This window comes from Microcoleus sp. bin48.metabat.b7b8b9.023, from assembly GCF_013299185.1.
Classification (GTDB): domain Bacteria; phylum Cyanobacteriota; class Cyanobacteriia; order Cyanobacteriales; family Microcoleaceae; genus Microcoleus.
Genome location: NZ_JAAFKG010000047.1, coordinates 1 through 57,671 on the forward strand (window position 1 = coordinate 1; position 57,671 = coordinate 57,671).

General features: G+C 47.0%; 48 protein-coding genes (1 of these 48 running past the window's edge). 26 read left to right on the top strand and 22 right to left on the bottom strand.

The window, feature by feature from the left end:
• Positions 1 to 521 precede the first annotated feature (521 nt).
• Positions 522 to 3,839: a COR domain-containing protein gene (locus QZW82_RS22950; RefSeq protein WP_293153341.1), complete on the bottom strand. Its 3,318-nt coding sequence runs from the start codon at positions 3,837 to 3,839 to the stop codon at positions 522 to 524.
• 370 nt (positions 3,840 to 4,209) lie between these two features.
• Here QZW82_RS22950 and QZW82_RS22955 point away from each other — a divergent pair, with 370 nt between their 5' ends.
• Both QZW82_RS22955 and QZW82_RS22960 read left to right on the top strand, forming a co-directional pair.
• The gene (locus tag QZW82_RS22955; protein ID WP_293153344.1) at positions 4,210 to 4,410 is read left to right on the top strand and encodes a hypothetical protein; all 201 of its coding nucleotides are present in this window, start codon (positions 4,210 to 4,212) and stop codon (positions 4,408 to 4,410) included.
• On the top strand, positions 4,410 to 4,661 hold the full coding sequence (locus QZW82_RS22960) for a hypothetical protein (RefSeq protein WP_293153347.1): 252 nt from the start codon (positions 4,410 to 4,412) through the stop codon (positions 4,659 to 4,661). Before QZW82_RS22955 ends, QZW82_RS22960 begins: the two co-directional genes overlap by 1 nt.
• A gap of 38 nt (positions 4,662 to 4,699) precedes the next feature.
• Here the strand turns inward: QZW82_RS22960 and QZW82_RS22965 are convergent, their stop codons facing one another.
• The gene (locus tag QZW82_RS22965) at positions 4,700 to 4,834 is read right to left on the bottom strand and encodes a hypothetical protein (protein ID WP_293153350.1); all 135 of its coding nucleotides are present in this window, start codon (positions 4,832 to 4,834) and stop codon (positions 4,700 to 4,702) included.
• 470 nt (positions 4,835 to 5,304) lie between these two features.
• Here QZW82_RS22965 and QZW82_RS22970 point away from each other — a divergent pair, with 470 nt between their 5' ends.
• The 4 genes from QZW82_RS22970 to QZW82_RS22985 are packed head-to-tail and all read left to right on the top strand — an operon-like array spanning position 5,305 to position 6,410.
• Positions 5,305 to 5,538 (top strand): hypothetical protein, encoded by a 234-nt coding sequence (locus QZW82_RS22970; RefSeq protein WP_293153352.1) that lies wholly within the window; start codon positions 5,305 to 5,307, stop codon positions 5,536 to 5,538.
• Between the two features lie 6 nt (positions 5,539 to 5,544).
• Complete coding sequence (locus tag QZW82_RS22975; RefSeq protein ID WP_293153355.1) at positions 5,545 to 5,943, top strand: PIN domain-containing protein; 399 nt, start codon at positions 5,545 to 5,547, stop codon at positions 5,941 to 5,943.
• A 40-nt stretch (positions 5,944 to 5,983) separates the two neighbouring features.
• Positions 5,984 to 6,184 carry a type II toxin-antitoxin system VapB family antitoxin gene (locus QZW82_RS22980; RefSeq protein WP_293153358.1) on the top strand — a complete coding sequence of 67 codons (201 nt, stop codon included), beginning with the start codon at positions 5,984 to 5,986 and terminating at the stop codon, positions 6,182 to 6,184.
• Between the two features lie 10 nt (positions 6,185 to 6,194).
• Positions 6,195 to 6,410 (top strand): hypothetical protein, encoded by a 216-nt coding sequence (locus tag QZW82_RS22985; protein WP_293153361.1) that lies wholly within the window; start codon positions 6,195 to 6,197, stop codon positions 6,408 to 6,410.
• A 317-nt stretch (positions 6,411 to 6,727) separates the two neighbouring features.
• Here the strand turns inward: QZW82_RS22985 and QZW82_RS22990 are convergent, their stop codons facing one another.
• Complete coding sequence (locus tag QZW82_RS22990; RefSeq protein ID WP_293153364.1) at positions 6,728 to 7,579, bottom strand: leucine-rich repeat domain-containing protein; 852 nt, start codon at positions 7,577 to 7,579, stop codon at positions 6,728 to 6,730.
• Between the two features lie 899 nt (positions 7,580 to 8,478).
• Here QZW82_RS22990 and QZW82_RS22995 point away from each other — a divergent pair.
• Positions 8,479 to 9,366, top strand: coding sequence for an aspartoacylase (locus QZW82_RS22995; RefSeq protein ID WP_293153367.1), 888 nt, complete (start codon positions 8,479 to 8,481; stop codon positions 9,364 to 9,366).
• Positions 9,367 to 9,960: 594 nt separating this feature from the next.
• Here the strand turns inward: QZW82_RS22995 and QZW82_RS23000 are convergent.
• Entirely contained in the window at positions 9,961 to 10,671 is a 711-nt protein-coding gene (locus QZW82_RS23000; RefSeq protein ID WP_293153370.1) for a phosphatase PAP2 family protein, read from the bottom strand.
• A 159-nt stretch (positions 10,672 to 10,830) separates the two neighbouring features.
• Between QZW82_RS23000 and QZW82_RS23005 the strand changes: the two genes are divergently transcribed.
• Positions 10,831 to 11,910: a M23 family metallopeptidase gene (locus QZW82_RS23005; RefSeq protein WP_293369894.1), complete on the top strand. Its 1,080-nt coding sequence runs from the start codon at positions 10,831 to 10,833 to the stop codon at positions 11,908 to 11,910.
• Positions 11,911 to 12,183: 273 nt separating this feature from the next.
• Here the strand turns inward: QZW82_RS23005 and QZW82_RS23010 are convergent, their stop codons facing one another.
• Together QZW82_RS23010 and QZW82_RS23015 are read right to left on the bottom strand one after the other, a co-directional pair.
• Positions 12,184 to 12,747: a Uma2 family endonuclease gene (locus QZW82_RS23010; protein ID WP_293153376.1), complete on the bottom strand. Its 564-nt coding sequence runs from the start codon at positions 12,745 to 12,747 to the stop codon at positions 12,184 to 12,186.
• Between the two features lie 128 nt (positions 12,748 to 12,875).
• Positions 12,876 to 13,109 carry a hypothetical protein gene (locus QZW82_RS23015; protein ID WP_293153381.1) on the bottom strand — a complete coding sequence of 78 codons (234 nt, stop codon included), beginning with the start codon at positions 13,107 to 13,109 and terminating at the stop codon, positions 12,876 to 12,878.
• A gap of 180 nt (positions 13,110 to 13,289) precedes the next feature.
• On the opposite strand from QZW82_RS23015, the gene QZW82_RS23020 reads away from it, so the two are divergent.
• Complete coding sequence (locus QZW82_RS23020) at positions 13,290 to 15,476, top strand: flavin-dependent dehydrogenase (RefSeq protein WP_293153384.1); 2,187 nt, start codon at positions 13,290 to 13,292, stop codon at positions 15,474 to 15,476.
• A gap of 234 nt (positions 15,477 to 15,710) precedes the next feature.
• On the opposite strand, the gene QZW82_RS23025 is transcribed toward QZW82_RS23020, so the two are convergent.
• The 3 genes from QZW82_RS23025 to QZW82_RS23035 form a co-directional block, all read right to left on the bottom strand.
• Positions 15,711 to 17,048, bottom strand: coding sequence for a hypothetical protein (locus QZW82_RS23025; RefSeq protein ID WP_293153387.1), 1,338 nt, complete (start codon positions 17,046 to 17,048; stop codon positions 15,711 to 15,713).
• 195 nt (positions 17,049 to 17,243) lie between these two features.
• Positions 17,244 to 17,909 (bottom strand): (2Fe-2S) ferredoxin domain-containing protein, encoded by a 666-nt coding sequence (locus tag QZW82_RS23030; protein ID WP_293153390.1) that lies wholly within the window; start codon positions 17,907 to 17,909, stop codon positions 17,244 to 17,246.
• Positions 17,910 to 18,125: 216 nt separating this feature from the next.
• Complete coding sequence (locus tag QZW82_RS23035) at positions 18,126 to 18,371, bottom strand: Asr1405/Asl0597 family protein (RefSeq protein WP_293153392.1); 246 nt, start codon at positions 18,369 to 18,371, stop codon at positions 18,126 to 18,128.
• 355 nt (positions 18,372 to 18,726) lie between these two features.
• On the opposite strand from QZW82_RS23035, the gene QZW82_RS23040 reads away from it, so the two are divergent.
• Complete coding sequence (locus QZW82_RS23040; protein WP_293153394.1) at positions 18,727 to 19,269, top strand: Dps family protein; 543 nt, start codon at positions 18,727 to 18,729, stop codon at positions 19,267 to 19,269.
• A gap of 118 nt (positions 19,270 to 19,387) precedes the next feature.
• Here QZW82_RS23040 and chlP read toward each other — a convergent pair whose 3' ends face one another.
• On the bottom strand, positions 19,388 to 20,608 hold the full coding sequence (chlP, locus tag QZW82_RS23045) for a geranylgeranyl reductase (RefSeq protein WP_293153397.1): 1,221 nt from the start codon (positions 20,606 to 20,608) through the stop codon (positions 19,388 to 19,390).
• A 131-nt stretch (positions 20,609 to 20,739) separates the two neighbouring features.
• Between chlP and QZW82_RS23050 the strand changes: the two genes are divergently transcribed.
• Both QZW82_RS23050 and QZW82_RS23055 read left to right on the top strand, forming a co-directional pair.
• Positions 20,740 to 20,868: a hypothetical protein gene (locus QZW82_RS23050; RefSeq protein ID WP_293153400.1), complete on the top strand. Its 129-nt coding sequence runs from the start codon at positions 20,740 to 20,742 to the stop codon at positions 20,866 to 20,868.
• Positions 20,869 to 21,166: 298 nt separating this feature from the next.
• Positions 21,167 to 21,559, top strand: coding sequence for a hypothetical protein (locus QZW82_RS23055; protein ID WP_293153403.1), 393 nt, complete (start codon positions 21,167 to 21,169; stop codon positions 21,557 to 21,559).
• Positions 21,560 to 21,640: 81 nt separating this feature from the next.
• Here QZW82_RS23055 and QZW82_RS23060 read toward each other — a convergent pair whose 3' ends face one another.
• From QZW82_RS23060 to QZW82_RS23085, 6 genes are all read right to left on the bottom strand, one after another.
• The gene (locus QZW82_RS23060) at positions 21,641 to 22,294 is read right to left on the bottom strand and encodes a hypothetical protein (protein ID WP_293153406.1); all 654 of its coding nucleotides are present in this window, start codon (positions 22,292 to 22,294) and stop codon (positions 21,641 to 21,643) included.
• Positions 22,295 to 22,327: 33 nt separating this feature from the next.
• On the bottom strand, positions 22,328 to 22,981 hold the full coding sequence (locus QZW82_RS23065) for a hypothetical protein (RefSeq protein ID WP_293153409.1): 654 nt from the start codon (positions 22,979 to 22,981) through the stop codon (positions 22,328 to 22,330).
• 18 nt (positions 22,982 to 22,999) lie between these two features.
• Positions 23,000 to 24,844, bottom strand: a complete 1,845-nt coding sequence (locus QZW82_RS23070) for a CHAT domain-containing tetratricopeptide repeat protein (protein ID WP_293153412.1) — start codon at positions 24,842 to 24,844, stop codon at positions 23,000 to 23,002.
• A 144-nt stretch (positions 24,845 to 24,988) separates the two neighbouring features.
• Positions 24,989 to 25,942: a tetratricopeptide repeat protein gene (locus QZW82_RS23075; RefSeq protein WP_293153415.1), complete on the bottom strand. Its 954-nt coding sequence runs from the start codon at positions 25,940 to 25,942 to the stop codon at positions 24,989 to 24,991.
• On the bottom strand, positions 25,939 to 27,561 hold the full coding sequence (locus QZW82_RS23080; protein WP_293153418.1) for a serine/threonine-protein kinase: 1,623 nt from the start codon (positions 27,559 to 27,561) through the stop codon (positions 25,939 to 25,941). The genes QZW82_RS23075 and QZW82_RS23080 overlap by 4 nt, the downstream gene beginning before the upstream one ends.
• A gap of 16 nt (positions 27,562 to 27,577) precedes the next feature.
• Complete coding sequence (locus tag QZW82_RS23085; protein ID WP_293153420.1) at positions 27,578 to 28,891, bottom strand: NB-ARC domain-containing protein; 1,314 nt, start codon at positions 28,889 to 28,891, stop codon at positions 27,578 to 27,580.
• 186 nt (positions 28,892 to 29,077) lie between these two features.
• Here QZW82_RS23085 and QZW82_RS23090 point away from each other — a divergent pair, with 186 nt between their 5' ends.
• A complete protein-coding gene (locus QZW82_RS23090; protein WP_293153423.1) occupies positions 29,078 to 30,808 on the top strand; it encodes a C39 family peptidase in 1,731 nt (576 codons plus the stop codon).
• A 143-nt stretch (positions 30,809 to 30,951) separates the two neighbouring features.
• Positions 30,952 to 31,386: a hypothetical protein gene (locus QZW82_RS23095; protein ID WP_293153427.1), complete on the top strand. Its 435-nt coding sequence runs from the start codon at positions 30,952 to 30,954 to the stop codon at positions 31,384 to 31,386.
• A 129-nt stretch (positions 31,387 to 31,515) separates the two neighbouring features.
• Here QZW82_RS23095 and QZW82_RS23100 read toward each other — a convergent pair whose 3' ends face one another.
• Both QZW82_RS23100 and hisD read right to left on the bottom strand, forming a co-directional pair.
• Entirely contained in the window at positions 31,516 to 31,944 is a 429-nt protein-coding gene (locus QZW82_RS23100) for a universal stress protein (protein WP_293153498.1), read from the bottom strand.
• Positions 31,945 to 32,291: 347 nt separating this feature from the next.
• Positions 32,292 to 33,605 carry a histidinol dehydrogenase gene (hisD, locus tag QZW82_RS23105; protein WP_293153430.1) on the bottom strand — a complete coding sequence of 438 codons (1,314 nt, stop codon included), beginning with the start codon at positions 33,603 to 33,605 and terminating at the stop codon, positions 32,292 to 32,294.
• 1,233 nt (positions 33,606 to 34,838) lie between these two features.
• Here hisD and rpsT point away from each other — a divergent pair.
• From rpsT to QZW82_RS23145, 8 genes are all read left to right on the top strand, one after another.
• On the top strand, positions 34,839 to 35,138 hold the full coding sequence (gene rpsT, locus QZW82_RS23110; RefSeq protein WP_293153433.1) for a 30S ribosomal protein S20: 300 nt from the start codon (positions 34,839 to 34,841) through the stop codon (positions 35,136 to 35,138).
• 56 nt (positions 35,139 to 35,194) lie between these two features.
• Positions 35,195 to 35,338 (top strand): hypothetical protein, encoded by a 144-nt coding sequence (locus tag QZW82_RS23115; RefSeq protein ID WP_293153436.1) that lies wholly within the window; start codon positions 35,195 to 35,197, stop codon positions 35,336 to 35,338.
• 117 nt (positions 35,339 to 35,455) lie between these two features.
• Positions 35,456 to 36,235 carry a TatD family hydrolase gene (locus QZW82_RS23120; RefSeq protein ID WP_293153439.1) on the top strand — a complete coding sequence of 260 codons (780 nt, stop codon included), beginning with the start codon at positions 35,456 to 35,458 and terminating at the stop codon, positions 36,233 to 36,235.
• Between the two features lie 31 nt (positions 36,236 to 36,266).
• Positions 36,267 to 36,476, top strand: coding sequence for a hypothetical protein (locus tag QZW82_RS23125; RefSeq protein ID WP_293153442.1), 210 nt, complete (start codon positions 36,267 to 36,269; stop codon positions 36,474 to 36,476).
• Positions 36,477 to 36,838: 362 nt separating this feature from the next.
• A complete protein-coding gene (gene rpoB, locus QZW82_RS23130) occupies positions 36,839 to 40,225 on the top strand; it encodes a DNA-directed RNA polymerase subunit beta (RefSeq protein WP_293153445.1) in 3,387 nt (1,128 codons plus the stop codon).
• Between the two features lie 134 nt (positions 40,226 to 40,359).
• Positions 40,360 to 41,448 carry an HNH endonuclease gene (locus tag QZW82_RS23135; RefSeq protein ID WP_293153448.1) on the top strand — a complete coding sequence of 363 codons (1,089 nt, stop codon included), beginning with the start codon at positions 40,360 to 40,362 and terminating at the stop codon, positions 41,446 to 41,448.
• 92 nt (positions 41,449 to 41,540) lie between these two features.
• Positions 41,541 to 43,415: a DNA-directed RNA polymerase subunit gamma gene (locus tag QZW82_RS23140; protein WP_293153451.1), complete on the top strand. Its 1,875-nt coding sequence runs from the start codon at positions 41,541 to 41,543 to the stop codon at positions 43,413 to 43,415.
• Positions 43,416 to 43,773: 358 nt separating this feature from the next.
• The gene (locus tag QZW82_RS23145) at positions 43,774 to 47,913 is read left to right on the top strand and encodes a DNA-directed RNA polymerase subunit beta'' (protein WP_293153454.1); all 4,140 of its coding nucleotides are present in this window, start codon (positions 43,774 to 43,776) and stop codon (positions 47,911 to 47,913) included.
• A 1,120-nt stretch (positions 47,914 to 49,033) separates the two neighbouring features.
• Here QZW82_RS23145 and QZW82_RS23150 read toward each other — a convergent pair.
• Positions 49,034 to 49,429, bottom strand: a complete 396-nt coding sequence (locus QZW82_RS23150; protein ID WP_293153459.1) for a response regulator — start codon at positions 49,427 to 49,429, stop codon at positions 49,034 to 49,036.
• Positions 49,430 to 50,762: 1,333 nt separating this feature from the next.
• On the opposite strand from QZW82_RS23150, the gene QZW82_RS23155 reads away from it, so the two are divergent.
• A complete protein-coding gene (locus tag QZW82_RS23155) occupies positions 50,763 to 50,966 on the top strand; it encodes a hypothetical protein (RefSeq protein WP_293147232.1) in 204 nt (67 codons plus the stop codon).
• Between the two features lie 135 nt (positions 50,967 to 51,101).
• Here QZW82_RS23155 and QZW82_RS23160 read toward each other — a convergent pair whose 3' ends face one another.
• A complete protein-coding gene (locus QZW82_RS23160) occupies positions 51,102 to 51,425 on the bottom strand; it encodes a hypothetical protein (protein ID WP_293153462.1) in 324 nt (107 codons plus the stop codon).
• A 129-nt stretch (positions 51,426 to 51,554) separates the two neighbouring features.
• On the opposite strand from QZW82_RS23160, the gene QZW82_RS23165 reads away from it, so the two are divergent.
• Positions 51,555 to 54,107, top strand: a complete 2,553-nt coding sequence (locus QZW82_RS23165; protein WP_293153465.1) for a DNA topoisomerase (ATP-hydrolyzing) — start codon at positions 51,555 to 51,557, stop codon at positions 54,105 to 54,107.
• A 440-nt stretch (positions 54,108 to 54,547) separates the two neighbouring features.
• Here QZW82_RS23165 and QZW82_RS23170 read toward each other — a convergent pair whose 3' ends face one another.
• Positions 54,548 to 54,736, bottom strand: coding sequence for a hypothetical protein (locus QZW82_RS23170; protein ID WP_293153468.1), 189 nt, complete (start codon positions 54,734 to 54,736; stop codon positions 54,548 to 54,550).
• A 41-nt stretch (positions 54,737 to 54,777) separates the two neighbouring features.
• On the opposite strand from QZW82_RS23170, the gene QZW82_RS23175 reads away from it, so the two are divergent.
• A complete protein-coding gene (locus tag QZW82_RS23175; protein WP_293153470.1) occupies positions 54,778 to 56,262 on the top strand; it encodes an ATP-binding cassette domain-containing protein in 1,485 nt (494 codons plus the stop codon).
• Positions 56,263 to 56,388: 126 nt separating this feature from the next.
• Complete coding sequence (locus QZW82_RS23180; protein WP_106150125.1) at positions 56,389 to 56,541, top strand: chlorophyll A-B binding protein; 153 nt, start codon at positions 56,389 to 56,391, stop codon at positions 56,539 to 56,541.
• 238 nt (positions 56,542 to 56,779) lie between these two features.
• Here QZW82_RS23180 and rpoD read toward each other — a convergent pair whose 3' ends face one another.
• A protein-coding gene (rpoD, locus tag QZW82_RS23185) for an RNA polymerase sigma factor RpoD (RefSeq protein WP_293153477.1) crosses the window boundary here: on the bottom strand, positions 56,780 to 57,671 show its 3' portion. It continues 278 nt past the right edge of the window; 892 of the gene's 1,170 nt are visible here — the last part of the coding sequence; the start codon falls outside the window, past its right edge; its stop codon occupies positions 56,780 to 56,782.

Sequence of the window (57,671 nt, forward strand, 5' to 3'; positions counted from 1 at the left end):
AGCTCGATCGCCTGCTTGTCAGCTCGATCGCCTGCTTGTCGGCTCGATCGCCTGATTGTTCGTATGATTGAATCAATGACGTGGCGATCGACTGACTCACTCTTTTAAGATACAAGGGGCGGGTTCACCAACCATTTACGATCGCAACGAATAATCTCAAAAACCCGCCCCCACCTACAAACAATAAAAATGTACCGTAAATTTATTGTGGAATGTTCGTATAAAATGTACCGTAAATTTATTGTGAAATGTTCAGATTTGTAGGGGCGGGTTCACCAACCATTTACGATCGCAATCAATAATCTCAAAAACCCGCCCCCACCTACGAACAATAAAAATGTACCGTAAATTTATTGTGGAATGTTCGCATAAATTATACCGTAAATTCATGATGGAATGTTCACATAAATTATCGCAGGGAGGGGGCGGGTTTTTGAGATTATTTTAAAAATTCCTAGATGGTTGGTGAACCCGCCCCTACAGCATTTTGGGATGTTTTTATGAAACAAACTGCATCTAATTTACCGTGCGGAAGGTAGCTTGAGTTCAATACCCACTTTTTGACCTAAATCGATCGCACTATTGGCAAAATCAGTCACGCCAGCGACACCAATGCCGATCGCAGTAGCCGCCCCAATCATCGCAGTCAAGCTCTTCTTTAACCTAGCTTTACTCCATTGGCTTTCCGGCTTCTTGATTTCCGCTTCGACATCTTCAATATCAATAATTACCCCTTCGCGGATGTCTTCGGGAAACTGCGTCGCGGTTTCGCGCATTGATGAAATTAGTTGCAGAATTTCCGCAGTATTCGCGTTATTAATTGTAATGCCACCAGAGGCTGTTTGTTGCGCGTTGTCTTTCATTTCGTTGGCAAGCGCCATGCTGCCGATTTGTGCGCCGGAAAAGTTGTTATTTTGAGGAGAATTAGTCATTTTTGCTTCTGCTTTATTAATAATAGGTCTACTAACTGCTAGTTTAGCGATATCTACAAGGTCATCATATTCTCTTCCGTATTTTTCATCGCCCATCTGCCTTCTGCGCCGAAGTTCGATCGACTCATAGCCATCCAACAACGGCCGCAAATCCCAACTCTTTTTAAGTTTCCCCACCCGCACCTTAGTCTCCCCCATCTCCTCCAATCCTAGCAACTCCTCGTAATCCAGCGGATCGGCATCGGGATAACCCGGAACCGGCACCCATTGACTGATTTCCAGATTCGCAAAAGAATTGTGGATTTTGGTAAACGTATCCCGAATCATACTGAGAAAAGAACGCCGCGTCGATTCCCGCCCGCTAACCGCGATCGAGATTTTTTCATCTTCCGGATCAGACTTAATTCGGGCGATATTATACACCTCAGTGCCTTCCGTGTACTCCAGCATTACCCCCGTGCGCCAGTGGGTGCTGTTGTGGATTTTCTCGTGCATGAGGACGATGAAACGGGAGAGGATGCTGTCCGGGAGGATGCGGTAGTGATATTGAAATTCCAGGGTTTCGCCTTCGAGTTGGGTGTTTTCCGGTTCTTCTTTGGGCAAAATGCCGGGGATGAGGAAAGTCGGCGCGTGGCAATGGCTGAGGGGGAAGCAGAGTTGAAATTCGCCCATCAACTCGGTGAGGCAGTTGTAACGGTGGCTGGGATATTTAGTTGAATCCAGGATGCGGCTGAGATCGGCGTAGGTGAGAATGCCTTTAGTTTTGACTTTGAGTGCCTCATCGCTGAGGAGGGCATAGATGCCTTCTGTCACCCAGTGGGGATTGAGAATGTTGGTGGATTGCAGGATGGGGTGTTCGCGGAAGTTGAGGACAATGCCCAGATTGTGCAGCAGTCCAAGTAGTTGGGTTTGATCGGTTTCTGCGAGGATGTTTTCGGTGGCGCAGATGGTGGCGTATTCGCTGATGCTGATGAAGTCTTTGTCGAGGTTTTCCAGGCGCTGCTTGACTTGGAACCAGCTTAGCGGCAAAAGGTCGTAAACTTCTTTGAGCTGGGAAATTTCGGTGTGGATGGCGCTGCGGAGTTCGTCGATTCCGGTGCCGCTTTGGCAGGAGGTTTCGATAATCGCTTTGATGTTGGGATATTTGTCGCGCAAGGCTTTGCGGTTGAGATCCAGGGGTTGTTCGTCGCACTTGTTGCCGACGAGGATGACGGGGGATGCGTCGCCGAAGCTTTCGATCAGTTTCAGCCAGTATTCGAGGCGGTTTTCGTCTTCGCTGGTGCGGCAGTTGGAGACTAGGAGGTAGAGGCTGCGTTTGGTGAGGAAAAATTGGTGGGTGGCGTGGTAGATTTCTTGTCCGCCGAAGTCCCAGACGTTGAGTTTGACTGGTTTGGTGTTAACTGTTATTTGCCAGTTTGTGATGTTGAGTCCGTCGGTTTGGGGTTCGTTGGGGTTGTATTGGTTGTGGGTGAGGCGGTTGATCAGGGAGGTTTTGCCGACGCTTCCTTGGCCGACGAGGAGGACTTTGGCTTCGTTGAGGGGGAGGACTTTGCCACTGCGGAGTTGGCGGATGTAGTTGAAGATGGCGGCGGGAGTACCGGGTTTTTCTCTCCAGTTGGCCGGCCCTAGAACTTCTGGAGAAATGGGTAGGGGATTGCGGCGGAGATCGAGTTTTTCAAGTTTTGGGAGGGTTTCTAAGCATTCGGGAATCTTTTCAATCTGATTGCTGCTGAGGTCAAGTTCTGTCAGATTGAATAATTTGGCGATCGTTTCTGGGATCTCAGTAATCTGATTATTATAGAGGTCAAGCCGTGTCAGATTTGACAGTAGGGCGATCGCTTCTGGGATCTCAGTAATCTGATTGTTACTGAGGAAAAGGTGTGTCAGATTTGACAGTTGAGCAATCGCCTCTGGGATGACGGTAATGTTATTCTGACTGAGATAAAGCTGTGTCAGATTCGACAGTTGAGCGATCGCATCTGGGATGACGCTAATCTGATTGTAATTAAGGACAAGCCATGTCAGATTCGAGAGTTGGGCTATGGCATCTGGGATGACGCTAATCTGATTATTCCAAAGGACAAGCTGTTTCAGATTCGAGAGTTGGGTGATCGCCTCGGGGATGTGTATTATCTGATTGAAACTGAGGTTAAGCTGTGTCAGATTCGAGAGTTGGGCGATCACCTCTGGGATTATGGTAATGTTATTCTGACTGAGGTCAAGTTCTGTCAGATTGGACAGTTGGGCTATCGCCTCTGGGATTACGGTAATCTGATTGTAACTGAGGTCAAGCTCTGTCAGATTCGACAGTTGAGCGATCGCCTCTGGGATGACGGTAATCTGATTATAACTAAGGTTAAGCTGTTTTATGTTTGACAGTTGGTCAATTCTGTCCGGGATTTCTGGAATCTGATTGCCACCAAGGTTAACCTCCGTCAGGTTGAACAGTTTGCCGAGTATTTCCCAAAGCTTTGGTAACACTTCTAGGATATTTTCAATCTGATTAAAACTGATGTCAAGTTTTGTCAAATTGGATAATTTGCCGATCGCATCTGGAATTTCTGTTAAACTAATACTGGTTAAATTTAAACTCTCTAATTGCGTCATTTCCAGCAGCGATTCTGGTATTGTCCCGAATGGATTCCCGCTGAGGTCGATCGATCGCAAATTTTTCAGTGATCGCAATTCCTCCGGCAGTGTCCTTAATTGATTAGTGATTAGTTTCGGAATCCTTTTATCATTAACATATTGCCATCTCTCCATCTTCCCCAACACCAACGTCTCAAGCTGCGTGCACTTGCCAATCTCCGGCGGCAATTCCTCCAACCCCAACCCCGCCAAATCCAATTCTGTGGAGCCCTCATCAGCCGCTTTGTCGATTAACTGCAACAACTCTTCTCGCGTCATATCTTTTGTCTCCCCGTAATCTTCATTTGATTGTGACAGGATTTTTTGCTTGGTGGGGAGTCGATCGCACACCGTAATCTAAGAAACCGGGTTTTTTCCCATATCTACGGCTATCACCAACAATTCTGGCAAAAACCCGGTTTCTGGCTACCCACCATAATCTAAGAAACCGGGTTTTTTCCCATATCTACGACTATCGCCAACAATTCTGGCAAAAACCCGGTTTCTGGCCACCCGTGAGAATCTAAGAAACCGGGTTTTTTCGGTTTTCTACGCTGTCACCAACAATTTTCGCAAAAACCCGGTTTCTAGCCACCCGCGCATCAGTCCTCAAGCTATAATGAAGCAGCAACGCAAACTTATAGATTCTATGTCCACTATTGAACAAATCGAAGCCGCAATCCTCAATCTACCTCCCGGTGACTATCAAAAATTGGTGCAATGGCTGCTAGATATAGAATATCAACGCTGGAGCGAACAGCTCGAACAAGACATCCTTGGTGGTAAACTCGATACTCTGGCCGAAGAAGCACTAGCTGACTTTGAATCAGGGCAATACCGGGTCATCTAATGCACTATACAACCCGCCGTTTTTGGAATTGCTACGCTGCACTCCCAGAAAATGTGCAATCCACCGCCGATCGCGCTTATGAACTTCTCAAAGTCGATCCTAGTCACCCATCTTTACCTTTCAAAAAAGTTGGCAAATACTGGTCAGTTCGAGCTGGGCAAAGTCATAGAGCTTTGGGTATAGAAATCAAGCAAGGAATTCTCTGGTTCTGGATTGGTACTCACGCAGAATACGACAAATTAATTAATTAGTAAAAGTTTTGTATGCGAGTATTTAAGCGCCATTCCTTTTATAATGTCTTAAGCTGCGTGCACTTGCCAATCTCCGGCGGCAATTCCTCCAACCCCAACCCCGCCAAATCCAATTCTGTCCAGGCCTCATCTGCCGATGAGTCGATTAACTGCAACAACTCTTCTCGCGTCATATCTTTTGTCTCCCCGTAGTCTTCATTTGATTGTGACAGGATTTTTTGGTTGGTGGATAGCAGTTGACAGTTGACAGTTGACAGTTGACAGTTGACAGTTAGAGTTTCTGGCCACCCGCGACTATCTAAGAAACCGGGTTTTTATGGGTTTCTGCGCTGTCACCAATAATTTTCGTAAAAACCCGGTTTCTGGCCACCCGCGAGAATCTAAGAAACCGGGTTTTTTTGAGTTTCTGCGCTATCACCAACAATTTTCGTAAAAACCCGGTTTCTGGCCACCCGCGAGAATCTAAGAAACCGGGTTTTTTTGAGTTTCTGCGCTATCATCAACAATTGTCGTAAAAACCCGGTTTCTGGCCACCTGTCCATAATCTGGAGAGGAAAAAAGCTTGGAATGCGAAAAATTTGTTAAACTAGGATTGTTAGCTAGCGAGTCGATAGACCATACTTTGCACGCGAGGTGAATCATTATGCTCCAAGCATTTGAAGGGATTTACAGAAATGGAGTTATCGAACTTTTAGAATTTCCTGAAAACATTTATGAAAGCCGCGTCCTAATTACTTTTTTGACCGCGCCATCCATACCTAAATCGCCTACATTTATCCAGTTTGGAATGTTTGCAGGCACTCAACAATCCACCGAAGCCGATTTCGAGATTTCCCAGTTTCGAGGGGATGCAGACGATGAATTAGATTGGTCGTAGCTGCCGATGAAATATGTAATCGATACCCACGCATTGATTTGGTTTCTCGAAGGAAATCCAAGATTGGGGACTCAAGCCCGAGCAATTCTTTCCAATTTGGACAGTCAGCTTGTTTTACCCGCGATCGCCCTTGCTGAAGCTGCATGGATTGTAGAACGAGGAAAAACATCAATTCCATCTGTGAATGCTTTGTTTAATGCGATTAATAGCGATTCCAGAATCACAGTTTATCCACTCGATCTAACTATCGTCGATCGAACGCTTAGCTTATTGACTATCCATGAAATGCACGATCGCCAAATTGTCGCAACTGCAATGATTTTGCAAAATCAAGGTGAAACTGTTGCATTGTTGACGTGCGATGGAAATATTACAGCTTCAGGTGTAATCTCTGTTATCTGGTGATTGTGTTTATAATAAAACAACGGTTAAAAGAGGAAAGCCAATGGTGACAAACCTGAATGTGGATACGGCGCTGCTGCAAGAGGCGATCGAACTGACGGGAGAAATGACAATGGAGAATCTAGTTGAAATTGCCTTGCGCGCATACATTCAACGCCTCAAGCAGATGAAAATCTTAGAACTCTTTGGCGCGATCGACTACGAAGAAAGTTACGATTACAAACAGCAGCGAAATATCGCCTAAGTATCCCGTCATGAATGTAATTGTCGATACGGCTATTTGGTCGTTAGCGTTGCGCCGGAATTCTCCCGAATTGAATTCTGCTGTGGTGAATCAATTGCGATCGCTCATTGCCAATGGTCGAGTTATAATGCTCGGAAGCATCCGACAAGAGATTTTGTCTGGTGTTCGCACTTCCGAACAATTTGCGATCGTCTCCGCAACACCTTACAAGCTTTTCCAGACTTGAATTTAGTTGAGGCAGACTACGAAATCGCTGCTCAATTTTCTAACACTTGTCGTCGCAATGGTATCCAAGGTTCAAATACTGATTTTCTGATCTGTGCTGCTGCCCATCGTCGCAGCTATTCCATTTTTACAACCGATCGAGATTTCCACAATTTTCAAGCTCATATTCCTGTCAAGTTTCTAGAAGTTGAGTAAAAATGGCGATCGCAAAATCTACACTCTTAATACAGCCTCACCCTTTCTATCATCGGTTTGATGAGAAACTATCATGCGATCGACTTGTTCGCGGTGGCGATCGCTCCACCGATCGTATCAAATTTACCTTAGAATCGGATTGCCCCGCAAATCGAGTTTTTCTAGATTCTCCATACAGTCGATCGCCCTTGGGATTGCTGTAATCTGATTATCATTCAGGTAAAGCTGTCTCAGATTCGACATTTGGGCGAGATTCTCAGGAATTTCTGTAATTTGATTGCTGCTGAGGTAAAGCTGTGACAGATTCGAGAGTTGGGCGAGATCCTCTGGAATTGCTGTAATCTGATTGTATCGCAGGTAAAGCTCTGTCAAATGCGACAATTGGGCGAGATCCTCTGGGATTACTGCAATCTGATTTTTACTGAGATTAAGCTGTATCAAATTCGCTAATTTTCCTAGCGCCTCTGGGATAGCGGCAATCTGATTGTTCGTGAGGTAAAGCTTTGTCAAATTCGACAATTGGGCGAGAGATTCTGGGATTTCGGCAATCTGATTATTATATAGGTCGAGGTCTGTCAGATTCGACAATTGGGCGAGAGAGTCTGGGATTTCGGTAATCTGATTGTAACTGAGATCGAGCAGTTTCAGCTTTGAGAGTTTTCCGAGTGCCTCGGGGATGACAGCAATCCGATTATTATAGAGGTCAAGGTCTGTCAGATTCGATAGTTGGGCGATAAAATCTGGGATTGCTGCAATCTGATTGTAACTTAAGTCAAGCACTGACAGATGCGATAGTTGGCAGATAATTTCTGGGATTTCTGTTAAACCTATATTGCTTAAATCTAAACTTTCAAGCTGCGTACATTTGCCAATCTCCGGTGGCAATTCCGGCAAGTCCAATCCCGACAAATCAAGTTTTGTAAATTTTTTATCAGTAGCTAGATTAATTCGTCGTAGTGCTTCATCGCGCGTCATATCCTTAGTCTCCGCGTGTGTTTCCCCGTCATCTTGTTTCTATTCGGGCAGGAATTGGGAAGATCCGGAAAAATTGGCGCGTCGATATAAGGAATGAAAAATCAATAACTTGCACAATTACAGCCCAGAAGCCTTGATGCGAGGTAGAGTATTCCTCAAATTAGTCACCTTATTTATTTTTCATTCCTAAGGAACCGCATCAAGGTGAGAAACCGGGTTTCTATCATAAATAAACGTCCAAAATTGTCATTGCGAGGCACGAAGCAATCTTAGTCTTGGCGATTGGTTCGTGCCTCGCAATAACATATATCAGTTATTTGTGCATCTGGCGAGAAACAGGGTTTCTATGAGTTCATGGTTGGGTGACGATAAATATGGAAAGAAACCGGGTTTCTGAGGTATGTGTTACCAAGAGAACGCAAATGATGCTAGGCTTGGCATAGAAACTTGTTTGTTTTTGACACTCTCAGGGCTAAAGCCGCTGAGATTCTGCTGACAGAATAACTTTAATTATTACTAAAGTCTGATTCTCGCTACGATGGCCAAGCACCGTCTACTTAGTCGCCCAAATCAAGTTTGGGTTTCTAGCTACTTTTGTCATTTTAACGCTTTCTGAACCATCACTAAGCCAAAATGCGGTACGCTCAACAACCTGCTATTATTTGCCCTTTACTGTCATACTGTCATCAAGCTTGTGCCTAACCGTTGTTTCCAGGGGCGGGAATTTCTCCGTACTAGGATGTCTCAACACGTAGATGTTTGTTCTTACTCACTTGTCGAACATAATACAATATTTCAATAAAAATAGCAACAAGAAAGAACATGGGGACTTCAGTCCCCGTGCCGCTTCCCTCTCAGGACTAAAGTCGCTGAGTTTCCCGCATCCGGTATTAATTTTTATGAATCAAATTAAACGTGTTGCCATAGTGGGAGGAACCCACGGAAACGAACTCACAGGAGTATACCTTGTGAAGAAGTTCGATCGCGCGCCAGAGTTAATTGGGCGATCGACTTTTGAAACAATTACCATGTTAGCCAATCCCCAAGCCTGCGAAATTGGCAGACGCTACATCGACATCGACCTCAACCGCTGCTTTCGCCAGCAAGATTTAGAAAATCCTCGCCTCTCCAGCTACGAAGCCCAGCGGGCGAAAGAAATATATCACATTTTTAGCTCAAAAAACACCGATCGACAAAGCTTAATCGTGGATTTGCACAGCACCACATCGAACATGGGGCTAACATTTATTCTCGCCAGCCAGCATCCCTTTAACCTGCAACTAGCGGCTTATTTAACCTCTGTCTATCCTCACCTCAAGCTACTGGCTTCGCCAAGCAACCATCAAGATAGTCCTTTGTTGCGATCGATTTCTGAGTTAGGCGGTACGCTGGAAGTTGGTGCAGTGCCGCAAGGCGTGTTAGATGCGTCTTTATTTCAGCAAACCGAGCAAGTTATTGGGACAATATTAGATTGCACAGAAGCCTACAATCTAGGCACAATGCCCGTTGTCAATAATTCCCTGACTATTTATCAAAGCATTCGGGCGATCGACTATCCGAGAAACAACTCTGGAGAAATTCAGGCAATGATTCATCCTCAGCTACAATCGAGGGATTATGAAGCCTTGAATCCGGGCGATCCGATGTTTTTGACCTTTGAGGGCGAGTCTGTCTTGTATGAAGGTACATCGACAGTATATCCAATTTTTATTAATGAGGCGGCTTACTACGAAAAAGGAATTGCCATGTGTTTTACCCAAAAGGAAATAGTTCTTCCTGGTTCGTAGTGAGGACTTTAGTCCTTAAAAAAATAGTTCTTCATGGTTCGTAGTGAGGACTTTAGTCCTTCTTAAATGGGGACTGAAGTCCTCACTACGAACCTTGCTCTTCCTGGTTCGTAGTGAGGACTTTAGTCCTTCTTAAATGGGGACTGAAGTCCTCACTACGAACCTTGCTCTTCCTGGTTCGTAGTGAGGACTTTAGTCCTTCTTAAATGCGGACTAAAGTCCTCACTACGAACCTTGCTCTTCCTGGTTCGTAGTGAGGACTTTAGTCCTTCTTAAATGGGGACTGAAGTCCTCACTACGAACCTTGTTCTTCCTGGTTCGTAGTGAGGACTTTAGTCCTTCTTAAATGAGGACTGAAGTCCTCACTACGAACCTTGTTCTTCCTGGTTCGTAGTGAGGACTTTAGTCCTTCTTAAATGGGGACTGAAGTCCTCACTACGAACCTTGTTCTTCCTGGTTCGTAGTGAGGACTTTAGTCCTTCTTAAATGCGGACTAAAGTCCTCACTACGAACCTTGTTCTTCCTGGTTCGTAGTGAGGACTTTAGTCCTTCTTAAATGCGGACTAAAGTCCTCACTACGAACCTTGATTATGGTTATTTTTCAGCCATATTTTGATAGTCAGGTGACAAAAACTTCTCTTCAGGAACAGGACGAGAATCATGAAACTGCTTCCATACTTTTAAACTAAGAATGCAAGCAAGCAGCCACACAAAACCCGCAATATAACCAGCAATAACATCCGTAGGCCAGTGAACTCCGAGATAAAGCCGGCTCAAACCAATGCCAGCAATTAATACAACTGTCAAGCCGTAAATCAACCAGCGCTGTCTGGGAAAGCGCGCAGCCAAAAAATATCCTAGCAAACCGTAAACAACCATTGAAATCATTGCGTGTCCGCTAGGAAAACTGTAAAACTTTACCTCAACTGCACGCTCCCAAAGTTGAGGTCGATCGCGCGCAAAGAGTTGTTTTAAAAGCATATTTAAACCAACAGCCCCAGCGCCCGTAATTGCGATCGTTATGGCTTCCGATCGATGTTTTCGCACCCACAACATGATACCCAAACTCACGCTCAGCATCAGCAGCAAATTTGGTTCCCCCAAAGCTGTCAAGGCGAGCATGATGCGATCGCGCACCGGATCGTGCAGGCTCCTGAGATATAGTAAAATTGATTTATCGAAAGCGTCTGTTTCCGAGTCCAAAACCTCATGGGCAATGGTGGCAAATGCCCACATCGCCAAACCAGCAACAGCCAGCCCACCAAGCCGAATTATCGAAATTAGCGATCGAATTTTAGAGAGCATTTTTTAAGTAATTAACAATTAATTATCAAAAACAGACAATAATACAACAAATCTAGGAAACGAAAATGCCCGATCGCTCGTCGAGATTCCTGAGCAAGTATATTTTGAATGATTAATAGATTTTTCACTACCCACCTCAGCTTTACATCCCACCGGCGAATGATTTTACTATCAAAAAAACAGATTTCTACAATTTTGTTGACCGTGGGGTTGACAAGTATTTCTAGTTGTGGTAATAACACCGGAGTTAATGCGCCGATCGCCCAAGCCAACTCGATCGCCCAACGCCTCGTCTCCTCAGCAGTCGCCCAACAGCCCAACAACCCCAAATTCGGTCAGCCGATCGCCTGTACCCTAGGAAAAGACTGTTTTGTGATGCACTATTTCGATCGCGATCCAAGCCCTGCCGCCGTTGAATTCGGCTGCGGGCGACAAACCTACGACGGGCACGACGGCATAGACTTCGCCATTCCCGACGCTAAAGCAATGGCTAAAGGAGTCCCCGTTGTCGCCTCCGCTGCGGGGAAAGTTTTGCGAGTGCGAGATGGTGTAGTCGATCGACGCTTGCAAAACCAGACAGACAAAACCAACGTCGCAGGTACAGAATGCGGCAACGGCATGGTAATCGATCACGGCGCAGGCTGGGAAGCCCAATATTGCCATCTCCGCCAAAACAGCCTTGTTGTGAAACCGGGAATGCAAGTACAAAAAGGCACTGTTTTGGGTATGGTAGGAAACTCTGGCTTGGCATCTTTCCCCCACGTACATATCACTTTTCGGTACCAAGGTAAGCCCGTAGATCCGTTTGTCGGCCCAGACGCGAAGTTAGGCTGCAACACCGCCCGCAATCCAATTTGGGACAAGCCGATCGACTATGTTCCCACCGGTTTAATTCGCGCCGGTTTTGCCCCCAAGCCGCCGGATGAGAACACTGTCTGGGCGGGACAATTTTCTGAGACTAAATTACCTGTAAACAGCCCGGTTTTATTGTTTTGGGTGCAGAGTTACGGAGTCCTTAAGGGCGATCGCGAACAATACAAAATCTTTGCACCCGATGGCAAAACTATCGTCAATACCAGCAAGGAAATTCCAGCCCCCAACCGCACTTGGTTGGGTTATGTCGGCAAAAAAAACAGCACAAATTCTCCCCTCATTCCCGGAGTGTGGCGCGCCGAATATCGGTTGACGCGGGGCGATCGGGTTCTGGAAGAAGTTAAGCGAGAAGTTGAATTGCGTTAGTTAGTTAACTGTTGACAGTTGACAGTTGTTAGTTGGTAGGGGCGGTGCCCCCGTGCTCGCCCTGACAGTTGGCAATATTTAATCCCTATCTCCGTGTCAAAATCACTCTCTTGTGCTTCCTTTACATCCGTTATAACGGTTCTCAAGCGTGGTGAGGTATGCGTGCGATGCCTATGCCCTATGCCCCATGCCCTATGCGTACCTCATGTTAGTGAGAAAGGCTATACATCCCGTACATTGCTTGTTGCCGAACTTCCTTCTTCCTACCGAAGATTATTTCAGCAGCCAGCCAAACAGTTCTCCGACACTCAACCGCAGTTCGCTAGCGAAGGACGGCACAGGTAGCAGCATTTCTGGTCGATCAAATACTGCTGTCTGTTGCTGGGGAAGATAAACAAAAACACATTGTTCGTCAGGATCGATCATCCAGCCCATTTGAGTTTCATGATTTAAGCAATGCAGAATATTTTTAGTAACTTTAGTCTGACTTTGGTCTGGCGACAAAATCTCAATTGTCCAATCAGGAGCTAGGGGAAAAGCATTAGCAATTTCGCCATTATCATCGGCGGGAATTCTGTTCCAGACAAATACTGAAACATCAGGCACTGTTGACCTGCCACCAAAGGTACACCGGAGTTCTGGAAATGCCCGTGCAACTTTTTTGGGTTTCAATATAGCGTTAATAAAAATAATTAGTTCACATTGAGTTGCACTGTGTTTTCCCTGTGGCATTGGCTTCTGAATAATTTGATTGTCAATGTATTCGCTGGCAGGTTTAGTTTCTGGGAGTTGGAGAAACTCTTCTATAGTTAAGGATTTTAATCTTGTTTGTACCATTTTAAGTTTACTTATAATTAGGTATAGCCTTTCTCGAAAAAGCGAGGTATGCCCTATGCCCACGGAGGCCTATGCCCATCAGTACCTCATCTTTCTGAACAAGGCTATGAGTATTTTAGCAGTTTACTCTAAGGTAAATTTTCCCAAGCTTGAGCCACAATCTCACTCAGCCAACGCCTTTGAGTCAAATCGAGCAGATTGTCGTCCGCCAGTACCTCAGCCTTTAACTCATCCAAAGACTGCGATCGCGATCGGGCAATCTGAACCACACCCACGATCGCAGATGCCACCAATTCTTCATTCAGCGGCTGCTGTCGCAAAGCAATCATTTCTTGAGGATTCGTAGGAATGGGATAATTCATGATATTGCATACCCAAGGGAATAGATATTCAGCCACTGCGGGGTTTCCAGGCAATTAGCTAAAAATCTGAGAACAATGTAAACTTATTTAAAACTAAATAAGTATTTGGGAGTATAGCCTACTTTGCTCCCTTGTCAACTCCCCCATCTTTATGAATTTATTGAGAATTGAGACATTAAAATGCAAGAAATTCTTTATTTAGAAGTCCCCACACCGGATACAGCAGCCGTCTGCACTTGGTTGCAACAGGAATTCGATCCCGGAATCGGAGAAAAAATTATTACTCCTGACGGTTTTCGCCTGCTTTCCAACGTCACAACAGCCGAATTGGTCAAATCTGGAGCTCAAAATGCTAATCTAAAACCGACATTCACTGGTAGCAATTCCGAAAACCGCAATTCGCGATCGACAGAACTTTCGACCTTTGTCTGGTCAGTCCAGCGTACAACCTATCTAAAAGTCTTTCGTCTAGAAGACGCGCCCGCTGGAGAAAGAAAGTTCCTAGAAGCTCTGAATCTGGCTGTAAGAAACAAGTTTCCAGAGCGATACCCCCAACCCCCTGTCATAGACCTCTCCAAACAGTCAATTTTTGAAGCTCTTGCCCCCTATTACCCCCTCACCGTCAAATACTTCCAAAAAATGCCCAAAGGCGACTACGACCTACAGCGCGTCTACTGGTGGGAGCAGCGCTGGCGTGAAGGTACTCGCAATCCTCAAGCGCCAAAGCAAGTAGTGTTTTTGAAGGAAGAAGGTTCGGCAACGAGCACTGTACAAGATGTAGCGGATGTAACGGATGTTAAGAAGAATGTAAAAAGTACAGTTGCGGTGTCCGATTCTAGGGATACTGTTTACGACTTGATTTATATTGGCGGGGCTTTGGGGGTAATTCACGCCGCAGTCATGGCGAGATTGGGCTACCGAGTGCTGCTGCTGGAAAGAATGCCTTTCGGGCGGATGAATCGCGAGTGGAATATTTCGCGGGATGAAATTCAAAGCTTAATTGATTTGGGTTTGTTTACGGCTGCGGAAATCGAAACTTTGATTGCGCGAGAATACAAAGATGGCTATAACAAGTTTTTTGATGCTAACAATCCGCCCGTTGCTCAAGCCCCAGTCCTGCACACGCCGAAGGTGCTGAATATAGCTTTAGATGGCGAGAAATTGCTGTATTTGGCGGGAGTTAAGCTAACAGAAGCTGGTGGGGAAATTTGGGACGAAACTGAGTTTGTTAGAGCCGATGTTGAAGCGAAAAAAGTAGTGGTTCAGGCCACCCACTTGCCGACAAAAGCCGATCGCACAACCTCCGCCAGACTGCTCGTGGATGCCATGGGTTCAGCTTCTCCCATCGCTTGGCAATTGAACGGAGGGCGGGCGTTTGACAGCGTTTGCCCCACCGTCGGAGCTGTCATTGACGGAGGATTTGAGCCGGGAGTTTGGGATTCCGACTATGGGGATGTTCTCTACAGTCACGGCGATATCTCCCGGGGACGCCAACTCATTTGGGAACTGTTTCCCGCTGCTGGTGGAGAACTCACCGTTTATCTTTTTCACTACCACCAAGTACATCCCGAAAATCCCGGTTCTTTGCTAGAACTGTACGAGGACTTTTTCACTATTTTGCCGGAGTACCGCCGCTGCGATATCGACAAATTGGTGTGGAAAAAGCCGACTTTTGGTTATATTCCGGGGCATTTTAGCAGCAACAGCAGCGATCGCGCCGTGGCAGTCGATCGCCTAATTGCGATCGGCGATGCAGCATCTTTGCAATCTCCATTAGTATTCACCGGTTTCGGCTCCCTCGTCCGCAATCTTTTCCGCTTAACTGACTTGTTGGATACAGCATTAAAACACGATTTATTAAGTGCCAATCACTTAAACCAAATCCGCGCTTACCAGAGCAACGTGTCAGTAACTTGGCTGTTTTCTAAAGGGATGATGGTTCCCACCGGCCGCAGTTTGCCACCCCAGAGAATTAATTCAATTCTCAATACCTTCTTCGGTATTTTGGCAGGACAAGAACTCACCGTAGCCGAAACTTTTATCAAAGATAGAGTCGATTGGCTAACTTTCAATCGATTGGCGATTGAAGCAGCCGGAAAAAATCCTTCTCTCCTGCTGTGGATTTTAGATTTTGTCACCTTGCGCGATGTTTGGCGCTGGTTGGGGAGTTACTTGACTTTTACTCTGTTGGCTTTAGCTAGTTGGTTGTTCGGATGGCTGCCCAGTTTCGCCCGCAAGGTACAGCCTTGGTTGGAACCCAGGTATCCGGGTGTTTGGTTGTGGCTGTTGGCTACCAGCTATGCTCTCACCTACGGTATGGGAAAGGGAAAAAAAGAGTTTTCAGTTGATAATTGTCGTCAGACTTAGGTATGTAGTTGGGCTTCAGCGCTCTTTATAAATATTAGGAAAGAGGGCTAAAGCCCAACAACGTACCAATTACCAACTTGCATTTGCTATCGAAAACTTGGCAATTCAATTTCAGCCGAATGCAGTTTTATTGTCGTCAGACAATTTAGGTACGTAGTTGCGCTTCAGCGCTCTTTTGGGATATCGGAAAGAGGGCTAAAGCCCAACAACGTACCAATTACCAACTTGCGTTTGCTATCGAAAACTCGGCAATTCAATTTCAGCTAGCGATCGACGTTTTTTAGAAGAGCGCAACGGATTGGAAATCAAAGTCAGCCACTCGGGTTGTCCGGGTGCTGTAGGTTTCACCGCACTCGATCGCACTTCCTGAAGCCCAAAAGTTTCAACTGAATTCAAAATTTTAACCGCCTTGGCCAATTCTTGGCTGCCTAAGGTAGGCGCAGCAGTTTCTGGTTCTGGTTCAGGCTCAGCCGCCGGCAGTTGAGGTTCCGCAACCCCAAGGGGCGAGTTTGTTTCTGGCTCAAACGGCTGGTAGGTTTCGGTCTTCTGTAATAGAATGCCGGATGCTTGGGCTAATTTGTTAAGTTCCGTATTGGCGATCGACTCAGGATCGATCGCATATTCAGCAAACGCTGCCTCTACATACTCTTCGGGATCTGACCAAGCTTGGACAGGGGAAGCGTTGAAGGCTGGCGGTAGCGGACTCTGAGAGCTTCTTACCGCCGCTAGCAAGGATTCTAATTGCTTGTGGGCGCTATCCTCCGCATCATGAGGTGGCTCAATAATTGGAGATTTCTGTGGCCTTTCCAGACTTTTTTCCAAAGCAGCTTTAAATTGCAGAGTGTGGCGCTGCTGGCGGTGCAAGCGCGATCGCAATTCCCTGCAAACATTTTCGGTAGCTACTAGCTGGTGAAACTGTTCGTTGTAGCGCTGCACAGTAGCCGCACATTCTCGCTCAACAACCGCTAGCCTGGTTTGGCTGATTGCTAACTGACTGCTTAAACTCTCCACTAAAATTTCTTGACCTTGCAGAGTTTGATGAGAAACTTCCACTTTCCCAAACAGTCGCGTCAATTGTTCTTGAGTGTTTTCTAGCTCAGCAGTCCGCTGTTCTAGTAAAATTTCGCGCTCCTGCAAGTTTTTATGGGACTCTTCGAGAGCTGTTTCTAGCTGAGCGATGCGCTGCAAAAGGTCGCGGTTGCATTCGTGCAGCGCTTGCATGAGGGTGACTGGGGTCGATCCTTTACTCTTAGCCTGTTCGGCATTGCCAAGCAGATTTTTGAGATTGTCTGAAATCACGGGCGCTCCCACCTCTGGCGGCTGTGTATGAGATGGCAAATTGTTCGGGGAGGGTGTTGTGGGAATTGCATCTACGCTGATCGCGTTGGGAAAATCTAGTGTTTGCCAGTCTTCTTCTGGCTGTTGGGGCACCGTTGCGGGAGTATCTGTCGGACGGGGGGCGATCGGCTCAAAACCCCCAGCAGCAGCAAAATTTGACTGCAATCGTTCGTTCTCGGATCGAACAGCAGGGTGGAGTTGGTGCTGACTGGCTCGAAGATCAGCTTCTGACATGGCTTTCTATCCCAATAGTCACAGGGTCTCAAATACAGTCTATCCTTATAGATTCTCCAAAAGGAAGTCCCTGGTTATTGGTTATTGGTCATTGGTTATTGGTCATTGGGCATTGGGCATTGGGCATTGGTCACAAGCAAAATTCTCCGATTGGGGACTCGGACATTCGGGCATTCCGAGATTTCCTGCGATCGGCTAAACTTTAACAACTGCAAAATGTTTGTCAACAATTGCTGCAACTTCTGCCGGTTTGATGCGACTGTAGCGAGTTTTATCCGGCATCACCACTATATTTGGCGCTGCTTTGCACTGTTTGAGACATCCGGTTCCCTGAACAGTCACTTGCTCTTCTAAACCCCGCGCCTTCAAAGCATTTTCTAAAGCTTTACAGATTGCTGCGCCGCCCCGCTTTTGGCAGTCAGATTTTTGACATACTAATATTTTGGTTTGAGTTTTTGCCGCAGCTTTGACAGTTTTAGCTGCGCTAGGAGAGCTGAATTCGGTTTTGCCGATCGCGCCATCGGATGTCAGTACCCCAGCAGGTACGCTGGTAGAGTCGAGGTGTTCGGGCGATCGATCGTTGTGGCCCGGAGCCAGAGTGAGGCTGCTAGCTTTCAGTTTTATTTTACCGTTTTTCAAATTTAGTTCTTTCTCACCTGCAACTATAACTCTCAACCCAGGAGTCAAAACAGGCGCTAAAAATGACCGTAATTCCTTAGAAAGTTTAACAAGGTACTCTACTTTGCGATCGCTGCTAATACGCAAATATTTAAGTTTATAACCATCTTCAATAATCAGGCTGAGGATTTCTCCCTCTAGGCTGAATTCAGAAACTTGCTTGCCACACTTATACATTGTCATAACTCCTGAGTTGACTGTTCGGTGAAAATTATCGAACTTGACAATAAACGTCGCCACTGAAGGTATTTATGCGTTGAATCGCATCATTATTTTTCTTTCAACCTTTAACCTTCTTCCGTCTTTTTACCTTGAGCGAAGTCGAAAGCCCGTCTTCCTTCTTCCTCCTGGCATCCGTTACATCCGTTACAGAATACGTTGCCGAACTTCCTTCGGGCTTTACCCAATTTGCCAGCAGCATTCCAGCAACTGCACCAGTTCGCGCCGAGGGGCACTAACTTGCCTCAACACGCTCATTAGCTGAGCAGCTTGTCTGACAGTGTTGACTTTTACCCGCAAAGGTTGGTCAACCGCACACCAGCAGGGAATTTCGAGTTCTTGCAAGCGTTTGTAAACTTGCCACCTGTCTAGCCAACTAACTTGCACAATCTCAGAAACTTCTAACTCTCGATCGGCTGGATTCATCTTGTGACAACAATAATAATTTGCATTAATTTTTACCCGGACTGATAGCGGGCAGAAGTTAAAAGCCAGATTTCAGAAGAGAATCAAGGATTGTCAAAAGCCCTTTCTGAAAAATTATGCCTTTTGCCTGCTGCTTTCTGCCTTCGGAATATTCGCCCCACATTCAGGAAGCATTCAGAACGAGCATCTTTTTCCAGCATAACGCAACTGCTAATAATTCTCAATAGGTTTTGAAAAAAATTTTGCTATTGTACAAAGTCTGCCACTATCGAGGCAGACCCTGCTTGACTGGTAAATCTAGGGTGCTAGACTAACTCTATTGGCAACAAAACTGCCTATTGAGAGGAAAACACTAATGGCCCAGACTCAGAGTGCATTGAGACCGTTTGGTCACATAGCTGAAAACCCAATTTTGTTAGAACATTCCGTCACTGCACCGATTTGTGAAGGAATGAACGCCCTGCTGGCAAGTTTTCAGGCTCTATACCTGCAATATCAAAAACATCATTTTGTCGTGGAAGGGGCAGAATTTTACTCCTTGCACAAATTCTTTGAAGAAAGCTATGGAGAAGCTCAAGATAGCGTCCACGAATTCGGCGAACGCTTGAACGGATTGGGAGGCATACCAGCAGCCAGCTTTAGCAAGTTAGCCGAGCTGTGCTGTTTCGAGCCGGAAGCCGACGGCGTGTATTCGTGCCGCCAAATGCTGGAACACGATTTAGTCGCAGAACAAGCTATTATCGGTTTGTTGCGGCGCCAAGCATCACAAGCAGACAGTTTGGGCGATCGAGCTACGCGCTACCTCTACGAAAAAATCCTGCTAAAAACAGAAGAGCGAGCTTACCACATTTCCCACTTCCTCGCCCCCGACACCTTAGTGCAATTGAACTTGAATTAACAATTCTTCTTCTTTCTCTTCCTTCGCGCCCTTTGCGCCTTCGCGGTTCGTTAATCTTAGCTCTAAAAAAAGCGAGCAGTCACAACTGCCCGCTTTTTTATACCAAGTGCGTTAAAAATTAAGGAGCTAAAGCACTACCGCGCAACAAGCTACCAATAGTTTTCGCAGTAATCTTCATCTGAATCAAGGGATTAGCCGGTACTACAGTCTTATACAAGTAGCTATCGAATGTGAGCTTCTGCACATCGCGATCGGCACACATTTCCACAAAAGCTTCGCGAGTAGCATCGGAACGGTAGAACACGCGCTGCAAAATGTCAAGCACCTTGTAGGTAATACCGTAAGCCTTATCCCAGCGCTTCAGATACAGCTTAATTTCTTGTTCAGTCGGAATCCGCGCGCCCTTATTGGAAATTTCCACAATAGTTTCAGCGCACATCCGGCCAGACTTCGCAGCAAAATAGATACCTTCGCCCGAAGACTTGGTAACATAACCGGCAGCGTCACCTACAAGAGCAACTCGGCCAACAACCCGGCGGGGACGCGGATGTTCTGGGATGGGGTGAGCTTCCACTTTAATGATTTCACCGCCGAGGAGTTTTTTGGCAGCGCGGGCGCGGACTCCTGCTTGCAGCTTTTTGATATCGGCTTGATTGACTTTCATCGTGCCGGTACCGACGGCTACGTGGTCGTATTTGGGGAACACCCAGGCGTAGAAGTCGGTGGAAACGTCATCGCCGACGTACATTTCGGCTAGACCTTCGTAGTAAGCCATTTTATCTTCTGGCAGGCGGATGCGCTCTTGGAAGGCGATCGCATAATTGTAATCACCAGCATCAATCGCCTTAGCTACGCGGGAGTTAGCGCCATCAGCGCCGATTACCAAATCCACTTTCAGAGTTTTCTGAGTTCCCACAGCGGTGCCGTTGGAGTGGTCGGCGTAGTGGAGAATGTAGGGGTCGGTGTTGTTGCCTGGAATTTCTAAGGTGTGAACAGTACCGTTAATCAGTTTGGCACCTAAGGAAGCAGCCCGATCGCGCAAAAAGCCATCGAGGACTTCGCGGCGGCACATTCCGATGTATTCGTGTTCGTTTTCGATGTTGATATCCACCTCTACGTTGGAGGGGGAAATCATTTTCATTTTTCTGACTTGGCGATCGATAATACTTTGTGGCAAGTCAAATTCTTCAACCATGCACAGAGGAATTGCCCCACCGCAGGGTTTAGCGTTGTCTAATTTGCGTTCAAATAAATAAGTTTCGATGCCTGCTTTTACCAATGTTTCGGCGGCGCAAGAACCCGCTGGCCCCGATCCAACAACTGCAACCCGTAGTGTCAAAGCTTTTCTCCCAATTTTTTCTATAAGTCTTTACCCAGTCAGATGTGATGGTATCACGGAGTTTCTGTGCTGTGGGGTGAGAATCGGAGATTTAAATGAAATGCAACAGAGCTTAACAATTGGATACAAAAATGGGGTTTTTGATGCTGGTTTCTATGGAAAATCTTAAATTTTTTATGGTAGATGAATGCGGATGGACGCTAATGTGCGATCGAATTAAATACAGTGCGATCGAATTAAATACAGTGCGATCGAATTAAATACAGTGCGATCGAATTAAATACAGATGCAGACGGCGGTTGAAACCGCGTCTACACAAACGATGTCCGCCGGACGCCGACTGAAGAAAACAACGTAATTTCCAAACACCCGCCCGGTCTTCAACCCGCGGAGGCGGGTTTTGTTTGTGTAGACGCGGTTTCAACCGCCGTCTGTATTTTGCCATCGTGTGCCGGCCCCGATATCTCGACTGAAAACTGTACGTGGGGTCGATCGAACTCCATGCAATTACGTTACATTTAAATCAAGTAAAGCTCCTATATAAAATTTCAAATTGCTATGCTAGGTAATTTTCAACAAAGCCAATTGCGGATTGAGGTTGAAGCTTCGGAGACTGCGATTCGGGACAGTTTGGTGCGTCCGGTGCAGTTGCAGCAGTGGCTGTGGCCTCAGCAGTTTTCTAAGGGTTTGCCCGAATTGCTCGATCGCGAATTGACATTCACAAGTTGGATAGGCCCGGTAGCGGTGCAGCACTATGTGGAGATTGCAGAGTCAAATTGTCTGCGGCTGTTGTTGAGTCAGGGAATTGACGGGTTTCACGAGTGGTATTGGGGCGACGGTTGGGTGCAGTCTCGGTTGGAGGGAGTGTCGCTGTTACCGCTGAATTTGGGACAAACCGCTAGTTTGTTGCGTTTGCGGGAGTTTTTGACGGGGAAGGGTAAGGGGAAGTAGGGGAGATATTAAAATCATCTCTTGTTCCTTGGCATAGCCAAGGAATCCCTTTCTGGAGGCTGGGCCGACCGTTAAACAAGATTACTGCGGTATCCGACTATCCAGTTTTCTGGCGAGTTCGCGAATGGGAACAGCGGAAACACTGCCATCAATATACGCAACACACACAACCGCAAATACTTTACCGCGCTGAAATCCTACTACATCCATACGCAGAGAAAAACCCTTTACATTCAGTAATGTAGTTGCTCCGGCTGCGAAATTGCCAATCCCGTCGAGATTAGTTAATTGCTGTATTTGTTGTCTGCCAAGGTCTACTCCCCGAGATTGTTGAAATGCACCTGCCAACCCATTAGTTAGCGATCGCGTCAGAGTTTGTGCATTAAAATCGGGTGAATTAAAATCAACTCTGGTGTTTCCAATGCGATCGGGAATAAGATAAGTAGCACCCATGATGATTTGTAATTGAGATATATCCTGAGTATTGGCAAACTGGAAAACTGTTTTAGCAGTAATTTCCTGTAGATTTAAGTCTTTTTTTAGTGCTGCTAGCTCAGCAGATGGGGACTCTTCAAAATTAGGCGGAAGGTCTTGCTTAGTGATTACTGCCTTTGATAAATCTGGTTGTTGGGCAACAGTTTGTATGTCTTCAGCATGACTGACTTCCGGGACAAGACTCCCAGCTAAAATAACACAGGTCAAAAGACTTAAAGCAAACAGCGATCGCTTTTTCATAGTTGGGAAATGAATCAGACTCTTCTACAGACCTTATTGTAAATGTTGTTGGATGCGATTATCCAATTTTCTGGCGATCTCGACAATTGGCACAGCAGCAACATCATCCTCGAAATACACAACTACAATTAAGCTCATTACTCGGCCTCTTACAAATACGACCCTATCCATTCGGGGACGCCGCCCAGGCATTTCAATAAGTCTAGTCTCTCCTAAAGATATATCACCAATATCGTTAGGGATAGGTAGTTCCTTTAATTCTAAAGTTTTGACCTGTCTGCCTAACTGTTGGCTTAATAACTGAGCAGTGTTGTCGAGAGTTAAACTGTGCTGTAATATTTTTCGTAAATCCTGCCTATTTTCTTTAGTGAATCTGAGTCTAGCTTTTGCAAAGTTGTCGCTCAGCAAGTCAGTATAACCCACAATGATTTGACCAGTTATGTTAGTTTCACGCAAAAAAGCAAATTCACCTTTACTTTTTGGGCTCGTTAGATTTTGGATCTCTTGAAACCCAGTAGGTAGGTCTTCTAAGGTAATGACTGTCCTCGATAAATCAATGGGTTCACCAATATTTTGGCTTTGAGCTATATGAAGAAAATGATTTGGCGTGAATGCTTTAGCAGGAAGATCAGTTATAATGACACCAAAAGTAAAAATACCTAAAACTCTGTGCAATACACTTTTCATTGACTTGACCTCAATTAACTATAACTTACCCCAATCTCCAGTCAACATAAATCCCCCCCAGTAAAACGGATGAGAATATTTAGAATTGTGATTCCTGACATCTATTTGAGCTTGACGCAGGGCTTTGGCTTTACCCATCTTTGGTAAATAGGTATAAAAGCGCTGCATCAATATTTTTGTGCTTTCATCATCTGAAGTTTTCCAGAGATTCGCAATAATACTCGGGGTTCCAGCATACATAAAACCTCGGCTAAGAGATGTTATTTCATCTCCGTAATTCACATCTCCTCTTTGAGATGTTATTTCATCTCCGTAATTCACATTTCCTCTTTGACCTTCACAGCCAGTCAATACTACTAAATTTGTTGCTGCTGTTAAATTAAGTCCGTATAAATCGCGTACTTGCAAATTGCCATCATTCTGATTGTCTTTTGCTAAATATATAGTGCTGGATAACGGATTATTTTTATTGTATACGGCGTGTGCAGCTATATGCAAAATTTCATATTTTCCTGCTTGTGATACTACAGCAGTTTCTGTAGCCACTTGCTCCACTAACACTTGAGTTTTCGGGTATATTTCTTTAATCGCTCTTACTTCTTCACCAACACCTGTTAACACAAGTAAGCTCACCTCACTAGGGGGAGTGCTGAGTTGGGGATTTCCCATACCTAGAGCTAGAATTGTGCCAGCAGATGGCTTGCGTTTTCCTCGTAAAAAAGGCAAAATGCTGGCATTAGGAAGCACAAACATAGCATAATCATCTATCAAATTACGCTTGCCATCTGTTAACCCAGGAAAAGGTACTGAGTTAAGCAAATCATGTGGAATAATGCCAATGGTAGAAGTAGTTATATAGGGCTTGATAGGAGCAATCAGCTCTTTGTATAACTCTTGTAAACTAGCTGGATGGGGGTTGTTGTCTCTGTTTGTGGCATCGCCTTCACTCCACCTATCGATAGCTGCTCTTAAATCTTTGCGACTTGCTGGCAAGCGCAGCATTTTCAAACTGTTAGCAGTGATGATAAAAACCAGTGTCCCTCCGTTGGTGACAAAATATTCAACTAGCGTCGTGTCACTGTCTATCTGAGCAATAGCTTTTTGAATTTCACCCAATGAAGCTACCTCAACTCGTTTTAATGAAGCGGTTTCTGGACTCCGATTTTTTAGCTCTAAGTACCAATCTTCATACTGTTTTTCGAGGCTCTCAAGTTGAGGATCTAATGTTTCTCTTATATTGTTGAGTTCCTGATTATTTTGAGCATTGATTAGACGGTTGCGTACAGTAGCAATTTCTTGTTCGAGCCCATCTCCATTTGCTAATAACTCAGCATCCCCGTTTTTTCTAAAATCGATAGAGCCGCGAACATATTGATCTAGAAAAGCTCTGGCTTTGGCGCGTTCAACATAGTTAAAACTTTCTTCATAACGACCTGCTAGAGATAATAGAATGCTCAATCGTTCGGACATTAATCCCTGCATCCTGGCAAAAGATCTTTGATGCTCTTGAACCTTGATACCACCTACAATTTTCTCGTTGACATCAACAGCTTGCTTGTAAACATTAACAGCCTCTTCTAGATTGCCCTGCCCCTCATAGGCCAACCCAATAAGAGTCAGTGTCATTGCTTTTAAGGTGAAGTTGCGAGTTTCCTGCCAGAAAAGAAGAGTAGGTTGTAGGGACTTAATAGCTCCAGCAAAGTCTCTCAACCCCTGTTTAGCAAATCCAATATGAAACAGACAGGAAGCCTCTTGGAGGCGGGAACCTGTAGCTCGGTAAATAGTTAGTGCAGCTTCCAGTTTTGAGATAGCTTCGTTGAATTTACGCTGGTAAAATAGCTTCAGACCTTCATCCAATAGCATATCGGCTTGCGATCGCGAATTATCAGCCTTATATACGGGCAGGGATGCTGCTAGAAGTGGGAAAATAGCTGGAGATAGTGTTGCTATTATCAGGCTAATTCCGATCGAATACCAAAATTTTATCCTCACGCTAACCTCTACTGTTTAGGAACTTAATTTCTTAATCTGGTCTTGCAGTTCGATAAGCCGCTGCTGGTTTCCTAATTTTTTGTATAGCTCTAAGGCGCTTTTGAAATTCTCGATTGCTTTAGCTTTATCGCCCAGCGTCACATAAACTTGACCTAACCCTGATTGTGCTGCTGCTAGTTCTGCTAATTCTTGATTAGAATTAGCCAGCTTCACTGCCTGCAAATAATAGGGTAGAGCTAGAGAAGCCAGTCCAACCTGCTGGTAGAGGTCTCCCAACAAGCGATGTACGGCTGGCGTTTGACTTTTAATAGCTAGCGGTTCAAGTAGTTCAATTGCTTCAGCTCTCAAGTAATATCCAGTGTAAAGATAAGCCACTAACAAAGACTTAGTTTCCTCAGGCAACTGCTGTTTAGAAATCAGAGCCGATGCAGATCTCACATCATCAGCATCCTTGGCATCCAACACTCTAAACTCTACAGATACTTGTTCCTCTACAGAAGATGATCCATCTTCTGCTTTCACAATTAATGAGTATTCTACTCCTGGTTCCAATGGAGGTTGATCGGACGGATAGGGAAGTTGGTTATCCGTCACGTTTTGTTTCTGCCAAATATCTTTGTTCAAGCTTCGAGATGTCAGGCGCACGGTGTAACTTTTTCCGCCCCGTATAGGACGGTTCCACCGAAATGTTGGTCTGTTCGTCAGCAAAAAGGTATTGCGGGGACTGATGATGTATGGAATGCGATTGCTTTGTCCGCCACGATAGTTAGCAGGATCGTTAGGACATGGCCTGCACCTAGCTAGCAGCCATCCTCTCTTTTCTTGAGAGATCCGCGTGTCAGCAGTCGTGTCGGCAACAGGTGCTGCTACCGCCAGCGTTGCTTTTGACCATTTGAATCCCTCAGTTTCTATATTTATGGTTGCCAAAATCAAACTTAAGGCAATTAAAATAGATCGGTTGCATTTCATTTTTGAGTATTTTGAAGTTGCAGGCGCTTTTGTGCCTGATTCTTCCAAATTTTCTCATCTGGGTTGTCTTCAGAAGCATATCTTAAGCAATTTTTCCATTTTTCTCCAACTTCTACTTTATTCCCCTGGATCTCTAGTATCTGTGCCAACAGGCAATACGCGGGCGCACGCTTCCCATCCAAGGCAAGAGACTTTTGCAAATATATTTTAGCTTCCTCGTATTTTTCTTGTTCCTTCAACGCCAATCCGAAGTTTTTCAGCAAGGCAGATTCTACTGCCTTATCCTTAGTTAACTCTAGACCCTGTTTGAGGAGTGCAATAGCAGCAGAATACTGTTTTTTGTGAATGTACAATCGTCCCAAGTTGTTGTAAGGTTTGTCATAATCAGGTTGTAAAGCAATGGCTTTTTGGTATTCTGCCTCGGCCAATTCCCACTTAGCTCGTTTTTCGTGAACTTTTCCCAGACTGAAATAAATTTCTGCAAAGTTGGGATCTAGAAATAGTGCCAAACGATAGTATGACTCAGCTCGCTCCAAATCACCTGCTTGGAAACTCTCAAATCCGCGATGATAGAAGTTAAAAGGAATTCGCTGCAAAAAATACCGCCCGCTAAAGAAACCTAGTGGCAACAACACCCCCAGTGCGATCGCTGCCTTAATGACACTGGAAATGTTGATTAATTTAGCAATGCCATGTTTTAAACTAGCGGAGAGTTTTTTTTCAATTTTATCTCGATTATTTACAGACAAATCAGTTGGCTTATCTTCTACTACAGAAGGTTCTTTTTCTAGCGTTGCCAAATATTTCAAAATAATTTGCGTATCTTGAGGTCGCTCCCTATGTAAAGGAGCTATCATTCGATCGATTAAATTAGCTAGATTCTCGCCGACTGTAGGAGCATGATGTCGCCAAATCAACAGATCATCATCATCTGTATCAAACTGTTCTGGAGAGATTCCCGTTAGCAGGTAAACCAATGTGCAGCCCAAGGCAAAAAAATCAGATTGTTTAAGAGGTTTTCCCTTCCTTTGCTCCTGGGGCGTGTAACCGGCCGTCCATAGCTTTGTCGCATCAACATCGTCAACTAATTTGGCAATATAAGTATCAGTGATTTGCTTGACACCACCAAAATCTATCAGCACTAGCTGTCCGTTTGGTTTTAGCATAATGTTGGGAGGCTTAATGTCACGGTGAATATAATTATGCTGATGCAAATATTCCACTATTTCTAGCAGTTGTTTTAACCACTCTATAGCTTGTTTTTGGGTAATAAACTTATCATCTCTCTCCCGCCGCCAATTCTCTAAATTTTGTCCGTCAATTTTCTCCATTACCAAGCAGTGCCTAGTATCAATTCCATCTTGCCAAGTAAAATAGCAGTCGGATTCAACTCTGGGAATGCCTGGATGATTCAGCCGTTTTAATATCTCAGCTTCTCGCTGAAATAAAGAGAGAGCTGTTTGTCTCTTTTCTGAATTATATAAACTATCTAGATTAAGAAGTTTTAGAACCTTTAGTGTCCCTTCGTCATCAACTTCATAAGTTTTACCAAAGCCTCCTTCACCGAGTAACCGCACAATGCGATAGCGATTTTTAACAACTGTTTCCGGTTTAATCATGACAGTTTTTATGTAGTTAATTGTTATTAAATCGATTGAACATGTACTTTTTAATTATAGGTCGCAGGGTGAAAAGGCTGTTACCACCGACATTGATTTTTTCAATTAGCGATCGCCATTCCAAAGATTGGAGAGCGTCCGTTACTTGCGAGCTGGAGGGAGAGGAAGGCATATTCTCCCGCAATTGCGATCGCGTCAGGGGTTGAGAAGCAAGTGCAAGCTGGTACATCACTTCAATTTCTACTCTAGAAATTCGCTGAAACTGTCGGTCTAATTCTTCCGTTAGTTGATTGCCGAGAAAAGTTGTATTTTGCCCCAAAAAATCAGTAGCTCTGCCATTAAAGATTTCTAAAATCGTTGTTGCCACAATTTTGAGCAACAAAGGATTACCTTCGTAGCGATCTATGAGGCTAGTCCATTCCGGTTCTTCAACTAGCTCTCTGTCTCTGAGGATTTGCTTAGCTGCGTCTTTTCTTAAACCATCTAACTTATAATAGCGAACCGGGCTGTTTCTGTCTGCCATCAAATCAATTACCCTCAATTTTTCAGAACAAGTAAGCACTAAGCAGCTTTGATGGCTCAATTCCCCTATCTGTCTGAAGAATTGCCCGTAATCCTGATATCCTTCTCGATATCTTCCGGCTAACTGACTGGTTTCCAGAATTGTTTCCACTCCATCCAGTATTACCAGACACCGGTGCGATCGCAAACATTCCATCAGTCGCGAAACGTCACTGACTGAGGTACCTGGCAACGTTGTTTCTGTACAGTCAGAAAAGGATTCGAGCAAGTCAGCGAGAATGTTTTGCAGCGGTGGAGATCCCCTGAGACTTCGCCAAATAACAAATTGAAAGCTGTCTTGAATTTGCCGTCCCAACTTCACAGCGATCGCCGTTTTACCCACTCCCACCATACCTCCCAACGCCACGAGGCGACAGCGATCCGTTACTATCCACTTCTCCAAGGTGTTTAGTTCATCCGCGTATCCGTAGAAAACCGAGAGTTCCGGTGCATCATCACTCCAAATCTTCCGCTGTAGAGGTTTTAGTGAGTGCTGTTGGCGCGATCGCACCTTCAGTGGGGGTTCAATCACTATTCTGAGAGTGTTTTTAGTCACTGGTTCTCCTATAACCTCTGAGAGTAGCTTCCACAGCTTAGGTGCCAGCATTTTCTTTATATAGTCAGTGCTATAGCGAGAAATTTCCATATCATCGTATTCCTGACCCTCCCAAGAGCGTCTAAAAATCTCCTTTTGCTGAGGACTTAAGCCTTGTCCTCTACTTTCAACAACCCAATTATCCAATAAAATTAACAAGTTTTCAATATCCACAGTTTAGCCAAATCTCAAGGTTGCTATTCATTGTACTTAATTTTATGAACTTTATGAACTAACTGTATGAACTGAGGATGAATTGACTGATAAAGACCATGAACTTTCACTATTTACTTTTTACTTTATAAAGTAGACGCTTAACAAAGAAGTTACTCAAAACAAATCAGCAGGACAGGTAATTATATGTCTTACCCTTTCACCCCTGATGACCGCCAAAACTTGCTGGCATCTGCCAACCCTCCCATCCCAGGTTTGAATGACACCCTTGAAGCGAACAAAGGAATTATTCCACAGTTAGATCCTAACCGCTTCTTAAGAGGTGGTGCTAGCCAAGAAGCTAACATCACGACTCTAACACCAGACAATAACGAAAACTTTATCTTGTCTAACGCACCGTTGCCGTTCCAGACAACAGATTTCTCACTAGCCGATGTTAGCACGATCGCAACCGCTCCCTCTGTAGATTCACTAACGGGTGAGGCAATGCCAAAGGTTTACGAGGAACTCAAGAACTTTGCCACCGATCCAGATTTTACGGCTAAGATGAATGAGGCTTTTGGGGATAGTTGGGATACTGAGAAAGCGAAAGCCTTAACACAAGAATGGATCGGCGACGATTTTAGTGGTATCCCACAGGTGAAGGTTATCTCTGAATCTGAAATTAATGGAGCGAATGGGGCTTTTGCTGCTGCGACGGATACGATTTACTTATCTAAGGAATTTTTGGATCGGAATGTGGGGAACCCGACGGCGATTGTCGATGTGTTGCTCGAAGAGATAGGTCACTCTGTTGATTCGCACTTGAATATTACGGATTCACCGGGAGATGAGGGGGCAATTTTTGCGGCGGTTGTTCAAGGGAAGGAATTGAGTCAAGGTGAGCTTCAGGACTTGAAGGGTGAGGATGATCGTAGCAGTGTCGTGATAGACGGACACCAATATCTAGTAGAGAAGCAGTTGAGTTCATTTCCGATCCAAGGTAGCATTGGTTCTTTTTACAACAGAAATCCAGCTATAGCTAGCCAGTTGGGTAAAGCTACCAGTGCTGAATACCAATTTGTATATAGTAAATGGCGACAAAACTTCCAAAATGGTGCAATCTTTCATTCCGCCAATGGTACTTTCTCTGTTCGCGGTAGCCTGGGCAATAATTACCTGAATTTAGGAGGTCAAAATAGTCAGCTAGGCTTGCCTACCAGTGAAGAATCGCATCTTGGCAACGGCAATTGGCGACAAAATTTTGAGAAGGGAACTCTCGATTGGCTGAATAATGGTACGGCTAAAGTCACCCTCTATTCGGGAAATAATAGTCAATTACCTACTAGCATACAACAGGCTGATCCTTTCTTCAAGCTTCAATACCTTAATGCTAAATATAATCCAAATGGACCTAACGGCAGCAATAACTGTGGTCCTGCTAGTTTAGCTATGATTTTGAAGATGCTTGGTAAAGAACCAGCTAATATCAGCGTTGAAACTAGCATAGACTATGCACGGGCCCAGATGTTTGGATATTCCAATAGTGTCAAACAAGGTTTGAATGTGCTGGATTTAGACAGACAAAGCACTAACTGGGATCAAATCAAAGCAGGAATCACAAAGACAGGTGGTAAACCAGAAGATTTACAAGGATGGGATCAGTTAGATCAATCTCTTAATCAAGGAAAGCCTGTTATATCTTGGGGATTTTTACGACCTGAGTGGCGTCAACAGTTCCCGCAAAGAGTGGGTGATGGCTATACACCACACCTCAATGCAATTCTCGGAAAAACAACTGATGGCAAATATATCGTTGCCGATCCAATGCACCAGGGAGGTCCTGTTGCAATGACGAAACAGCAACTTTCTGTTTTCTATTGGCAGCCAGATCGAGGCTCCTACCAGCCTGTATTCATCGCTTTTGGCAAAAAGTAACGTTAGCAGATATCAGTGCTACCTAACTGTGACTGACTAAAGATAGCGATCGCCTTCCTCATCCGACGGGCGATCGCTCCTATTACTCTCGCTTGCGAATCCATTCAAATCCACGTAAACCTATGTCTAATCAGAGTCAAAAAATGTCGAAAAGCACTACAAAAATTACGGTTTTAGGAGCTACATTTTCCATCCTAGCAACTCTAGTGTCATTTCCCCTTGTGGCTTTAGCCAACAACTGGGCTGGTCCAGAAAGAAGAGGGTCTTGTTTCATTCCCAGAGCTGAATTTAGCTTTGAATGCAAGTTTGGCCCCTATAACTCAGATAAACAGATTGGTGGTTTCTATGTCAATCCAGAGCAGACTGCTGGCTATACGGGTCCTATGCCATTTCGGTATAGGGTCAATGGTGGTAATTGGCAAGAGACTGTGCTTATTATGGGTCGAACTGGTAGTAATTACATCGATTTTGGCAATGGAGTGTCTAGTTTCGAGTTCCTATTTCCCCGTTCTGTGCGTACTCCTTTAGGAACCGGAGAAAGCACCATCAATTTTACTATGAATTATGACCTAGATTGATAGTAGTGGGGTGCGTCATATCCCGTTATATTATCGGCAAATTGAATAACTCTTGGCTGACGCACCCTACAAGTTTTAGCTACTGTGCAACAAGCGTCTCGCCTGTCCATCCCTGCGGTTCAATTCCCCCTACCTAGCCCGCACAACCAGCACCGAACAAGGAGCCTCAGCCACAACCTCAGCACTCACCGAACCCTCCAAAATCCGCTTCAAACCTGTTAAACCCCGACAGCCGATCGCTATTAAATCCGCTTTATAAATATTCGCCAAACGTAAAATCTCCTCGGCCGGTTCCCCCGCAACAATCTCCAACTCACTCTCGCAAGGCAAAGTTTCCTGATAAGATTGCAACAACTTCTCTACTTCTCGGTAAGCAATCTCATTTCCCTGAGCGTGAGGTCGATCGACCACCGCATCAAAATCTAACGTATCAGAACTCACAACATGAACTAAAATCACCTTCGCCGTCGGTTCTAGTTTAAACTGTCCCACAGCTTGCAAAACCTGTGCTGCAAACTCAGAATTGTCGATCGCCACCAAAACAGTATTCAATACAATGCACCTTTAAATATCAGATATTAGACTTTAAACTTCTCATTGATATTCGCCTACTTTCCCCAATTTAGCGCTTCCCACCAACAGCATCATTACTACACAGAAACCCGGTTTCTTAACATAATTGCCTAATTTTAGCAAGATATTGGAAGAAACCGGGTTTCTTAAGCCCGAAGTGCTTCAACAGTTGACAGTTGACAGTTGACAGTTGACAGTTTGAGAGCGACCTCTACCTAGAAGTCAGAGGATTGGAGTAATGAATAGTCTGATTTTAATTTCTCCCTCAAAGACTTGGGGCTTTCAACCAATTCTTTCTGGTAAATCTCGATCGCCAACCTCAAATGTACCATCTAAAACTCATCATCCCCCTCATTTTCAGTCCGCAAGCGCACCGAATCAGCATGAGAAGGTAAACCCTCAGCTTCGGCCAACACATTAATCGCCCTACCCACCTTCTTAAGTGCAGCCGGCGAATATTGAATCAAACTCGAATGCTTCATAAAAGTTTCCACACCCAGCGGCGAAGCATAGCGCGGAGCACCAGAAGTCGGCAAAGTATGATTCGGGCCAGCCAAATAATCGCCCACAGCTTCCGGTGTGGAACAGCCTAGGAAAATCGCCCCAGCGTGCCGAATTTGGTCGAGCAAAGCCCAGGGATCTGCCACTTGCAATTCCAAGTGTTCGGGAGCAAACTCGTTAGAGAGTTCCGCCGCCGCTTTCAGAGAATCAACCACTACAACTAAACCGTAATTGATGATCGCCTTTTCCGTCAAAGTCCGGCGCGGGTGATTTGTCAACTGTCTGTCAACCTCAGCCACCACCTTCCTAGCCAACACTGAATCCGCCGTCAGCAAAATCGCCGACGCCATCGAATCGTGCTCGGCTTGAGCCAACATATCCGCAGCTACGTGTACGGGATTCGCCGAAGCATCAGCAATAATCAGCACCTCCGACGGCCCCGCCAGAGAATCGATCCCGACAGTTCCGTAAACCAGTTTTTTCGCCAGCGTTACGTAAATATTCCCCGGCCCAGTAATTAAATCTACCTTGGGAATAGTTTCTGTACCGTAGGCCAAAGCTGCGATCGCCTGGGCCCCACCTACCCGATAAATCTCATCAACTCCCGCCTCCTGAGCCGCTACCAGCACCGCAGGATTCATTTTCTTCTCCTGTCCGGGGGGAGTACACATCACCAGTTTCGGAACCTTGGCGACCTTCGCAGGCACCGCATTCATGATTACCGAGCTGGGATAGGACGCCTGACCGCCAGGGATGTAAATTCCCGCGCGATCGACTGGCGTGTAGCGCTTGCCCAAAACAACCTCGTCATCACCAAACTGCACCCAAGACTTGGGGACGCGCTGTCGGTGAAACGCTTCTACCTGTTTGCAAGCCAACCGGATGGCATTTAATAATTCTTTCGATATTTGCTGATAAGCAGCATCCAATTCGGCGCCACTCACGCGCAAATCCGCCGCATTTAGAGTCATGCGGTCAAATTCAGCAGTATATTGCAGCACAGCCTGATCGCCTTTGCGTCTTACAGCTTGCAGCACCTCCCGCACGGTGGCTTCTTTGTGAATAACAAGTTCGTCGTGGGTGCGATCGCAGATTCGTCGCAGTTCAGCTTGCGCCTCAACCCACTGAGTAATAATTCGCAGCATGGAGATTAGGAATGCCGTCAATAATTCACGCTTGATTTGCTTGACAATTGGGGATTTTTGTGACTATCTCCTGGATAAGTCAGCCACCACCAGTCCACAAGCTTAAACCGCGAGTCTCGCGGCTGTTTCAAAGGCTTCGTTTCCCATCGTCAGTGCAGCGTTTAAATCTCTGTCGAGGATTTTTTTGCCAAACTGACGACAAGTCACAACCTTCCTTGAGGAATTGCCTTTGATACTCCCCAGCCCTAAAGGGACGGAGATTCTTGAAGAGTTCGTATTTGAACTTTCAAAGGCGAAATCAAAGCGCCTCTACCCACTCAGCTTAGACAAATCCAAACTTTGCGTATACTTTTAGCTTTTTTATGTTTTCGGAGTCCATCACTAATGCCAAAGATACGGTACGCTCAACAACCTGCCTTTTGTTTGCCCTTTAACTATTCCGAATCAAGTCGGATATGTCCGTTGCCGGGATTTCACCGCACTAGGTTGTTTCAACACGCAGATGGTTATTCTTACTTGCTACTTGAATTATATCAAATACTCAAGGCGGTTGAAACCGCCGCCGACTTATCCCCGTGTCTGAAGCCAGGGGCACGGGAGGCTCGTTTTTTGGTCAGAGAACCGGGTGCACAGAGGGGGAGGGAGGAGGGGAGGAGGGGAGGAGGGGGAGAGGGGGAGAGGGGGAGAAGGAAAAAATCTTCCCTCTTCCTTCTTCCTTCTTCCTTCTTCCCTCTTCCCTCTTCCTTCTTCCTTCGACGAAGCCCAAATAACCCGTACTCTTTGTTATAGCTTAACTTGGATTTTTCAGGGAATGGGATTTTGAGCCGAATCGATGCTATATTAGTTTTTTCGACACCTGATAATTTTTTATAAAAAAACGCCAAGTTATTGTATACTTGAAAATTGCGCGCAATAAACCGTGACTTTAACTCGTGACGGTGTGAAACCCCGCAAGACGCCTCGATCGCACCCTTGTCATACCTTTGGGTATCGTCAGAGGTAAAAAAAGGGCAGTTAAATGAGTCAATTAAAAATTATTGCGCGATCGCTCTTGAAAAAGTAGCCCCAGGCTCAGCTTGAATCCGATCGATCGGCTCATGGCTGACTCAGCTTTAAAAAAATCAAGCTTTTTGCGGCTCCCACCCGAAAAGATTGTCCCTCAAAATCTCCGTGTCTTGAGACTATCTTGAGACTATGATGTATCAATCAATACCTACTTCCACAAACTGAACTATGGCAAATATTAAGTCCGCCGTCAAACGAGTCAAAATCGCCGAGCGCAACCGCTTGTACAACAAGTCGTACAAGTCAGCGGTAAAAACTTTGATGAAAAAGTATTTTGCAGCCGTCGATAAATACGCCGCATCTCCGACACCAGAATTAATGCAAGAAGTCCAGCAGCGGATGTCTGAGGCCTATAGCAAAATAGACAAAGCTGTGAAAAAAGGTGTATTGCACCGTAACAACGGCGCTCGCAAAAAGTCCCGCTTGGCAAGAACCCTCAAGCCACACGAAACACAAGTAGCATCCTAAGACAGAAGAAGGAAGTTCGGCAACGATCAATGTACAAGATGTAACGGATGTACAGGATGGAAGTCCGATGGAAGTCGGAAGAAGGAAGAAGTTCGGCAACGGATTTTGTAACGGATGTAACGAATGTAAGGGATGGAAGTCCGATGGAAGTCGGAATAAGGAAAAAAGCAGCAGGAAGTAAGGAAGAAGGGAAAAAGTAGCAGGAAGCAAGGAAGAGAGAAGATTTGTTCCCTCTCCCCCTCTCCCCCTCCCCCAATCTCGCACTCCCCCCTCCCCCAATCTCGCACTCCCCCACTCTCTCAGTCTCCAATTCGCCCATGCAGCTCATCGATACTCACGTTCATATCAACTTTCAGACTTTCAAGTCGGAGTTAGAAGCCATTCGAGAACGCTGGCGCGAAGCTGGTGTAGTTCGATTGGTTCATTCTTGTGTAGAGCCCGAAGAGTTTGCTGGAATTCAAGCAATTGCCAATCAGTTTGCAGAAGTCTCTTTTGCGGTGGGGCTTCATCCCCTAGATGCCGCCAAGTGGAAAGACGAAACTGCAAGCCTGATTAGGGAATTGGCAAGTTCTGACTCTCGGGTAGTGGCGATCGGCGAAACAGGACTAGACTTTTTTAAGGCTGACGATCGCGAACACCAGTTTAAAGTGTTTGAGGCACAGCTTGAAATTGCCCGGGAACTTGACAAACCAGTCATTATCCACTGCCGCGACGCCGCCGCCCCGATGGCCGAAATGCTGCGGAACTTTTGGGAAAGACGCGGCCCGGTGCGCGGGGTGATGCACTGCTGGGGAGGCACGCCAGAAGAAACCCAGTGGTTTTTAGATCTGGGTTTCTACATCAGTTTTAGCGGCACTGTCACCTTTAAAAAAGCCTTGCAAATACAAGAATCAGCTTGTATGGTAAATAGCGATCGCATCCTAGTCGAGACAGATTGCCCTTTTCTCGCGCCCGTACCCCAGCGGGGAAAACGCAACGAACCAGCCTACGTCTACTACGTAGCCGAGCAAGTTGCTAAATTGAGAGGAGTTTCTCTGTTAACTTTGTCCCAGCAGACAACCGAAAATGCCTGTCAGCTATTCGGGTTGTCACTTTAGTTGCTAGCGCATAGAGAAACGAGGAAAACAGGTGGAGTTCGGGGCAAAAGATAGGAAAAATCCCATCTATATCCCGATCCAAAAAACCGGATTCATCCTTAATCTCAGATTCTTTGGGAGTTGCCGTAGTGCGATCGGATTTGCGTCCTATAATAATAAAAAGAACCGACCGATCGGGCGATCGCTTGCTCTGGGAGCCGTCGCAGTCGCCGAACTGCTAGCTTGGGCGAGGGCGCGCTAACCTTCCGGGCAGACAAAAACGTCAAGCAATACCTCAAACTTACACTCAATTTTACACATTACAAGCAACTTGGAACCTCAGCAATTTGGCAATAGCTGTAAAGTCAATTTTAGGAGTCAAATGTGTAAGGGATTTACCCTGGAGTACCAAGAGATCGGAGCTAAAAGAATCTCGATCGCAGGCAGAACCCGCACAAAAATAATGCGAGCAACCAATAAAAATAACCGTTGCAGCAGTTGGTAGGCGATCGAAAACATCATATAAATTCTCTCACACAATCCATCAAAAAAACGCAACAAGGTAAAAACGCCAAGCCTTGGCGCCATGTAAAAAGCTAGAGCCACTGCGGAAAAAGGACACCCATGACGACTAAAGATTACACAGAATTCGCCTTCACCTTGCCCGACTTGATCGAAATCCAGCGGGCAAGTTTTCGCTGGTTCCTAGAAGCCGGACTGATTGAAGAACTAGACAGCTTCTCCCCGATTACAGACTACACGGGAAAGCTGGAACTCCACTTCATCGGTAAAGACTTCAAACTCAAGCGCCCGAAATACGATGTAGACGAAGCTAAGCGCCGGGACAGCACCTACTCGGTGCAAATGTATGTCCCCACCCGCTTGATTAACAAAGAAACAGGCGAAATCAAAGAGCAAGAAGTCTTCATCGGCGATTTGCCGTTGATGACCGAACGCGGCACTTTCATCATCAACGGTGCGGAACGAGTCATCGTCAACCAAATCGTCCGATCGCCCGGGGTATACTACAAATCAGAAACCGACAAAAACGGCCGCCGTTCCTACAACGCCAGTCTGATTCCCAACCGCGGCGCGTGGCTCAAGTTTGAGACGGACAAAAACGATCTCGTCTGGGTGAGAATTGACAAAACCCGCAAGTTGTCAGCCCAAGTGCTGCTCAAAGCCCTAGGCTTGACGGACGGCGAAATCTACGACAGCCTGCGCCACCCCGAATACTTCCAAAAGACGATCGAGAAAGAAGGACAATTCGGCGAAGAAGAAGCTTTGATGGAGCTCTACCGCAAACTCCGTCCGGGTGAACCCCCCACCGTAGCTGGTGGCGAACAGCTCCTCAACTCGCGCTTTTTCGACCCCAAACGCTACGATTTGGGCCGGGTAGGCCGCTACAAACTCAACAAAAAACTGCGGTTGACAGTCCCCGATACAATGCGGGTACTGACATCCCAAGATATCTTGACGGCGATCGACTATCTTATAAACCTGGAATTCGACATCGGCTCAACGGATGACATCGACCACTTAGGCAACCGTCGCGTCCGCAGTGTGGGCGAACTGTTGCAAAACCAAGTGCGCGTCGGATTGAACCGCCTAGAACGGATTATCCGCGAACGGATGACCGTTTCCGATGCCGACGCCCTCAGCCCTGCTTCCCTAGTCAACCCAAAACCGCTGGTAGCAGCAATCAAGGAATTCTTCGGTTCCTCGCAGCTATCCCAGTTCATGGATCAAACCAATCCTCTAGCAGAACTGACCCACAAACGCCGGCTGTCCGCCCTCGGCCCAGGAGGCTTAACTCGCGAACGCGCAGGTTTCGCAGTGCGGGACATTCACCCGTCCCACTACGGCCGGATTTGCCCCATTGAAACACCAGAAGGCCCCAACGCCGGACTGATCGGTTCTTTGGCAACCCACGCCCGCGTCAACCCCTACGGCTTCATCGAAACCCCATTCTACCCAGTCGAAAAAGGACAGGTACTGCGGGATAAAGCCCCGGTATACATGACAGCCGATGAAGAAGACGACTTGCGCGTCGCCCCCGGAGACATCAGCCTCGACGAAAACAACAACCTCTTGGGCGAAACCGTAGCTGTTCGCTACCGCCAAGAATTCACCACCACCACCCCGATGCAGGTGGACTACATGGCGATTTCGCCAGTGCAAATCGTCTCCGTCGCCACCTCCCTGATCCCGTTCTTGGAACACGACGACGCCAACCGAGCTCTGATGGGCTCGAATATGCAGCGGCAAGCTGTGCCGCTACTGAAACCAGAACGCCCCCTCGTGGGTACGGGCTTGGAAGCTCAAGCCGCCCGAGATTCCGGGATGGTGGTAGTTTCTAAGGTCAACGGCGAAGTAATTTACATCGATGCTACCCGGATTATTGTCAAGCCCCTGGCGGTAGATGCAGAGTCGAATTCCAGCGAAGAACATTTCATGATTCGCGAATACGACGAGCTCAAAGCCAAACAGCCCTCGGTGTGGAAGCAAAAATATGCCGGCTGCATCGAACACGAATTGCAAAAATATCAGCGCTCTAACCAGGATACCTGTTTAAACCAGCGTCCTTTGATCTATGAGGGCGATCGCGTCGTAGCAGGTCAAGTGCTCGCCGACGGTTCCTCCACCGAAGGCGCCGAACTCGCCCTGGGTCACAACATCCTTGTAGCATATATGCCCTGGGAGGGATACAACTACGAAGACGCCATGCTCATTAGCGAGCGTTTGGTGTACGAAGACGTATACACCTCGATTCACATTGAGAAATACGAAATCGAAGCCCGCCAAACCAAACTCGGCCCTGAAGAAATCACCCGGGAAATTCCCAACGTCGGGGAAGACGCGCTGCGCCAGCTAGACGAACAGGGCATCATCCGCAAAGGTGCTTGGGTAGAAGCCAGCGACATTTTGGTAGGGAAGGTGACTCCGAAAGGCGAATCCGACCAACCCCCCGAAGAAAAACTGCTCAGAGCAATCTTCGGCGAAAAAGCCCGAGACGTGCGCGACAACTCCCTCCGCGTCCCTAACGGCGAAAAAGGCCGCGTGGTGGACGTGCGGGTTTTCACCCGGGAACAGGGCGACGAACTGCCCCCCGGCGCCAACATGGTTGTCCGCGTTTACGTAGCCCAAAAACGCAAGATTCAAGTCGGCGACAAAATGGCCGGCCGCCACGGTAACAAAGGTATCGTCTCCCGGATTCTGCCGATGGAAGATATGCCCTACCTACCCGACGGCACCCCGGTTGACATCGTACTCAACCCGTTGGGCGTACCGTCGCGGATGAACGTAGGTCAGATTTTCGAGTGCTTGCTGGGCTGGGCCGGCGAAAATTTGTCGATGCGGTTCAAGATGGTGCCGTTTGACGAAATGCACGGCGCTGAAAAGTCGCGGGAAACCGTTCACGGCAAATTAGAGGAGGCGCGCGAAAAAACTGGTAAACCTTGGGTATTTAACGAAAAACACCCAGGCAAAACTATAGTTTACGACGGCCGCACCGGCGAACCGTTCGATCGCCCCGTAACAGTCGGCATCGCCTATATGCTCAAACTCGTCCACTTGGTAGACGACAAAATCCACGCCCGGAGCACGGGGCCTTACTCGCTGGTAACGCAGCAGCCTTTGGGCGGCAAAGCGCAGCAGGGGGGTCAGCGGTTCGGAGAAATGGAAGTTTGGGCTCTCGAAGCGTTCGGCGCAGCTTATACTTTGCAAGAGTTGCTGACTGTCAAGTCGGACGATATGCAGGGTAGAAATGAGGCTTTGAATGCGATCGTCAAAGGCAAAGCTATTCCCCGCCCCGGTACGCCGGAATCCTTCAAAGTGCTGATGCGGGAGTTGCAGTCTTTGTGCTTGGACATTGCCGTGCACAAGGTGAATACGAACGACGAAGGCAGCGAGCACGTAGAAGTGGATTTGATGGCGGATGCTGGCGGGCGGCGATCGCCCTCCAGGCCTACCTACGAATCGCTTTCTCGCGACGAACTCGACGAGGATTAGGAATTAAAGATTTTAGATTTTTTGGCAACATTCAATCTAAAATCTTTAATCGATACTCTCAAATGAAAATGCCTCAACAGTGTTCGTACCACTGTTGAGGCGAATCAACGCTCTAACTAAGGAGATGCGCTGACATGATCATTGTAACAGTTATCCCCGGAATTGAAGGAGAATTCGATCGGGAGACAGGCTGTATTAACTGGCAAGGCAGTAAGTTTAAAAACGGTTACGGGCGCAAGTGGCTCGATGGCAAAACGGTATTAGTCCACCGCTTAGTCCTCGAATCGAAAATAGCAGGATTCCTCGATTCCGGTTATTTTGCTTGCCACACCTGCGACAATCGAAGCTGCATCAACCCGGAACATCTCGTAGCAGGGTCTGCGGCTGAGAATACCGGACAGATGATGGGGCGCGATCGCAAAACTCCCAGACGCAAAAGTATTCCGGGAATTGATAAATTGTCCATCCAACAACTGCGCGAAATTCAGACTAAATATTTATCGGGAAAAGTCAAGAACCACCTAGCAAAAGAGTATGGGGTACAACATGAAACTATTACTAAGATAGTTCAGACAAATATCCCCGATAACTTCACCACAGTTTCCCCACGCTTTGTAGGAGAAATTCAAGACAATGGCTGCATAATTTTCCAAGGCGCAAAAGATGGTTCAGGCTATGGTAGGTACTTCAAAAATGGGAAATTAAAATCAGTTACTCGTGCTGTTTTAGCAGAGAAATTAGGATATGAACTTCCCACCTATATGGATGCTTGTCATACTTGCGATACTCCCAGTTGTATTAATCCAGAACACCTCTGGGCTGGTACTCGCACTCAGAATTTATTAGATGCTTCCAAAAAAGGACGCACCCAAGGAAAAAGTCATCCCCTTTCCAATGCCAAATTAGACTGGGAAAAAGTGCGAGAAATCCGGCAAAAACTAGCAGCAGGAGAGAAGATGAAGGATCTAGCTGAAGCATACGGCGTAAATCCGATAACTATACACAATATTAAGTATCACGTGACTTGGAAGGAAGAAGGCGAAGAGGTTCCGATTCCTCGTATGGGTGGATATCTCGATCGCAAGCTGACTTTTGCTCAAGCAGAGGATGTGCGAGAACGAATTAAAGCTGGAGAATCCATTGCTAAAATTGCTCTGGAATTTGCAGTATCGACAAGTGTCATTTATGACATTAAAAATAATGTCACATATAAAGGAGTCTGACATTGATTTAATTGCCAAACAAACAAACAATCAATCAAAACAGATAAATTACAGCAAATAATTTCAAGTAAATCCATCGATTGGAGTCAAGAATGGCTAAGATAGAACAACGATTTGATTACGTAAAGATTGGGTTAGCTTCACCTGAAAGAATTCGACAATGGGGAGAGAGAACTTTACCCAATGGTCAGATGGTTGGCGAAATCATCAAACCAGAAACAATTAATTACCGTACATTAAAACCGGAAATGGACGGGTTGTTTTGCGAGCGCATTTTTGGGCCTGCAAAAGATTGGGAATGTCATTGTGGCAAGTACAAAAGAGTTCGTCATAGAGGCATTGTTTGCGAGAGATGCGGTGTTGAAGTTACTGAATCTCGCGTCCGCCGCCACCGCATGGGATTTATCAAATTAGCAGCTCCAGTAGCTCACGTTTGGTATCTCAAAGGCATCCCCAGTTACATGGCAATTCTGTTAGATATGCCGCTGCGAGATGTCGAACAAATTGTCTATTTCAATGCCTATGTTGTGCTGAATGCTGGTAATGCGGAAAAGCTCCAATATAAGCAATTGCTTACCGAAGATGCTTGGCTGGAAATAGAAGATGAACTTTACAGCGAAGATTCCACGCTGACAGGCGTAGAAGTAGGCATTGGTGCGGAAGCTTTGCAAGTTTTGCTGCAAAATATTCCGCTAGAGAGCGAAGCGGAAAAGCTGCGGGAAGATATTGCTAATGCTAAAGGTCAAAAACGCGCGAAGTTAATTAAACGTTTGCGGGTAATTGACAACTTTATCGCTACGGGTTCTCATCCCGATTGGATGGTACTCAATGTGATTCCGGTGATTCCCCCAGACTTGCGGCCGATGGTACAGCTAGATGGTGGACGTTTTGCAACGAGTGACCTGAATGACCTTTATCGGAGAGTTATTAACCGCAACAATCGCTTAGCCAGATTGCAAGAAATTTTGGCGCCGGAAATTATCATTCGCAACGAAAAGCGGATGTTACAAGAAGCTGTGGATGCGCTAATTGATAACGGCCGCCGGGGCCGGACTGTGGTGGGCGCAAACAACCGTCCGCTGAAGTCGCTTTCGGACATTATTGAAGGGAAACAAGGTCGTTTCCGGCAAAACTTGCTCGGTAAACGGGTTGACTATTCTGGACGTTCGGTAATTGTGGTGGGGCCGAAACTGAAGATTCATCAGTGCGGTTTGCCGAGGGAAATGGCGATCGAGCTTTTCCAGCCCTTTGTCATCCACCGCCTGATCCGTCAAGGATTGGTCAACAACATCAAAGCAGCCAAAAAATTGATTCAACGCAACGATCCTAGCGTTTGGGACGTGCTGCAAGAAGTGATTGAAGGACACCCCGTCATGCTGAACCGGGCCCCGACGCTGCACCGTTTGGGGATTCAAGCTTTTGAGCCGATTTTGGTGGACGGGAGGGCGATTCAGCTTCACCCGCTAGTCTGTCCGGCTTTTAACGCTGACTTTGATGGCGACCAAATGGCGGTACACGTGCCTTTGTCTCTGGAATCTCAGGCTGAAGCGCGCTTGCTGATGCTGGCTTCTAACAACATTATGTCGCCGGCAACCGGAAGACCGATCGTCACTCCTTCTCAAGATATGGTGCTCGGTTGCTATTACTTGACAGCCGACAATCCTAACGGTCAAAAAGGAGCAGGTCACTACTTCTCTAATCTTAATGATGCGGTTGTCGCTTACGAACAAGGCATCGTGGACTTGCACTCCTACGTGTGGGTGAGGTTTCAAGGCGCGATCGAAAACACAGAACCCGAAGGTGAACCGCTGAAGGTGGATCGATCGACTGACGGTACTGTGACGAAAGAATACAAGTTCCGTCGCGTTCGGGAAGATGCAGAGGGTAAGAGGATCAATCAGTTTATTCGGACTACTCCGGGCAGGATTATTTATCACCAAACGATCGAATCGGTAATTAACAATTAGAAAGATGGTAAGTAAGTCGGTGTAAATAATTCAAGGTTTGTAGTGAGGGCTTTAGCCCTGTCAAAAAGGACTAAAGCCCTCACTACGAAAAAATCTCAGTAATTGTCAAATTACTTAACACACTTTGTTTTATTAGTGCCTACTTACTTAATTGGTGATTGGTGATTGGTAATTGTAATTGGTAAGTCCTAAAGACGAAAAAATGAGGTGCGATTTAGCGGCAAGGTACACAAAGCGCACCCTAAATATCGATGTTAGGCTGCTGAAATTCTATTAATTGCCAATGACCAATGACCAATGACCAATGACTAATGACTAATGACTAATGACCAATGACTAAATTACTAACAGCAGAAAAATGACAGAAAATAAGGAAAATAAGGAAATTGTTTTTCGCAATCGAGTTGTTGACAAAGGTCAGCTCAAAAAATTAATCTCTTGGTCATTCATGAACTATGGAACAGCCCGCACGGCGCAAATGGCCGACAAACTCAAAGACTTGGGTTTTCGGTTTGCGACCAGAGCGGGAGTTTCGATTAGCGTAGACGACCTCCAAGTACCGCCAATCAAACGACAACTGCTCGAAGCAGCCGAAGAAGAAATCCGGATTACCGAACAGAAATATACCAGAGGCGAAATCACCGAAGTCGAACGCTTCCAAAAAGTAATCGACACTTGGAACAGCACCTCGGAAGACCTCAAAGACGAAGTAGTCAAAAACTTCCGCGCCACCGACCCGTTGAACTCGGTGTACATGATGGCATTCTCCGGCGCCCGGGGGAACATCTCCCAAGTGCGGCAACTCGTCGGAATGCGTGGATTGATGGCAGACCCCCAAGGCGAAATCATCGACTTGCCAATTAAAACCAACTTCCGGGAAGGACTCACCGTTACCGAGTACATCATTTCATCCTATGGAGCCCGCAAAGGCTTAGTAGATACCGCCCTCCGCACCGCCGACTCGGGCTACCTGACTCGCCGGTTAGTGGATGTATCCCAAGATGTCATCGTGCGGGAAGTAGACTGCGGCACCCAACGGGGAATTCGCGTGCGGCCGATGACTGACGGTGCTACTGTGCTGATTCCCCTGAAAGATCGGCTGCTGGGGCGGGTGTTGGCCCGAGATGTGGTCGATCCCAAAACCAAACAAATCGTGACTTTTGAGAAGGAAAGAGCTGTCCGCAACCAGCCGATTACTGAGGAGCTGGCAGGGGAAATTGGTAAGTCGGGAGTGCCGGAAGTTTATTTACGATCGCCCTTAACTTGCGAAGCTACCCGTTCGGTTTGCCAGTGCTGCTACGGTTGGAGTCTCGCCCACTTGCAAATGGTGGATATGGGAGAAGCGATCGGGATTATTGCCGCTCAGTCGATCGGGGAACCGGGAACCCAACTCACGATGCGTACCTTCCACACGGGCGGCGTATTTACTGGAGAAGTTGCAAAACAAGAACGGGCACCATTTCCCGGTACCGCCAAGTTCAAGAACTTACGCACCCGCGCCTTCCGTACCAGACACGGTGAAGAAGCCCTCGTCGCCGAAAACAACGGCAAACTTGTATTCGAGGGCGACGGCTACGAAGAAGGCAAATCCGGCGCCAAAAATCAGAAACTGAAAGTAGAATTCGCGATCGTCCAAGGTTCGACTCTGATGGTCAAAGACGGACAGCGCGCCATCCCCGGTCAAGTTTTGGCAGAAGTGCCGATCGTCGGACGCGCCGCCCGCAAAACCACCGAAAAAGTCACAACGGACGTAGCATCCGACTTGGCCGGCGAAGCTAAGTTTGCCGACTTGGTACCGGAAGAAAAAACCGACCGTCAAGGCAATACCACCCGCACCGCCAGCAGGGGCGGGCTGATTTGGATTCTTTCGGGCGAAGTCTACAACTTGCTCCCGGGTGCCGAACCTGCGGTCAAAAATGGCGATCGCATCGCAGCCAACAGCGTCATCGCCGAAACCAAACTGATCTCCGAACACGGTGGCGTAGTCCGCATCGCCGACGAGCGAGAAATCGAAATCATCACCGCGCAAGTGCTGCTAGATCAAGCCATAGTTCGGGCAGAAAGCGCCGGCGGCCGCGACCACTACATCATCGAAACTGCTTCCAACCAACGGTTTTCGCTGAAAACAGCACCAGGAAGCAAAGTCATCAACGGCGAAGTCGTGGCAGAACTGCTCGACGACAGCTACCGCACCGCCACCGGAGGCATCGTCAAATACGCCGGCGTCGAAGTTCACAAGCGCGGCAAAGCCAAACTCGGCTACGAAGTTGTCAAGGGCGGCACCCTCCTGTGGATTCCCGAAGAATGCCACGAAGTCAACAAAGACATCTCCCTGCTGTTGGTAGAAGACGGCCAGTACGTCGAAGCCGGTACCGAAGTTGTCAAAGATATTTTCTGCCAAACCAGCGGTGCGGTAGAAGTTACCCAGAAAAACGACATCCTCCGGGAAATTGTGATCAAGCCCGGGACGCTGCACTCGGTCGATCGCCCGCCGCTCACTTTGGGCGAAGGTCAAATAGTCAGTGCGGGTCAAGAAATCTTCCCCGGCTTGGTTGCCGAAGAACTCGGCTATGCGGAATACATCGAAACCCCCGAAGGCCCGGCATTGCTGCTGCGCCCCGTCGTCGAGTTCCCCGTACCCGACAAACCACCCATACCTTCTCAAACAGCGCTCAACGAGTCGATCGCCCTCAAAGCAGTCCAGCGCCTCCCCTACAAAGACGGAGAGCGCGTCAAATCAGTCGAAGGACTCGAACTGCTGCGGACTCAGCTCATCTTAGAAATCGGTTCCGGGGCGCCGCAACTGGCTGCGGATATCGAACTTTTGCCCGATGAGGGGGACGCTTTGGCTTTTGGTGCCGACGGTTCCGGCCCGGCTTGGGGTGGCGACGAAGCGGCGGTGGCGTCGCAAGAAATGGTTCTGGTTGAAGGCGAAGAAGTCGCAGCGCCTTCTCGGATTTTCCGCTTGCAGTTGGTAATTTTGGAATCGCTGGTAATTCGGCGGGACGTATCGGCCGATCCGACCCAAGGCAGCACCCACACCAGGCTGCTGGTAGAGGACGGACAGTCGATCGCCCCCAGCGCAGTAGTCGCCCGCACCGAGATTCTCTGCAAAGAAGCGGGGATCGTCCGGGGCATCCGCGAAGGGCAGGGCGAACCCATCCGCCGGTTGTTAGTCATGCGGGATGCCGATTCTGTGACAGTTTCAGTAGCGGGTACGCCGGAAGTTAGCCCCGGTCAATTACTCGTAGCCGGTACCGAAGTAGCGCCGGGAGTCATTCTGGAAGAGTCCGGCCAAGTCGTGAAAGTTATACCAGCCTCCGATAGCGGAGAACAAGCCAAAATAGTTTTGCGAGTAGCCCGTCCTTACCGGGTTTCCGGGGGTGCGGTGCTCCACGTAGACGACGGCGACTTGGTGCAACGGGGAGACAACTTAGTCATCCTGGTGTTCGAGCGAGCCAAAACTGGGGACATCATTCAAGGTTTACCCCGGATTGAGGAATTGCTCGAAGGCCGGAAACCGAAGGAAGCTTGCATTTTAGCCAAGCGCCCAGGGACGGCTCAGGTAGTTAACGACGACGATATGATCGAACTGGCAGTAGTAGAAGATGACGGCCGGATCGAGCAATATCCTTTATTACCCGGCCAAAACCCGATCGTCACTGACGGACAGCGCGTTGGCGTCGCCGAAGCCTTAACCGACGGCCCCGCGAACCCCCACGAAATTCTGGAAGTATTTTTCCAGGTACTCAAAGAGCGCCAGCCTACCTTCGAGGCTGCTTTGGAGAGTTTCCAGCAGGTGCAGACTTTCCTCGTCAACGAAGTGCAATCGGTTTACCAGTCTCAAGGCGTGGATATTTCCGACAAACACATCGAAGTCATCGTCCGCCAGATGACCAACAAAGTGCGGATGGAGGATGGCGGCGACACCACCATGCTCCCGGGCGAGTTAGTCGAACTGCGCCAAGTCGAACAGGTGAACGAAGCGATGTCGATTACCGGCGGAGCGCCAGCAGATTACACTCCCGTACTGTTGGGGATTACCAAAGCTTCGCTGAATACCGACAGCTTTATTTCCGCTGCTTCCTTCCAAGAAACCACAAGGGTGCTTACCGAAGCTGCGATCGAAGGCAAGTCTGACTGGCTGCGCGGCCTCAAGGAAAACGTGATTATCGGCCGCCTGATTCCTGCCGGCACTGGGTTCAACGCCTATGAGGATGCCAGCGTTCAGGATGCCGGTTTTGACGGTGCCGTGTTTGACGACGACATCCAGGATTTGCAGGAGGATGTTGTGGACGATCGTACTGCCCGTCGCAAGTATACGATCGAAAGTCCTTTTGATGTTGGTCGCGCCTCTGACATTGAATCCGATGAGGATTTTGAGGAAGTTGAGGTTGATGAGGACGATTTTGTCCCTGATACTGATGATGATTCCTTAGGTGCGATCGCCGATGATGATGATGATATCGGTTACGACTTCGACGAGGACGAAGATTAAAACGAGTGTTTTGAGATAGATTGCCGCGCAGCCAGCGATCCTGAACTGCGCGGCAATTTTTGAGAGATACTCCCAACCAACAGGCGCAAGCGTTGGTTGCAATACGGTTTACATAAGGCAGATCCCCCCTAACCCCCCTTCCCAAGCAGGGTGGATTAATTGTCAGGATAGGAGATATAAAACTACCAAAAGTATCGCTCAAAGGTCGGCTCGCGCGATCGGCCAAGGTACGTAGTTGCGCGAAGAGCGCTCTTTATAAGATTAAGAAAGAGCGCAAAGATCGCAACTACATACCTAATTTGTCTGACGACAATAAAACCACCCTGCCTAACCCCCCTTCCCAAGGGGAGTAGGGGGTGGGACAAGAAAGCTCTTAAGTCCCCCTACAACCAGGGGGATGCGAGGGGGATCTCCGGGGCATAAAAAGTGTTAAGTAAACCGTATTGGGGTTGGTTGAAAAATCTTAAATTTTTGCTTTCAAAACTTAAAATTAAAAATTCACAGCCGAAAGTGCGATCGGCACATCAAATCGCCCGAAAAAAGAACGCAGAAGATATTCAGCCGCAGGCATAAATCAGAATTCAATAAAACTTGAAAATTAAAAATTTTAATTTTTTGAATCAACCTAAAATTAAAATTATTTCTCCCTTATAATACCAATTTAACAAATTAATACAACATTAGTTGTAGGCTGTGGATCCACGAAAAATTCGTAGCTATATATCGACAATTTGACAGAGCCGCACCTGACCACAATGGTACGATCGACCAAACACAACATTTATTGTGTCGCAATCTTTTGTCAAAATGGTATTATAAACACGCTCGCATTATTCAAGCCAGTCTGCGAAAATAACTATTTGTTCTGATGTGGGTTTAAGCACGAATTCGTAGGTTAGATTGAACACTAGGTCTTTAAGAAATATCAAGACTTTTCTTAAAAAGTCGATCAAATAAAAGCCGTCCTAGAAGGACGGGGCTGAAGAAGCCAAGTTTTCGGTAAAAGACCGCTAACCCAAGCGTATTAAACTACAAACTTCGTGGCTTCCCTCCGTTACAGTTGTTACATCCGACAGCCGACGAATCCGTTGCTGAACTTCCTGCTTCAAATATGATTCGCTTACTCAGGGAGCAAAGCCTTGATCCGATCGACAAACTCTTGATGGTCTACTACGGGTTTAGAGATGTAACCGTCGGCACCGCTTTGATCCAGAAAAGTTTCTCTATCACCGGCCATCGCGTGAGCCGTCACCAATATAATCGGCAGCGAGGCGGTTTGCGGGTCAGCTTTCAGCAGTTGAGTAATCTTAATGCCGTCAACAGATTTTCCCTGGTACACGCTGCGCGAAAGAGACACGTCCATTAAAATCAAATCAGCTTGGCCGGCCGCAGCAATCTGCATCACCTCTTCAACATTTTCCGTGTGCTTGACAGCTAAGCCCCCCCGCTTAGTAAGTATTTTGGAAAAAACTCGAGCATTAACCAAATCGTCCTCTACAATCAGAACGGTTTTCATAAATAAATATGGGAAGTATGGAAACTTTGCGACATTAGTCCAAAGAGGAACACGGCACGGGGATTAGATTCCCCGTCAAAAATGCAGAGTTTTTAGCGCCATCAGCCGGGAACCCTGAAAAACCCGCATATATTCGTTGAGTGACTACCGTGGGAGGGTGTACAGATGCCGAGAAGCATCCATTACCATCATTTAGACTACTACTACAGACAGATACATTTAACCCGGTAGAAGCTGAAAATCAACCTTTACTGTGTATGGCACAATTTTGTAAGATGCAATCTTACGCCTTTGTTTCGCGGATCTGTCACAGCCTTTAACAAAAGGCTAAAAGTGCCATTTATATCACGCCCGATGCCATGACCGCAAGAAGGGCAAACTGTTGGTTACCTTCTAACTTTTTGTGGTTATGTCCATACTTTGAACAGGTTTTAGATGTATATTCTTCAGTCAGTCTGCTACAATACATCCGCGCTTAGATGCGGAAATGCTTTAACCTAAAATAGGGTGAACCTATTGATATTACTACAATCTACCACAGTCTACTAGAATATTTCAAATAATTGTCTACCTTAGATAGAGTGTTTAGTTGTTTTTTAGAACTAGACCTGACACTGGCGCTCGTCTCACGATCCCCCGGTAGCAAGTTTTTAGTAACCTGTTGTCGATTTAAATTGTATATTTGAATTCTCTATTCCCCTTCACGGTTACATTTTCTCCCCGACGACCGAGAATCTCCCTCTCTCCCCCGAATATCGCAGACAATTTCGGGATTGCTACTGCTTATCCTCTCTTGTGGTCAGGACTCCAACTTGTACCATTTTAGATTTTAGATTTTAGACTGGGGACGATCGCTCGGATAGGGGTATGAAGGTGGACTGAGGTTGAGGGCAGTTCCATTACTTTTTGTAACTGCTATGGGAGTCTCGGAGCCTTGACAATTATTTTCTTTCTTGCTCTTAGAGTCAAGCAATGTTGATTGACCTACTCGGGCCTTCGCATTCGGATCGGAGTACCCAATATAGCGGGGATGGTTGGGGATTCGCCATTCTCAGTTTTGACCGCTATCGAGCTGGTGTCAGAGGCTTGAGAGTTCGCCCGGATAGATTTTGAATCCGCTGAATTCTGAACGATCGGCCTTTGTGAGCGATTATAAGGAAAAGCATGACTGTGAATCAACCTTCTCGCGGCGGCGGAGGTAAATCGACAGGTAGGCGCAAAGGTAGGCAACATAGACGTTAGCTATCTCACGGGAAGCCCCGCGCTCTATCTGAAAGATGAGCGTCGGGATGAGAGCAGGGCTGTTGACGACGCTCCCTGAACGAATTGGGCGTTGCCCAACAGACTCGCAGGAGATGGAGGAAACAGTCAGTTAACCTCCTGGATTGTCGAAAACCTTGAAATGCCCTCAGAGAATTGTTTTCACGCTATATTGTCAATGGTCGTTGACCCGCCCGACTGCTCGAACAGACAGGCTACAGTAGCGGTCAAACGCTTGCCACAGCAAGACCAGAGTTCGGGGAAGGAATACGCCTAGCTGGTTGGCAATTGCCGTAAATCCATGGTGTATTGTGCGAGTAGAACTTAAACTCCTTGGGACGCAGGGAGCCTGCCCGGTCACTATCACGGGATAGCGAAAGAGTCAGTAGCAATGTGTTGATTGATTCATTGACTAAAACCTCTGGACGCGGTGTAAGACCAACACTATCTTCGGATAGTAGAGGCAACGGCGGATGAAACGGGAAGCCCGCACTGTATGCATAGCATCAGTGTCGAGTACGTCACTGTAAGAGTGGAGAGTAAGAGGCAAGTCTTGCCAGTCTTCGGCACTGCTTTTACCTGTTACATTTATTTTTCTCCTCCCGCTGGGCGGTTTGGTCGAACTATTGGTTCGCTGCACCAGCAAACGCTTTTCATTCGATACAGGCAACCCGATCGCGATCGACCCCGCCCACAAACGGATACCGTGTCCCCACAATCGTCGTGGAGATCCCAAAATTTTAGACTAAGAGTTCAATCCCCGAGATTGATCTGTGGAGTAAATCTAAAGTCTACAATCTAAAATCTAAAATCTATGGACTGACAGGGGCTGTCTTCACTCAGGAATTAACGGACATAAGGACTCATGGCTAAACAACTCAACCTACTTTCCGGGCAAGTAATTTCTACGCCTCTGCACGCCGAGATGCAGCAATCGTACCTCGAATATGCCATGAGTGTGATCGTCGGGCGAGCTTTGCCTGATGTCCGCGACGGTTTAAAACCTGTGCACCGTCGAATTTTGTACGCGATGCACGAACTCGGTTTGACACCAGACCGACCTTACCGCAAGTGCGCCCGGGTAGTTGGAGATGTTTTGGGAAAATATCACCCCCACGGCGACCAATCGGTTTACGACGCTCTAGTCCGCATGGCTCAGGAGTTTTCGAGCCGCTATCCTTTGCTGGCGGGTCACGGCAATTTCGGTTCGGTGGACAATGACCCCGCTGCTGCGATGCGCTACACGGAAACTAGACTGGCATCGATCGCCCACGAAGCCATGCTAACCCAAGTCGGCGATGCAACTGTTGATTTTACTGGTAACTTTGACAATTCCCAGCAGGAACCGACGGCGCTTCCTGCCCAGTTGCCGTTTCTTTTGCTCAACGGCTGTACTGGCATTGCTGTCGGGATGGCTACTAATATCCCGCCGCACAATTTGGGCGAGGTGGTAGACGGTTTAATTGCTTTGATTGAAAATCCGGAGATCTCGGATGAAAAGTTGATCGAACTGATTCCGGGCCCAGATTTTCCGACCGGAGGGGAAATCGTCTCTACAGAGGGCATTGTTGACGCCTACACTAAGGGTAGAGGTAGTATTGCGGTCAGGGGTATAGCTGGGGTGGAAGAAGTACCTGGGAATCGCAAGGTACGAACTAAAACGGCGATCGTCGTGACGGAGTTTCCGTTTCAGGTAAATAAGGCGGCTTGGATTGAAAAGGTGGCGGACTTGGTAAATGCCGGCCGCCTCGACGGTATTTCTGATTTGCGTGACGAGAGCGATCGCGAAGGCATTCGAGTTGTAATTGAACTTAAACGAGAATTTACTCCAGAGGCGGTGCTGGCTCGTCTTTACCAACAAACTGACCTGCAAACAAATTTTGGCGCGATTTTGCTGGCAATTGTCAACGGTCAACCCCGACAGTTGACCCTCAGACAATTGTTGCAAGAATTTCTGGATTTCCGAGAGGTGACTCTCACCCGCCGCTACAATTACGAGTTGCAGGCGGCAGAACGTCGCTGTCACATTGTCCAAGGCTTAATGTTGGCTTTGACAAATCTTGATACTACGATCGACATTCTCAGAAATGCTCCTGACGGTTCTACGGCTAAGCAAATTTTCCAAGTTCGCCTCAATTTGAGCGAAAGTCAATCTGATGCGATTTTGGCGATGCCGATGCGCCGGCTAACTGGTTTGGAAAGAGAAAATTTGCAGTCAGAGTTGGATGAGTTGACGGCGAATATTCAAGAATTGCAGCGGCTGTTGAGCGACAGGCGCGAACTTTTGAAGGCTTTAAAGAAGGAATTGCGATCGCTAAAACGCAAGCATGGTGACGAACGCCGCACTAAATTTGCTCATGGAATTGGACGCGCGAGAACTTCTGAGACACAACCGGCTGGCAAGAAAAATGCTGGTGTGAAGCCTTTGTTGCCGGCAATAATTTCTCCTAATCTATTGCCCGATATTGAGCCGGAGGAAACTATTGTTGAATTTTCGCACAAGCAGTACGTGAGACGCTTGTCGGCTGGGGAACGTCCGCGCTCGAAAAGTCGCGAAAAATCGGTTTCAGCTTTAGAAAAAAATGAAGATTTTATTGTGACGGCAAACCTGACAAAAACCGATCGCACTTTGGTCGTCTTAATTCCTAACGGCAAAGCTTATCCGCTGAAAGTCGCCGATATTCCTAGTAGCAGCCAAAAAGACCGGGGAACGCCGATTGTTAGTTTGTTGTCGCCCAGTGCTACTAAAGAAAGTGCAGGTCGTGCTTTCTCGGAAATCACAGTTGCACACTTTATTTTGCCGGAAAATTCGGAGGCTGCGGATTTAGTAACTCTGACTCAACAAGGCAAAATTAAGCGCTTGCCGATGCAGGAATTTGCTGAGCTGACTAATCGCGGTGTGACTGTTGTTAAACTCAAGGAGGACGATCGACTGCGTAATGCTAGTCTCAGCAAAGTTGGCGACCAAGTGGTCGTCGCAACTTCGGGAGGTCGAGTCCTCCGATTTGATGTTGATGACGAACAACTGCCGCCCATGGGCCGCACCGCCCAGGGTTCTCAAGTCACCAGGTTGCGGAAGCAGGAACAGTTGGTGGGTTGTATTACGATCGACCGGGAGGACAGTCTGGTGCTATTTTCGGAGTTGGGTTGGGCAAAACGAATGCCTGCGGGTTCTGTCAGGCTGACTAACCGCGGCGAAATCGGCACTCAGGCTTTTCGCTTTGCAGAGCCTAAAGATGCTTTGGTTGGATTGCTGCGGGCTGTTCCGGGTACGGATGTTAAACTTTTTACTACCGCTGGCCGCTTGCTGCGATCGACTGTTGATGCTATAGCTTTTTGGGGGAAGGATGCTCCGGGCGATCGGGTTTTTGACCTCAATCCTGGTGAAAAAATTATCAAAGTTATCAGTAGTCAATAGTTATTGGGGATTGGGGATTGCGAATTGGGCGAAGCGAAGCGGAGGGATGGGGCATGGGGCATTAGCCAAACAGGTCATTGGGCGAAGCGAAGCGGAGGGATGGGGCATTGGGCATTGCGAATTGGGCATTGCGAATTGGGGATTAATCTGATTTCTTGTTTCTGACTTCTGAATTCAACATCCATCCGTTAAATCAATTAAATCCCGTACACTGCTGATTGCGGAACTTCCTCCTTCATTAGACCTCCTGCGAAAGTATTTTATCGATCCTTTAACAGTAGCCATTTCAGCCATTATTAACTAATAATAAAAGATTGGCCAGACATACTGGTAATTATCGGTTCTGTCGATTAGGTGAGGACTTTCGCAGGAGGTCTATTGAATATCCCAATTACAAATTACAAATTACAAATTACAAATTACAAATTACAAATTACAAATTACAAATGCCCAATGCCCAATTCCCAATGCCCAATTCCCCATCCCTCCGCTTCGCTTCGCCCCATGCCCAATGCCCCATCCCTCCGCTTCGCTTCGCCCAATGCCCCATGCCCCATGCCCCATGCCCCATGCCCCATGCCCCATCCCTCCGCTTCGCTTCGCCCCATGCCCCATGCCCAATGCCCCATGCCCCATGCCCCATGCCCAATCTAAAATCTAAAATCGTTTGATGGCGCAAGTTGTATTAGAAAATATCTACAAAAGTTTTCCCCTCCGCCAAGGAGAACAGGAAAAAGTAGCAAACAACGTCGCAGAAAGTGTCTCAACAGAGACTCCTAGCTCTTCGGCTAACACTGTTTTGCGGCGGATTAACCTGACCGTCCTAGACGGAGAATTCATGGTGTTGGTGGGGCCTTCGGGCTGCGGAAAAAGCACTTTGCTGCGATCGATCGCCGGTTTGGAAGTTTTGACAGCCGGCAATATCTGGATTGGCGATCGGCTCGTTAACGATTTGCCTCCAAAAGACCGAGATATCGCTATGGTATTTCAAAATTATGCTCTCTATCCTCACTTAACAGTCTACGATAATCTCGCCTTTGGATTGCGCCGCTCACAGAAGGAAGAAGGTTCGGCAACGAGCACTGTACGGGATTTAACGGATGTAACGGATAGAACGAACAAGGTAAAAGAGAGAAGGAAAAAGGAAAATGTTAAAAGGAAGCAGCTAGAAGTTAGCGGGTATTCAGTAGAAGAGAAAGAGAAAGATCAAGACAAAACAAGCAGTGAGAAGGCAAAAGAAATTAAAAATCAAATAAAAAAGGCGATCGATTATTTAACTTCTAATACTGTAAACAAGGAGCGAATATATACTTTAGGGGAGGACTTTTTAGTGGGAGCAACTCGCAAGCTTCCTCCGGGTTTACGCTATTTGTCTGAACGGGAAAAGGCGGTAGGAGAACGAGTTCTGAAGGTAGCTCAATTATTGCAAATAGAACCGCTTTTAAATCGCTTTCCGAAACAACTTTCGGGAGGACAAAAGCAGCGGGTGGCTTTGGGTAGGGCGATGGCTCGAAATCCTGAAGTGTTTTTGATGGACGAACCGCTATCGAATCTTGATGCGAAGTTGAGGGCGGAAACTCGATCGCAAATTGTGCAGTTACAGCGGCAGTTGGGCACTACTACTATTTATGTGACTCACGACCAAACTGAGGCGATGACTATGGGCGATCGCATTGCTATTATGAATGCTGGCCAGCTTCAGCAAGTCGCTAAGCCTCTGGAGCTTTACAACAAGCCGGCGAATCTATTTGTGGCTGAGTTTATTGGTTCTCCGCCGATGAATTTTTTGCCCGTGCAGTTTACCGCCCCGCTGTTGATTTCTCACCCGCAATTTCGCTTTACTTTACCAGATATTTGGGCGAAAAATCTACAAAAATATGACGGGCGAGGACTGATTTTGGGCATTCGCCCGGAACATCTCAGCATCAACCCTCCTGCTACCAAAAATCTGTCTGTACAAGTGGAAATTGTGGAGGCTTTGGGACACGAAACTTATTTGCGGGTGTGTTTGACTGACGATCCGGCTGTGCGGATGCAGGTGCGGGTGCCTCCCGATCGATCGATCCGTGTTGGCGAAGAGCTTTGGTTGGCGATCGCCCATGACAAAATTCACTTATTCGATCCTGATAACGAATTGGCGATTTTTCCTCGGTAGGAAACAAGAGATAGGTCGATCGACCGCTGTGACCGATATCAGAGATCGCACACTTGCACTTTTTTCAAGTAACTGTTATATTAATTAACATAAGCCTTACAAAAGTTAACGAAGGGAGTTCGCACTATGCAAGAACAAAAACGCAACGCTTGGAACTGGGGCTTCAGCGAGGGAGCTGAAAATTGGAACGGTCGTTTAGCAATGATCGGTTTCTCGGCCGCTGTGATTATCGAATTGGTTTCTGGTCAAGGGCTGCTTCACTTCTGGGGCCTGATCTAATTTTCTAGTTAAGACTTTTGTGACACTGCAAAGCTTGGGAGTTCCTTCGGGAACTCCCAAAATTTTGCAGGTGCGTTTTTAGCAGGGCAATTTTTGCAGGACAATTTAGCAGGAGCAAATAGCGAATTGCGGCCCTGCATTCAGCAGCACAATGTTTAACAGCGATCGCTCTTTTTGGGGTAGGGGGTTCCACCCCAAAAGAGTAAATCACTCTTTTGGGTGATGCGAGACAAATGCTCTAGCGGATATATTCTTTTAAGATGCTGTTGCGGTTGGGATGGCGCAATTTCCGCAGGGCTTTAGCCTCGATTTGGCGAATCCTCTCGCGAGTGACGTTAAAGATTTGACCAATTTCCTCCAAGGTCTTCATCCGTCCGTCATCTAAGCCGTAACGCAGCCTCAGTACATCCCGTTCTCGGGGGCTGAGAGTATCCAAAACGCTTTCCAAATCTTCCCTGAGCAAGTTCTTCGAGACTTGATCTTCTGGCGTTTCCCCGTCAGATTCAATAAAGTCTCCCAGACGCGAGTCTTCCTCTTTGCCGATCGGAGTTTCTAAAGAAATTGGCAACTGTGCGGATTTAGCAATAAAGCGCAACTTCTCGATCGTCATCTCCATCTTGGTGGCGATTTCTTCTTCCGTAGGCTTGCGGCCCATTTCCTGAGAAAGCAGCTTGGTAGTTTTCTTAATCCGCGAGATGGTTTCGTAAAGGTGAACCGGGAGGCGGATAGTCCGGGATTGATCGGCGATTGCTCTGGTGATGGCTTGACGTATCCACCAAGTTGCGTAGGTAGAAAACTTGTAGCCTTTTTCGTGGTCGAATTTTTCAGCAGCCCGGATTAGACCCAAAGAGCCTTCTTGAATCAAATCTTGGAAAGACAAACCGCGATTCATGTACTTTTTGGCGATCGACACCACCAAACGCAGGTTTGATTGCACCATCTTCTCCTTGGCGCGCCTACCGACGTGGAGTCGGTGACGGAATGCAGGTAGTGCCATTTCTACAGCAGTAGCCCATTCGTTGTCTTTGGGCTCGCGGTCTAACTCTTCGAGCAATTGTTCTCGAACTCGCTCCAATTCCAGCAAATCTGCAATCTTGCGGGCGAGTTCAATCTCTTCGTCGGCTCGCAAC

Bases quoted from the DNA above. Each gene is read 5' to 3' on its own strand.
- QZW82_RS23120 (WP_293153439.1), top strand. From the start codon at position 35,456: ATGCAGCTCATCGATACTCACGTTCATATCAACTTTCAGACTTTCAAG.
- QZW82_RS22970 (WP_293153352.1), top strand. From the start codon at position 5,305: ATGCTCCAAGCATTTGAAGGGATTTACAGAAATGGAGTTATCGAACTT.
- QZW82_RS23065 (WP_293153409.1), bottom strand. From the start codon at position 22,981: ATGAAAAGTGTATTGCACAGAGTTTTAGGTATTTTTACTTTTGGTGTC.
- QZW82_RS23030 (WP_293153390.1), bottom strand. From the start codon at position 17,909: ATGACAATGTATAAGTGTGGCAAGCAAGTTTCTGAATTCAGCCTAGAG.
- QZW82_RS23165 (WP_293153465.1), top strand. From the start codon at position 51,555: ATGGCTAAACAACTCAACCTACTTTCCGGGCAAGTAATTTCTACGCCT.
- QZW82_RS23070 (WP_293153412.1), bottom strand. From the start codon at position 24,844: ATGCTATTGGATGAAGGTCTGAAGCTATTTTACCAGCGTAAATTCAAC.
- QZW82_RS23150 (WP_293153459.1), bottom strand. From the start codon at position 49,429: ATGAAAACCGTTCTGATTGTAGAGGACGATTTGGTTAATGCTCGAGTT.
- QZW82_RS23095 (WP_293153427.1), top strand. From the start codon at position 30,952: ATGTCGAAAAGCACTACAAAAATTACGGTTTTAGGAGCTACATTTTCC.
- QZW82_RS23005 (WP_293369894.1), top strand. From the start codon at position 10,831: ATGATTTTACTATCAAAAAAACAGATTTCTACAATTTTGTTGACCGTG.
- QZW82_RS23170 (WP_293153468.1), bottom strand. From the start codon at position 54,736: ATGGGGCATTGGGCATGGGGCATGGGGCGAAGCGAAGCGGAGGGATGG.
- QZW82_RS23080 (WP_293153418.1), bottom strand. From the start codon at position 27,561: ATGATTAAACCGGAAACAGTTGTTAAAAATCGCTATCGCATTGTGCGG.
- QZW82_RS22975 (WP_293153355.1), top strand. From the start codon at position 5,545: ATGAAATATGTAATCGATACCCACGCATTGATTTGGTTTCTCGAAGGA.
- QZW82_RS22985 (WP_293153361.1), top strand. From the start codon at position 6,195: ATGAATGTAATTGTCGATACGGCTATTTGGTCGTTAGCGTTGCGCCGG.
- QZW82_RS23175 (WP_293153470.1), top strand. From the start codon at position 54,778: ATGGCGCAAGTTGTATTAGAAAATATCTACAAAAGTTTTCCCCTCCGC.
- QZW82_RS23015 (WP_293153381.1), bottom strand. From the start codon at position 13,109: ATGAATTATCCCATTCCTACGAATCCTCAAGAAATGATTGCTTTGCGA.
- QZW82_RS23010 (WP_293153376.1), bottom strand. From the start codon at position 12,747: ATGGTACAAACAAGATTAAAATCCTTAACTATAGAAGAGTTTCTCCAA.
- QZW82_RS22965 (WP_293153350.1), bottom strand. From the start codon at position 4,834: ATGACGCGAGAAGAGTTGTTGCAGTTAATCGACTCATCGGCAGATGAG.
- rpsT (WP_293153433.1), top strand. From the start codon at position 34,839: ATGGCAAATATTAAGTCCGCCGTCAAACGAGTCAAAATCGCCGAGCGC.
- hisD (WP_293153430.1), bottom strand. From the start codon at position 33,605: ATGCTGCGAATTATTACTCAGTGGGTTGAGGCGCAAGCTGAACTGCGA.
- QZW82_RS23140 (WP_293153451.1), top strand. From the start codon at position 41,541: ATGGCTAAGATAGAACAACGATTTGATTACGTAAAGATTGGGTTAGCT.
- QZW82_RS23000 (WP_293153370.1), bottom strand. From the start codon at position 10,671: ATGCTCTCTAAAATTCGATCGCTAATTTCGATAATTCGGCTTGGTGGG.
- rpoB (WP_293153445.1), top strand. From the start codon at position 36,839: ATGACGACTAAAGATTACACAGAATTCGCCTTCACCTTGCCCGACTTG.
- QZW82_RS22955 (WP_293153344.1), top strand. From the start codon at position 4,210: ATGTCCACTATTGAACAAATCGAAGCCGCAATCCTCAATCTACCTCCC.
- QZW82_RS23090 (WP_293153423.1), top strand. From the start codon at position 29,078: ATGTCTTACCCTTTCACCCCTGATGACCGCCAAAACTTGCTGGCATCT.
- QZW82_RS23040 (WP_293153394.1), top strand. From the start codon at position 18,727: ATGGCCCAGACTCAGAGTGCATTGAGACCGTTTGGTCACATAGCTGAA.
- QZW82_RS23050 (WP_293153400.1), top strand. From the start codon at position 20,740: ATGGGGTTTTTGATGCTGGTTTCTATGGAAAATCTTAAATTTTTTATG.
- QZW82_RS22995 (WP_293153367.1), top strand. From the start codon at position 8,479: ATGAATCAAATTAAACGTGTTGCCATAGTGGGAGGAACCCACGGAAAC.
- QZW82_RS22980 (WP_293153358.1), top strand. From the start codon at position 5,984: ATGGTGACAAACCTGAATGTGGATACGGCGCTGCTGCAAGAGGCGATC.
- QZW82_RS23145 (WP_293153454.1), top strand. From the start codon at position 43,774: ATGACAGAAAATAAGGAAAATAAGGAAATTGTTTTTCGCAATCGAGTT.
- QZW82_RS23115 (WP_293153436.1), top strand. From the start codon at position 35,195: ATGGAAGTCCGATGGAAGTCGGAAGAAGGAAGAAGTTCGGCAACGGAT.
- QZW82_RS22990 (WP_293153364.1), bottom strand. From the start codon at position 7,579: ATGACGCGCGATGAAGCACTACGACGAATTAATCTAGCTACTGATAAA.
- QZW82_RS22960 (WP_293153347.1), top strand. From the start codon at position 4,410: ATGCACTATACAACCCGCCGTTTTTGGAATTGCTACGCTGCACTCCCA.
- QZW82_RS23035 (WP_293153392.1), bottom strand. From the start codon at position 18,371: ATGAATCCAGCCGATCGAGAGTTAGAAGTTTCTGAGATTGTGCAAGTT.
- QZW82_RS23135 (WP_293153448.1), top strand. From the start codon at position 40,360: ATGATCATTGTAACAGTTATCCCCGGAATTGAAGGAGAATTCGATCGG.
- QZW82_RS23060 (WP_293153406.1), bottom strand. From the start codon at position 22,294: ATGAAAAAGCGATCGCTGTTTGCTTTAAGTCTTTTGACCTGTGTTATT.
- QZW82_RS23180 (WP_106150125.1), top strand. From the start codon at position 56,389: ATGCAAGAACAAAAACGCAACGCTTGGAACTGGGGCTTCAGCGAGGGA.
- QZW82_RS23025 (WP_293153387.1), bottom strand. From the start codon at position 17,048: ATGTCAGAAGCTGATCTTCGAGCCAGTCAGCACCAACTCCACCCTGCT.
- QZW82_RS22950 (WP_293153341.1), bottom strand. From the start codon at position 3,839: ATGACGCGAGAAGAGTTGTTGCAGTTAATCGACAAAGCGGCTGATGAG.
- QZW82_RS23055 (WP_293153403.1), top strand. From the start codon at position 21,167: ATGCTAGGTAATTTTCAACAAAGCCAATTGCGGATTGAGGTTGAAGCT.
- QZW82_RS23020 (WP_293153384.1), top strand. From the start codon at position 13,290: ATGCAAGAAATTCTTTATTTAGAAGTCCCCACACCGGATACAGCAGCC.
- QZW82_RS23075 (WP_293153415.1), bottom strand. From the start codon at position 25,942: ATGAAATGCAACCGATCTATTTTAATTGCCTTAAGTTTGATTTTGGCA.